This window comes from Nostoc sp. LEGE 06077 (assembly GCF_015207705.1).
Taxonomy (GTDB): Bacteria; Cyanobacteriota; Cyanobacteriia; order Cyanobacteriales; family Nostocaceae; genus Nostoc_B.
Genome location: NZ_JADEWI010000053.1, coordinates 1 through 44,959, shown reverse-complemented (window position 1 = coordinate 44,959; position 44,959 = coordinate 1). Strand labels below are relative to the sequence as shown.

General features: G+C 40.4%; 29 protein-coding genes and 2 pseudogenes. 16 read left to right on the top strand and 15 right to left on the bottom strand.

What is annotated here, in order from left to right; genetic code table 11:
- The first annotated feature begins 641 nt into the window (after window positions 1-641).
- Both IQ244_RS25145 and IQ244_RS25140 read left to right on the top strand, forming a co-directional pair.
- Window positions 642-1,067 carry a GFA family protein gene (locus tag IQ244_RS25145; RefSeq protein WP_193899039.1) on the top strand — a complete coding sequence of 142 codons (426 nt, stop codon included), beginning with the start codon at window positions 642-644 and terminating at the stop codon, window positions 1,065-1,067.
- A gap of 171 nt (window positions 1,068-1,238) precedes the next feature.
- A complete protein-coding gene (locus IQ244_RS25140) occupies window positions 1,239-1,916 on the top strand; it encodes a class I SAM-dependent methyltransferase (RefSeq protein WP_193899037.1) in 678 nt (225 codons plus the stop codon).
- 88 nt (window positions 1,917-2,004) lie between these two features.
- On the opposite strand, the gene IQ244_RS25135 is transcribed toward IQ244_RS25140, so the two are convergent.
- On the bottom strand, window positions 2,005-2,196 hold the full coding sequence (locus IQ244_RS25135) for a hypothetical protein (protein WP_193899036.1): 192 nt from the start codon (window positions 2,194-2,196) through the stop codon (window positions 2,005-2,007).
- Window positions 2,197-2,395: 199 nt separating this feature from the next.
- Window positions 2,396-3,601 (bottom strand): glutathione S-transferase family protein, encoded by a 1,206-nt coding sequence (locus IQ244_RS25130; RefSeq protein ID WP_193899035.1) that lies wholly within the window; start codon window positions 3,599-3,601, stop codon window positions 2,396-2,398.
- A gap of 203 nt (window positions 3,602-3,804) precedes the next feature.
- On the opposite strand from IQ244_RS25130, the gene IQ244_RS25125 reads away from it, so the two are divergent.
- From IQ244_RS25125 to IQ244_RS25115, 3 genes are all read left to right on the top strand, one after another.
- Window positions 3,805-4,329 (top strand): plasmid pRiA4b ORF-3 family protein, encoded by a 525-nt coding sequence (locus tag IQ244_RS25125; protein WP_193899034.1) that lies wholly within the window; start codon window positions 3,805-3,807, stop codon window positions 4,327-4,329.
- Window positions 4,330-4,536: 207 nt separating this feature from the next.
- A complete protein-coding gene (locus IQ244_RS32705; protein WP_228059135.1) occupies window positions 4,537-5,145 on the top strand; it encodes a hypothetical protein in 609 nt (202 codons plus the stop codon).
- Between the two features lie 195 nt (window positions 5,146-5,340).
- Window positions 5,341-5,880: a DUF1349 domain-containing protein gene (locus IQ244_RS25115; protein ID WP_322746102.1), complete on the top strand. Its 540-nt coding sequence runs from the start codon at window positions 5,341-5,343 to the stop codon at window positions 5,878-5,880.
- A 23-nt stretch (window positions 5,881-5,903) separates the two neighbouring features.
- Here the strand turns inward: IQ244_RS25115 and IQ244_RS25110 are convergent, their stop codons facing one another.
- A complete protein-coding gene (locus tag IQ244_RS25110) occupies window positions 5,904-6,383 on the bottom strand; it encodes a GNAT family N-acetyltransferase (RefSeq protein ID WP_228059134.1) in 480 nt (159 codons plus the stop codon).
- Window positions 6,384-6,395: 12 nt separating this feature from the next.
- Complete coding sequence (locus IQ244_RS25105; RefSeq protein ID WP_193899033.1) at window positions 6,396-7,748, bottom strand: cytochrome P450; 1,353 nt, start codon at window positions 7,746-7,748, stop codon at window positions 6,396-6,398.
- 1,009 nt (window positions 7,749-8,757) lie between these two features.
- On the opposite strand from IQ244_RS25105, the gene IQ244_RS25100 reads away from it, so the two are divergent.
- Both IQ244_RS25100 and IQ244_RS25095 read left to right on the top strand, forming a co-directional pair.
- The gene (locus tag IQ244_RS25100) at window positions 8,758-9,342 is read left to right on the top strand and encodes a cytochrome b (protein WP_193899032.1); all 585 of its coding nucleotides are present in this window, start codon (window positions 8,758-8,760) and stop codon (window positions 9,340-9,342) included.
- 456 nt (window positions 9,343-9,798) lie between these two features.
- Window positions 9,799-15,381 carry a tetratricopeptide repeat protein gene (locus tag IQ244_RS25095; protein ID WP_193899031.1) on the top strand — a complete coding sequence of 1,861 codons (5,583 nt, stop codon included), beginning with the start codon at window positions 9,799-9,801 and terminating at the stop codon, window positions 15,379-15,381.
- Between the two features lie 208 nt (window positions 15,382-15,589).
- On the opposite strand, the gene IQ244_RS25090 is transcribed toward IQ244_RS25095, so the two are convergent.
- The 4 genes from IQ244_RS25090 to IQ244_RS25075 form a co-directional block, all read right to left on the bottom strand.
- On the bottom strand, window positions 15,590-17,071 hold the full coding sequence (locus tag IQ244_RS25090) for an HlyD family secretion protein (RefSeq protein ID WP_193899029.1): 1,482 nt from the start codon (window positions 17,069-17,071) through the stop codon (window positions 15,590-15,592).
- Window positions 17,072-17,117: 46 nt separating this feature from the next.
- Window positions 17,118-19,334 carry a peptidase domain-containing ABC transporter gene (locus IQ244_RS25085; RefSeq protein ID WP_193899027.1) on the bottom strand — a complete coding sequence of 739 codons (2,217 nt, stop codon included), beginning with the start codon at window positions 19,332-19,334 and terminating at the stop codon, window positions 17,118-17,120.
- A 50-nt stretch (window positions 19,335-19,384) separates the two neighbouring features.
- Entirely contained in the window at window positions 19,385-22,690 is a 3,306-nt protein-coding gene (locus IQ244_RS25080) for a type 2 lanthipeptide synthetase LanM family protein (RefSeq protein ID WP_193899025.1), read from the bottom strand.
- Window positions 22,691-22,864: 174 nt separating this feature from the next.
- A complete protein-coding gene (locus IQ244_RS25075; RefSeq protein WP_190593185.1) occupies window positions 22,865-23,107 on the bottom strand; it encodes a mersacidin/lichenicidin family type 2 lantibiotic in 243 nt (80 codons plus the stop codon).
- A gap of 497 nt (window positions 23,108-23,604) precedes the next feature.
- On the opposite strand from IQ244_RS25075, the gene IQ244_RS25070 reads away from it, so the two are divergent.
- From IQ244_RS25070 to IQ244_RS25050, 5 genes are all read left to right on the top strand, one after another.
- A complete protein-coding gene (locus IQ244_RS25070; RefSeq protein WP_193899023.1) occupies window positions 23,605-24,156 on the top strand; it encodes a hypothetical protein in 552 nt (183 codons plus the stop codon).
- A gap of 412 nt (window positions 24,157-24,568) precedes the next feature.
- The gene (locus IQ244_RS25065; protein ID WP_193899020.1) at window positions 24,569-26,344 is read left to right on the top strand and encodes an XRE family transcriptional regulator; all 1,776 of its coding nucleotides are present in this window, start codon (window positions 24,569-24,571) and stop codon (window positions 26,342-26,344) included.
- Window positions 26,345-26,353: 9 nt separating this feature from the next.
- Window positions 26,354-27,781 carry a DUF1822 family protein gene (locus tag IQ244_RS25060; RefSeq protein ID WP_193899018.1) on the top strand — a complete coding sequence of 476 codons (1,428 nt, stop codon included), beginning with the start codon at window positions 26,354-26,356 and terminating at the stop codon, window positions 27,779-27,781.
- A gap of 72 nt (window positions 27,782-27,853) precedes the next feature.
- Window positions 27,854-30,187, top strand: a complete 2,334-nt coding sequence (locus IQ244_RS25055) for a CHASE2 domain-containing protein (RefSeq protein WP_193899016.1) — start codon at window positions 27,854-27,856, stop codon at window positions 30,185-30,187.
- Window positions 30,184-30,963 carry a DUF928 domain-containing protein gene (locus tag IQ244_RS25050; RefSeq protein WP_193899014.1) on the top strand — a complete coding sequence of 260 codons (780 nt, stop codon included), beginning with the start codon at window positions 30,184-30,186 and terminating at the stop codon, window positions 30,961-30,963. Before IQ244_RS25055 ends, IQ244_RS25050 begins: the two co-directional genes overlap by 4 nt.
- Before the next feature lie 91 nt (window positions 30,964-31,054).
- Here IQ244_RS25050 and IQ244_RS25045 read toward each other — a convergent pair whose 3' ends face one another.
- Both IQ244_RS25045 and IQ244_RS25040 read right to left on the bottom strand, forming a co-directional pair.
- Entirely contained in the window at window positions 31,055-31,372 is a 318-nt protein-coding gene (locus tag IQ244_RS25045; protein WP_193899012.1) for a hypothetical protein, read from the bottom strand.
- Between the two features lie 676 nt (window positions 31,373-32,048).
- Window positions 32,049-37,463, bottom strand: a complete 5,415-nt coding sequence (locus tag IQ244_RS25040; RefSeq protein WP_193899010.1) for an ATP-binding sensor histidine kinase — start codon at window positions 37,461-37,463, stop codon at window positions 32,049-32,051.
- Window positions 37,464-38,008: 545 nt separating this feature from the next.
- Here IQ244_RS25040 and IQ244_RS25035 point away from each other — a divergent pair.
- Both IQ244_RS25035 and IQ244_RS25030 read left to right on the top strand, forming a co-directional pair.
- Window positions 38,009-39,319, top strand: a pseudogene (locus IQ244_RS25035) (IS701 family transposase).
- Between the two features lie 311 nt (window positions 39,320-39,630).
- Window positions 39,631-40,410: a DUF1883 domain-containing protein gene (locus tag IQ244_RS25030; RefSeq protein WP_193899008.1), complete on the top strand. Its 780-nt coding sequence runs from the start codon at window positions 39,631-39,633 to the stop codon at window positions 40,408-40,410.
- A 57-nt stretch (window positions 40,411-40,467) separates the two neighbouring features.
- Here IQ244_RS25030 and IQ244_RS32700 read toward each other — a convergent pair.
- The 3 genes and pseudogenes from IQ244_RS32700 to IQ244_RS32690 form a co-directional block, all read right to left on the bottom strand.
- Window positions 40,468-41,106 (bottom strand): annotated as a pseudogene (locus IQ244_RS32700) (transposase); the annotation flags it as partial.
- Between the two features lie 10 nt (window positions 41,107-41,116).
- Window positions 41,117-41,335: a hypothetical protein gene (locus IQ244_RS32695; protein WP_228059132.1), complete on the bottom strand. Its 219-nt coding sequence runs from the start codon at window positions 41,333-41,335 to the stop codon at window positions 41,117-41,119.
- Between the two features lie 49 nt (window positions 41,336-41,384).
- The gene (locus IQ244_RS32690) at window positions 41,385-41,810 is read right to left on the bottom strand and encodes a hypothetical protein (protein ID WP_228059131.1); all 426 of its coding nucleotides are present in this window, start codon (window positions 41,808-41,810) and stop codon (window positions 41,385-41,387) included.
- Window positions 41,811-42,610: 800 nt separating this feature from the next.
- On the opposite strand from IQ244_RS32690, the gene IQ244_RS25020 reads away from it, so the two are divergent.
- Both IQ244_RS25020 and IQ244_RS25015 read left to right on the top strand, forming a co-directional pair.
- Window positions 42,611-42,853, top strand: a complete 243-nt coding sequence (locus tag IQ244_RS25020; protein ID WP_193899040.1) for a transposase family protein — start codon at window positions 42,611-42,613, stop codon at window positions 42,851-42,853.
- A gap of 632 nt (window positions 42,854-43,485) precedes the next feature.
- The gene (locus IQ244_RS25015; RefSeq protein ID WP_193899048.1) at window positions 43,486-43,647 is read left to right on the top strand and encodes a hypothetical protein; all 162 of its coding nucleotides are present in this window, start codon (window positions 43,486-43,488) and stop codon (window positions 43,645-43,647) included.
- 183 nt (window positions 43,648-43,830) lie between these two features.
- On the opposite strand, the gene IQ244_RS25010 is transcribed toward IQ244_RS25015, so the two are convergent.
- Complete coding sequence (locus IQ244_RS25010) at window positions 43,831-44,364, bottom strand: transposase (protein WP_193899006.1); 534 nt, start codon at window positions 44,362-44,364, stop codon at window positions 43,831-43,833.
- Between the two features lie 52 nt (window positions 44,365-44,416).
- Complete coding sequence (locus IQ244_RS25005; protein ID WP_193899004.1) at window positions 44,417-44,776, bottom strand: helix-turn-helix domain-containing protein; 360 nt, start codon at window positions 44,774-44,776, stop codon at window positions 44,417-44,419.
- Window positions 44,777-44,959: the final 183 nt, after the last annotated feature.

Sequence of the window (44,959 nt, the reverse complement as noted above, 5' to 3'; positions counted from 1 at the left end):
TTGGTTTTCTTCTTTTGCGGTAGTAATGGCTCTATAAGTTCCCACTCTTTGTCGCTAATCGCTACTGGAATATGGCATTTATTTTTGATCTTAGCTCGTCGTCAAAGATCCCAAATGGGTTCTATAGTATTTTGGAGACTGGCGTTTCACACTATTGTTCGTCACTAATTTTTGCTCATCGTGGGAAAATAGGTCTAATTATTAACCTAGAATTAAACAGTAGTTTTACTGACACTAATCAATATACAAATAACCTTCAATATTTCTGATAAATATTTATGACATGAGTAATTATCTCAAATATCCAAGCACATCAAAGCTAATGGTAGGCGTTGGTACGTGGAAAACACTCTAGGACTGGGGACAAACACTGCCACTTCTCAACATCTCCACCATCAGGCGTGCGATCGCCGAGGGTTGGTGTGATAATCCGACTGTCTATTCATCAATAGCTGCAAGAGTGGAGCCAAGGGCAGTACCAATTCTATATGAAGATGCGCCAAACTGCGTTAAACTTGGCGGATGGTTGTAGGTCGGTGGTGTGCGATTGGGTGGCGATGGTGTAGATCTAGTAGTTATAAACTCATTTATCCCTGTAATATTTAATCTGCATGATGATTCAAGCTACAGGAGTAAAGAAGATGTCTAATTTTGTCAAAGGTGGCTGTCTATGTAAAGCGGTGAGCATATCCACAACAAATATGAATAATATCGTAGGAGCTTGTCATTGTGGTATGTGTAGAAAGTGGGGCGGAGGAGCAATGTTTGCCATTGAGTGTGGCAGTAATGTTAGTTTTGAGGGAGCAGAAAATATCGGCGTTTATCAATCTTCCGAATGGGCAGAACGTGGATTCTGTAAGAAGTGTGGCAGCCATCTATTTTTCCGATTGAAACAAAATAACCAATACTTTATACCTGCTGGAATCTTCGATAACACAGAAGGTCTAATTTTTGAACATCAGGTTTTTATCGATGAGAAGCCCGAATATTACTCTTTTGCTAATGAAACTAAAAACATGACAGGAGCAGAGTTGTTTGCACAGTTTACACAGACATCAGAAAATTAACCCTCTTTTATTACTACGAGAAGAGAAAAATCTAGCCCCAGCTTTGAATGTAAACAACAGAATGAACTGGGCACTCGTACATCTACTTTGTCATCTCAGCACTTTTATTGAAAATAGACCTCAAATAGGGGTTTGAAATTATTCTCTGCCGAAGGTAACAAAAGAGGGACTATGTTTGAACAACAACCTCAAAATTTACAGCTTCATGTTCAACAGTTAGCTCAGGAAGCACTACAAAAAGCACAGCCCTCTACTTGGTTTGACGTTTTGTATGCCGAAGCTCAAGGTGACGCAACACAAATTCCTTGGGCTAAGTTATCCCCTCACCCTTATCTGCAAGAATGGTTAGCTCATCATCAACCATTCGCTCTGGGACAAAAAGCATTAATCATCGGTTGCGGTTTGGGAGATGATGCTGAAGCTCTAGCAAAACTAGGTTTTGAGGTAACAGCTTTTGATATTTCTCCAACTGCGATCGCTTGGTGTCAACAACGATTCCCTGATTCTTCGGTTAACTACATAGTTGCAGATTTGTTTGCTCTTCCAGCACAATGGCATCTTGCTTTTGACTTTGTGTTCGAGTGTCGTAACATTCAAGCTTTGCCTTTAAATGTGCGTTCTCTAGTGATTTCTTCAATTGCCTCCCTGGTCGCTCCTGATGGCACACTTTTGTTGATCAACCGTGTTCGAGATACCGAAGTAGAACCAAGTGGCCCACCTTGGCCACTATCAGAGGAGGAACTCAAACTGTTTGAAAGTTTGGGATTACGACAGGTAGAAAAAATTGTATACCAAGAATCTGAGCAATTTAATGTTGAGCAAGTGCGGATTGAGTATCAGAGGACATAATTAGATTATTTTTAGTTCCGATTTTTAGAGATACCTCCCAACTGTAAATCGATTTGATAAACATCCCTTGCAGAATTTGATTGCTGGATTAAACATCAATATTTATCTGTTCTATCTGTCTGGCCGCTTTGTCCCAAAGCTTGGCAGAATTTTCGTCTTTCCAGTGAGTTCGCAAATTTTCGGCTTTTTTATGACAAATACGTTCTAACATTTCTAAAACTGCTGCCAATGTTAATTGGTCAACAATCGACTCTAAAGAATCCATGTATTCTTTAGTCATAATCACCCTCGTCAATTACTTATAAATATACCCATCAGTTGGAAGTTTGAATTGTTGATTATGCTATTTTATCTTTACCTTAGCTTAACCAAACGCTTTGTACATTCCTGCTTTGGGATTCTTTATACAAAGAGCTTAGAAACGAAGATAACTATTAACTAGGAGAGTTGCGTGTTCTGCCAAGACGCGTGTCTAAATGCTACTTTCTGACAAAGTTAGACGGGTCTTGATCTCGTCGATGCTGAGTCGGAATGGGGTCTGGCTGTCCATCACCAGCAAGGGCTGCGGTTTTCTCCAATGATTCCCTCAATCGCTTGGCCGCATAAATGGACATATCTCGCGGGACATTAATGCGATCACGCAGATATCGTAGAGCGACATCAGACCCCAATGGAGGTATACACTCAACCCCTGTCATCATATGTGTTAAAGCACAACGTAAGGCTTGATCAAACAAGCTATCATCTGAGGGGTTGACGCGGATAATATTGATGCGATGCTCGATAGTTCTTTGAAGAGCTTCCATACGTGAGTTTTCTGGTTCTGGATAAGTAACATCTGGTAGTCCAAACCAGGGGCCGTTATCTACCCGCGCTTTATTGAGAAGCATCTGGGTTTCGCCATTTTCCCAACAGCCACCCATCTGAGGCGGCAAATCATGTACGTGGGTGTGGAAGTCGCTCTGAGTACCGCGGTAGGTATGTCGGCTTTCCATTGCCGCAAACCATGCGCTCAAACGAGGGTTTTCCTCTCGCAGTGAGTAACCCTTATAGTAGTAAAGGCTGGCATTCATCCGTTCCAGATATGGCGTAAAAATGACATCGACGATGCCGAAGTTCTCTAGAAAATAAGGGCTTGATGTGTGACCTAAAGCCTCCTCGACCTTAGCTACCACTGTGATAAATTGTTCTCGGTTGCGTTTTTCTTGTTGAGCGGAAATTGCTGGGTAGCACAGCCAAGCGCACCAGGCTCTAAATAAAAGCCGTTCTAATTGGCGTAGAGGCAGCACCGTGCGATCTTCCATTCCTTGGTTTAATGGACCAAAAACCTTTTCCAAAGCAATCAAAATGTCATCGCTTTCTTTAATAATCCGTCCATCTAACTCAATTGCCGGGAGCATTCCTGATGGCACCTTACGTTTGTACCAACTTTCTTTCTCCCCATAGCAAAACATTGTCACTTTTTCAATGCGGTAGGCGATCTGTTTTTCTTCTAGCCATAACCAAACTTTTTGACAGTAAGGACACCAAGCGTGGTTATCGCGGTACAGTGTTAAGCGCACTTCCGATTCCGGCTGACCAAACAAGCGCAACCTAGCTTTAGCATTAGTAAGACCATTTACAGTATCTATTTGATAGTTAGTGAGGGATTCTAGTTCTTGCCAGCTTAAGGGTGCGGTAGTCATAAAGTGAGTTGTGCAGGGCAATACTTAGGACTTTTCTTGACTCTACAATATCTTGAATTTGGGCTACAACTATATTTATTAGCTTGTTTCTTATAAAGATGACTTTGGTATGCTTTGGAGCAAATGGCTTTTTATAACCAAAGGTTAAATTTGCCTTAGCCGCGCAATACGCAATACTTAACTATACCCTTCACGCTCACAGTATGGCTAAAACGAAAAAATCAGAAACTATTGCTAAAACAACAGTTAACCCTTCTCCAAATGCGCTATATGTGCTAGAGGTATTTTTAGTTGAAGGGCCAATTACAGAAGAATTTGCAGCAAAGAATCCAGTCGTGTCTCGAACAATTGAGATTAAGGGCAGCAATACTTTAGCCCAACTGCATAAAATCATCTTCAAAGCATTTGACCGAGAAGATGAACATATGTACGAATTTCAAGTTGGCGGCAAGGGGCCGCAAGATCCAAATGCCAGACGCTACTGCTTAAAAGAAGCATTTTCCAGTTCTGACTTGACACCAGCACCTACAGGAGATGTTGCTAGTACATCAATTGCATCGTTGGGTTTATCAATTGATGATGCTTTTGGTTACTGGTTTGATTTTGGGGATGATTGGTGGCACCAGATTGATGTCCAAATCATTTCAGATACAGTTCCATCAGGCAAATATCCTAAAATCCGAGAACGAGTCGGGGCCAGTCCACCTCAGTACGCTAATTTTGAATAACAGAAAAAGCTGCGCTATTTGAAAAATAAAATGGTAAGTATTCAGGAGTCAGAAGGGGTAAAGATGCAGAGAAATATTGAATAAATCAATTTGCTAATTTTATAGAGACTTATTCATTCTGACTTCTGGCTCCTGAGTGCTGAATTCTTATATTTTGAATTTTGCATTTAAGAGCATTCATTTGAAACAAAACAATTGTGAATACTTATGGCAACTAGCAAGCAGATTAATTTGAATTACGGATGTTTCCTGAATCCTCAAAATAAGAAGATAGTTGTTAATGTCAAAACGGGTGATATTTTAAGTTTAGTCACCCAAGAATTGAAAACTCGTTACTCTCCTGAAACTCAAAAACTCGCGCTAGAAGAGAGTGCAAAGTTAATACCTGATTATGTACTTCAAGAATTATTCCAGCAACAGCAGATGGTAAATGTTAACCCTGATAGTTTAATTGTGGTCAACAGCGAAATCAAAAAAGCAGAGGTTGATGAGTTCGGTTTTGAGTTAAATGTCGAAGTATATTTTGTAGTTGGAGATGAAAGAGGTCAAAATCATTTTCGTGCTAATCGAATAGTTCTGTGGTCAGATATCTGGGGCAATGAGGAACAGCTTTTCGATTTAGAAGATGAGTTGGGTGAGCAATTTTGGACAGACTATAAAATACAGCTACTCTTTGATAACCAAGAGCAACAAACCATTGAATTGGAAGTATCCCAAACAGATGATTTTCCAGTTAGGTTACAATTTTACCCTTCACTTCAAAGGTTTTTGCCATTTATAGATACCTTTGCAGCTAATAGTTTTCATGATTTCTGAGTTCTCGGTTAATTGCTCCCTTGAATTTTTAACATGGGTTTTGGTGTAATGTCTTTGTCATGAACACTCTTGGCTTGATAGTGGAAATGAAAAAGACTACACAGCAAATGTTTGGCCAATGTACACTCAGCAGTAGTGAAGATCGGCGATCTCACTTCTACACAAATTCTGACTATCGCTTGAGGAGAATAAAACATGATGCAATGGCTAAACGAACCTGCCCAATGGACGCAGACTGCTCATCAAGTTTCGTTGACAACCGACTCAAAAACTGACTTTTGGCGAACAACTCATTATGGCTTTATTCGAGATAATGGTCACTTCTTTTACCAAACACTCAGCGGTGATTTTACAGCAGAGGTAAAAATTACTGGGCAGTATCAGGTGTTGTATGACCAAGCTGGACTCATGGTACGCGAAGATGAAAGTACTTGGCTCAAGTGCGGAATTGAGTATGTGGATGAGGTTCAAAATGTCAGTGCTGTCGTGACGCGAGATTTTTCAGATTGGTCTGTAATTGAACTTTTGCTGTCTCCAGAATCTCTGTGGTTGCGAGTTCAGCGTCGAAAAGAAGCAATTGAGGTGCAGTATTCCCTGAATGGTCAACACTATCACTTGTTGCGGCTGGCATACCTAACTCCAGCCCAGACGTTGCAAGTTGGTTTAATGGCAGCATCCCCACAAGGAGATGGGTGTAGGATTGTTTTTGAAGATTTTAAAATTACTCAATCTTAGCAACATTCGATAACAGAATTTTTTCAATGTCCACTTCGCTCTACCAAATAGCGTTTAAACTTAACTCCTTGGCGGTCTACAATTTCAGTGTCGTAGATGTAGAAGCCAAACTTTTGAAATAAGCCTAAGCTAAATTCACTTGCTTCGGCATATAAACGCTCAATTTTGTGCATCTGAGCATATTCTAAAATTTTCTCCATTAATGTAGAGCCAATCCCTTGACGAATGAGATCACTCCTGACATAAGTAGAAGTAACATGGCCCTCTTCTGCAATCCCCGCAAAACCTAAAATTCCCGTTTCATCAGTGGCTATGAATGTTGTGGCTGCCAAAATGAACTGTTTAAAAGCATCTCTATCCGATGCAAAAGCTGCCCACAGTTGGGTTTGCTCTGGAGAGTAGCGTTCGGGTGCGATCGCCAAAACTGTGCTTTGATACAGTTGGGCTAATGCCGGAATATCCAATTCTTCAGCAATGCGAATATCCATATTCGTTAATGCCATCTCGTGAAAAGTTTAGCATGAAGTTCCTGCAACAAGTCTCATTTTAACTCCACCTTTAGTACCTAATAGAAACCCTCTACGTGCTGGATGAACTGGAGCTTTCTCTTCTAATTTCAGTCGATAATTTAAAAGAATAGTTGCTAAAATTAATTTCATTTCAAACAAAGCAAATACTTGCCCTAGACATTGACGAGAGCCACCTCCAAAAGTCCAAAATTCATAAGGTGAGTATTTCCGATTGAGAAACCTTTGGGGTTGAAATTCATCTGGTTGAGGATATAAATCTTCTCGACGATGAGTTAGATAAATGCAAGGTGTCACATACGTTCCAGAAGCAACTTGATACCCTCTTAAATTGACAGAGCGTAAAGTAATTCTAGGGAAAGTGAAAAGAACTACAGGATAAATTCTTAAGGTTTCTTGGCAAACTGCTGTGAGGTAAGGTAGTTGAGTAATTTTGAGAGGGTCGGGATTATCTAAACTTTGTAACTCATACAATAGTTTCTCATAAACTTCTGGTTGTTGATGAATCCAATACAAAGCCCAAGCAATAGCAGTAGCAGTCGTTTCGTGACCAGCATTCAGCAAAGTTAACAGGTTGTCTCTTAATTCAGCATCATTCATGCCCTCTCCATTTTCATATTCTGCTTTCATTAGCAAACTCAGAATATCGAAACGCAAGGTTTGCATTTGTTGGCGACGCTCCAATATTTCTGCCATTAAGTTTTCATCAATCTGTTTTCTTAAACGCAGAAATTTTCCCCAAGGACTCCAAGTACCTAAATCCTTCTGTAGAGATGGAAGCAATAAAACACTGGCACTGAGTGGTGAACTAGTCAAAGACAGCCAAGTTGTCATAAGATTTTTCAGGTTTTCTAGCCTTAAGCCCTCATTTATCCCAAAGACTACTTTTAAAATGATCTTCATGGTAATGTTTTCAGTTAAATGGCGAGCAATGAAAACTTCGTCTGGTTTAATATTTTGTATTACTTGTTGGGTTATTTCACAAATTTGTTGCCCATAATTCAGCATCTGTTCTCCATGAAACGGAGGCATTATTAGCTTTCGCTGACGTTGATGTCGTTCTCCGTCTTGTACAATTAATGAGTTTTCTCCAAGCTGAGGCTTGAATATTTCATTAGCGGCACCTGGAGCATCAAGTATTTTATTGGCTGGATTAAATAATTCTTGAAGATCCTGGGGATGACTAACAACTAAAGTTTCTAGATTGCCAAAACTATTAGTAAAGAAAATATCTCCATAATCTTTGGCGCAACGATCTAAAAATCCTAATGGTTTTAGGATTGATTCAATTTGCTGGATAAATTTAGGAGTTTTCAGTTTCTCAATTTGTTTAATTGTCATACCTTTAATATTCTGAAAGTTATTTTGTACAAGTTTGATTATTTTGATTTCTATCTTGGGATAAATTTGCTATTAATCAATTACTAATCAGTAACAGATGCTAAGATTAAAGCATAAAGGCTAGTATTTTCTATCATGGACAATAGACTAGACCAAACTAATTTTTAGTAACTGCACTATGAAGCCTCTATCACTGCTGTCACATATAACATTAACCTAGCCCTATCGACTGCCTGTTTCTGCAAAGTATTGCTTGTTATTTTGTAGAAAAACATTTAAATATTCCTGAGATTTACAACTTAATAATTAAAAAATTATCAGAAAAGTGAGGTTATTAACATTCTATATTTTAATCATTGACGCTGGTTGAGTACTGAAAAATTTGACATTGCAGGGGTTTGCAACGAGTTAAGGCGGTTGCGGATCAATCCTCAGCCTTGCTTGGGCGTGATCAAGAAGCATTGGGAAAATGTTCAGGGGGCGATTACACAAGTGAAGGATGCGTAGACGCTTGCGGCTTGTCGCAGACATCGCAGAAGGTTGGTGTGATAATCCGACTGGGCTTTTTATCAATTCCTGCAAGATAGGCTAAGGGCAAGAACACCGTTACCACAGATGTTAGTGCTTAGTTTGAGTGGGCGAGGCGGCAACGGATTGTGTTGGCGATGTCAGGTAATGTTGTTTATACCCCGGATGGGGCTGCTGTTGAGTTGCGGGAGATGATGCAAAGGTTTCCGGGTGGAGTAAATATGTGGATAAATAAAAGAAGTTAAGATATATTAAGATTGTCTAATTAAGGAAAATTATCTACCTAGCAAGAAAACAGGAAAAAAGCCTCCTAAAACTGCAAGGTAAAACGTAATAATTCAGTACCCAGGAGTCAGAAGCCAGAATAGTAAAGTATTTGTAGGATTAGTAAATTGATTCATCAAATAGTTCTCATTATTTTCTAACTCTTCTGACTCCTGAATTCTTACGATAAAACTATAAAAAAACCAGGTGTCTTGAGATGAATTTAACATCAGCAGTTAAGAAAGCTAGGGTTAATTCTGCGTTTAAGCAACTCATGTCTGTACATTGGATAATGTTCGCCTGTTATTTAGTTTTATTTACCACGGGTTCAGGTATGGCGCGTCTATCCCGTGGAACTTTCTTTAGATCAGAATTATATGATTTTCATAAATCAATCGGAGCTTTGGTAGTAGCTTTGCTGACTTGGCGGATTTTAGTTTTGTTGCGGGTATGGTGGCGAAAATATACTAAAAATCTGCCAAGGGTTACTTCTGAATGGACACGTAAATTTATACTGCATACTTTTCTTTATTTCTTAATGTTTGCAGTTCCCGTCAGTGGGTTCTTTTTTTCTAATTCTTATCAAAGTAATAATGTCCGTTTTTTTGGGTTGACTTTACCGGATTTTTTTCCACAAAACTCCCTTTTAGTAGACTTAGGTAGAAGCATTCATTTTTGGATAGCCTATACATTTTTGGCTTTAATTCTTCTGCATACGCTACAACAATGGAAAGTTATAAGAGCCAACTGGCGGAGGTTTAAAGCCTTTTTTATCACGAAAAGACTTAAGAATAGTGCCTAATTAAGGAGCCTGACTTTTCCCGTTAAGCGGAGGCTAAATCTGATTTAAATGTATCTAAGCAGGAAATTGCAGAGGTTTGTAATGAGTTAAGGCGGTTGCGGATAAATCCTCAGCCTTGCTTGGGCGTGGTCAAGAAATATTGGGATAATGTTCAGGGGGCGATTGCTCGTGTAAAAGATGCGTAGACGCTTGCGGCTTGTCGCAGACATCGCAGAAGGTTGGTGTGATAATCCCACTGAGCTATTTATCAATTCCTGCAAGCGTGGGGCTAAGGGGAAAAATACCGTTACCGCAGATGTGAGTGAATGGTTCGAGTGGGCGAGGAAGCAGAGGATCGTGCTGGCGATGTCTGGTAATGTTGTTTATACCCCGGATGGGGAGGCTGTTGAGTTGCTTAACAAAGTAAGATAGATTAAAATTCCCAAAAATATTTTCAAATTCCCAAAAATATCTTCGATGCAATCCCCAAGATTTGGACTGAATGCACTTGCTATTTTATTGACTATCTTTGCCATTGAGAGTGGGCTGGTAAACTATCACCCTATTCAAAGGCGAGCTGTTGCAGGACAATTAATTGCTAATTCTCAGGTTTTTTCTCAAATCTCAGAAGCTCAAAAACTTTTAGCAGACAAGCTTTTTGAGCAAGGTGATCAACAACTTGATAAAAGCCAATTTCTAAGTGCATTACAGTCTTTTCAACAAGCATTAAATATTTATCGAGCAATTGGCGATCGCCTTCATACAGCCGCAACTCTCAATAAATTAGGAGAAGTTTATCGTCATCAAGGACAAACTCAAACTGCTCTCCAACATCATGAGCAAGCCTTGGCAATTACACGCGAATTAGGCAACCATACAGGGGAAGCGGCATCTTTGCATCACATCGCCGCAGTTTACGAAATCCAAGGGCAGTACAAAAATGCTGTGCAATTCTACCAGCAAGCTTTATTAATGCGGCGTGAGGTAAAAGATAAATCTGGGGAAGCGATTACTTTGATTGGCTTGGGAAATACTTACGTTAGCTATATTAAATCGCAACTTTACTACCAGACGATCAAAAAGCCGGAGGAAATTAAGTCTTACTTGGAGGTAAGAAAATATTACCAGCAAGCCTTAATGATTATGGAGGCTTTGGGCGATCGCGCGGGAGTTGGTTGGAGTCTCAACGGTATTGGCATGACTTACGCCGCAGTAGATCAAAAAGAACAAGCTGTAAAATATTACGAACAAGCCTTAGCCAAGATGCGCCAAGCAGGCGATCGCATCGGTGAAGCTACAGTAATGTTGAATTTGAGCAAAGATTACAACTGGGGAATCGACAATCAACGGGAATCTCGCCCGATTTCTCTGGATTTCTCCGAACCAGCTTTAGCTATTGTCCGCGAAATTGGCGATCGCCCGTTAACAGCAAAAATCCTGATTGAGATCGCCTCCACCTACAAAAATAAAGGACAACAGCCGCAAATTGCCCTGGAGTGTTATCAACAGGCTTTAGCAATAGCGCGAGAAATTGGTGATCGCCCCCTAGAAGAGCAAATCCTGAATAATCTAGGCTATATTTACCATAGCCAAGGCTACCCACAAACGGCGCAGGAGTATCAAGAACAAGCCTTAGCCATCAGACAGGAAATGGGTGTCCATGTGGGGTGGGTGACAAATATTGTCAAACAGGCAATTTTGGTGACTTACAACATACCCCAAAAAAGACCAACTTTAATTACACTCCTGACAGGGGAAGCACTCATCCACTACCGCAACGGTTTAGAACACGCCAAGTTTGGAAGATACCCAGCCGCCTTGTCATCCTATCAGCAAGCTTTAGCGATCGTCCGTCAGCAAAAAAATCGTCCCTGGGAATGGGTAATTCTCAATCAAATGGGGACAATTTACGAAAGTCTCGGACAGTTACAAGTAGCCTTAGATGCCTATCAGCAAAGCTTGGCAATTCGTCGGGAAGTTGATGAACAGGCAACAAAAACACCAATTCCCCATACAATTCGGGTAGCCTTTGGTACTGATGTCAATATTCATCACCCAGAGGGAATCAAACTAGAAGATGGACTCAGCAATGGTTTGATTAAGGTAGGGGAAGGAAAACCAATCAAAACTGCCATCACGACTGTTGAACCCGCAGAAATAGCCGAGATAGAGAAACGCGGACAACGGCTAGAAGTAATCGCTGGGGTAGCCGGATGGCAAAACTTTGCCGAAAACGAAGCCGAAAACACTTTAGCTAATATTGCAGATATCTACAAAACTCTAGGACAATACCAAACTGCTTTGCAATTCTACAAAGAAGCCTTGGCAATCATCAATGCAGAAATGTCCAGCCCAGAAAATGCCGAAGTTCGTTGGCGCAGAGAGGAATTGTCACCAGGAGATTATCGCCAGCAGGAACAGCGAATTAAAAGAAGCATGGGTGCAGTTTACGCAGTATTAGGACAGTATCAAACTGCCTTGGATTATTATCAGCAATCTCTGGCAATTGTGGATATGGAGAACAGCAGCCACAGCTTGGTTAATCAAAAACCGATACTGTTAACGCAAATTGGGGAAATCTTCGCCAATTTAGGACAGTATGAAGCGGCGTTGACAGCCTATCAGCAAGCATTAGCGATCGCTCGTGATCCTCAAACTCAAGATAACTATTTTGTACCAGAACAACAAATCCGCCAATTTGGACAACAGGAATTATTTCGCTGGACAAGAATACCCTTTGAAAAGCCAGATCAAGACGCAATTCTCAACAGTATCGCCGCAATTTACGCCAAATTAGGGCAGAAGCAAACAGCGCAGGAGTATCGTGAGCAAGCAAATACATTACAGCGTGAAATTAGCAACCGTAATCTAGAAAGTATTACTGGTCAAAAAGCAGTTTTAATTACGGAAGTTGGTAGGGATGCAGCGAAAAAAACCCTTGTGCAAGTACACCCACTGGAAGGAGAAGCAGTAGTTTTGTTTGCCAAGGGAAACAGTTACGCGACTCAAGGACAATATCTCAAAACTCAGTACCAAGCTGCATTACAAGCTTACCAGCAAGCCTTATCAATTGTTCGCCAGCAAAAAAATCGCCCTTGGGAGGGGATAATTCTCACCCAGATGAGTGCCGTTTACAAACAATTAGGAGAACATCAAGCCGCTACTCAAGTTGATCAACAAGCCTTGGCAATTAGACAGGAAATCGCAAAACAAAGTGAGAAAACAGCAACTCTCCTGAGTAAAACGCCATTGAGCGGGGCTTTTGATGGCGAACAAATCGAGATTCGCTTTTCATCTGGAAAAATTACGACTTTTAACCCCGTAGGTGGCGTGATTTTCTTTGCTCAAACACCAGAAAAATTGAAAGCTGATCAACTGTATGAAGCAGGTTGGGGGCAGTATATCAAAAGCGAATATGCCAGAGCCATCAAAACCTTTGAGGCAGCTTTATTAATTTATCAACAAATAGAAGATAAAACAGGTACGGGCAGAACTTTGTTCCACCTGGGAGACGTTTATCATCGCCAAAGAAATTACCAGCAGGCGTTGAAATATTATCAGCAAGCTTTGGCAATTCAACAAAAGATCGGCGATCGCGGTTGGGAAAAATCCAGCCTCAAAGCCATAGCAGCAATTTATACAAATCAAGCTAGTGAATTTTTGAGAGTAGGTAAATATCAAGCAGCCTTAGAAAAATACCAGCAAGTCTTGGAGATTGCCAAAAAAATAGGTGATGAGCCAAGGCAATGGCGGACTTTCCATCAAATGGCAATCATTTACAGCAATTTAGGGGAGTATAAATTAGCTCTGGATTACTATCAAAAAGCCTTACCCATCCAGCAAGAAATTTTAGGCGACTGGGTAGGAATTGAATTTAATATGGGGAAGATTTATGAAGTGCTGGGACAATACGAACTTGCGTTAAAATCTTATCAGGAAGCCTTAAAAATCGCCAAACGACCTGCACTGATTGACTCAGACGGGAAATGGATCGGAGATATTGACGGTGAAGTCAACGCCCTGAATGCGATCGGCAGTATTTATTACAGACAAGAAAAGTATGAATTAGCATTAGACTTCCACCAGCAAGCCTTAACAGTGCTGGCAAAAATTAACAATAAAGAACTGCAAAAATTTCTCAAAGGAACAACATATTACAATATTGGGATTGTTCACCTCAAACAAAGACAATATCAATTAGCTTTAGATTATTTGCAAACAGCTTTGAAGATTTATCAACAATTAAAATTTAGACGGGCAGAAGGGATAACTTTCCATGCGATCGCCAAAGTTTATTTAGAGCAAGAACAATATGAATTAGCCGGGAAATTATTACAGCAAAGTTTAGTTATTGCTCAAGAAATTGGCAACAAAGAAAGCGAAGGACATATCCTTAATACTATTGGTAACTTACTCGAAAAACAGAGCCAACCAGAATTAGCAATTATCTTCTTTAAACAATCAGTAAATGTGCGAGAAGCGATTCGGAATAATATTCGGGAATTAAGTAAAGAACAACAGCAATCTTATACAGAAACCATTGCCAAAGATTATCGCCATTTAGCAGATATCCTGCTGCAACGCAACCGAATTTTAGAAGCGCAACAAGTACTAGACTTGCTCAAAGTCCAAGAAATTGACGACTATCTCCGCGACGTGCGAGGAAGTGAAAAAACGGCGACTGGTGTTGTGGAACGTCCCCAAGAACGGCAAATTCGAGAGGTGATGCAAGCAGAATTTGAGCAAGCGATCGCCCTTGGTAGAGAACTCGCCCAACTGGAAAACATTAGTGTGAGCAGCCGCACTCCAGCCCAGAAACAGCGTATTTTAGAATTACGCAAAATTCAGCAGACACTAGCCAAAGACTTTAACACCTTCCTCGATAGCCCGAAAGTGCGCGAATGGATCGCCCAACTCCAGCAAACCACCCAAGGGCAGAATTTTAACCTGGAATCCTCCGCCAGTGCCTTACAAGATAACTTAAAACAACTTCAGCAAGGCGCAGTCATACTGTATCCTCTAGTATTGAGCGATCGCTTAGAACTAGTTTTAGTCACTCCCTACGCACCGCCAATCCGCCGCACCGTGGCTGTCACCCAAGAAGAACTCAACCGAGCAATTTTAGAATTTCGCACCACCTTACCAAAACGTACCCCAAAAATCAAAGTTCCAGCCCAAAAACTCTACGATTTGCTGATTAAACCCCTAGAAAATGACTTAGCACAAGCACAAGCTAAAACTATCATCTACGCTCCCGACGGACAACTGCGTTATGTTCCCCTCGCCGCCCTTTATGACGGTCAAAAATGGTTAATTGAACGCTTCCGCATCAATAATATTACTGCCGTCAGCTTAACCAACCTCAACACCAAACCCCACAATCAATTAAATGTATTAGCGGCAGCCTTTACCCAAGGCAACTATAGTTTTCAGGTAGGATCTCAGCAGTTTGACTTTTCCGGTTTACCCTTTGCCAGTTTAGAAATCGAAACACTCGCTCAAACCATTCCCAGCACCAAAAAATTATTAGACAAGCAATTCAATTCAGATATTGTGCTGGAAATGAATGATTACGCCATCGTCCATTTAGCAACTCACGCCGCATTTACCACCGGACAGCCAGAAGAATCATTTATTTTGTTAGGAAATGGCGATCGCGTCACCCTCCGAGATATCAAAAACTGGCGATTGCCCAATGTCGATTTAATCGTACTTTCAGCCTGTGAAACCGGATTAGGCGATCAATTTGGCAATGGTAGAGAAATTCTCGGTTTTGGCTACCAGATACAACAAACAGGCGCAAGAGCCGCGATCGCCTCTTTGTGGTCGGTAGATGATGGCGGTACACAAGTACTAATGAATGCTTTTTACAACATCCTTGCCCAAGGCAAAACAACCAAGGCCGAAGCCCTACGTCAAGCGCAAATCGCCCTGATTACGGGAAACTACTCAAAAATGAGTTTTCCGCCCCATAAAAGTAACCTCACTCCACAGGTAAGCGAGCATCTCAGTCATCCTTTTTACTGGTCAGCCTTTATTTTGATTGGCAATGGTTTGTGATCAAAACAGCACCTTTGCGCGGCAGTCGCTTTAAGTTGGGGAACCCGCCTAACGCGCTGCCTTGCTTTTGCGCGAAACAAAATTCATCCCTTTAATTAGTTAGCAACGCCGAAAATCTAATGGCTGCGGCGATCGCTGTCAACTCTGTACTCTGTAGATGAATTTCTTCAGAACCTTGCATAAACAAACACTCTGCGGACTTCCGCGTTCAAATATCTGCAATTAACCGAGCTTTCCTGAGTAAAAATTTCAAAACAGTTTCTTTTTGGGAAATAATATCAGATCTGCCTTGCATTCCCGCTTGAATATGACATAAATGCTGGTTTCTACCAAAACTCAAATTGTCTGGGATGATTGTCACCTCGTAAACAGCAGTTTTGACAACAGTGGAAACAACTTGATTTCCTGAAGGTTTGATTGTATCTTCAGAAATCTGACTAACAACACCTTTAAGAGTACCGTAATCGGGATAAGGACAGGCAGACACCCGCATCTGGACTTCTTGACCTTTAGCTAATTTACTCACATCATCAGGGGCGACGGCAGCCTTGATGACTAAAGGAGCATTGCTAGGGACAATTTGAGCAATTTCCTCACCCTGACGCACCGATTGACCGGGATTTCGCAGATTTAGTTGGGCGACAATTCCATTTTCACTCGCTGTAATTTTAGTTTGGCTGAGATCCATAACCACTTGTTGTAGTTCCCTGGTGTCACGCTGGATCTGATTTTTCATTTGTAGTTGCTGTTGTAACAAAGCTTGCAATTCACGGTTGAGGGTAGCGAGAGTAGCTTGTCCACCAGCAATTTCTTGAGCAATCGTCTCTTGTGCGATCGCTACTTCCGCATTAATCGGATTGAGTGCAGCTTGAGCGCGGCGGAGTTTGGCTTGTTCGGCAATCACAGTTTGTTTTTGCTGGGCAATAATTTGCTTTTGTGCCTCTACCGCCGCTTGTCGCATCTCAATCGCTTGTTTTTGTTGAGCCACATCTAACTGCACTTCCTCTAATTGATTCAAAGACAAAACACCCGCTTGAACTATCTTTTGATAGCGATCGCGTTTAGCTTCCGCCGCACTCATGGCTATTTTTGTTGACTTCAACTGAGCATCAGCCGCACGTAATTCTATCTGGGCTTTGTACCATTCATTTTGCGCTCTGTTTAAATTTGCCTGGGCTGCGGCTACTTCTGCTTGGACAGTAATTTGCTGTTCTCGATAGTTGCGTTGGGCGCGATTGAATCCAGCTTGCGCCGAACTCACTAAACGATTTTTGCGGTCAGTTTCCGCTTGAATTTGGCGATGGAGAGCTTGAATTTGAGCATCAATTTGTTGTAATTGTAATTGCGCCTGTTGGATATTGCCTTGCAGTTGGCTTTTTTGAGTTTGCAGGCGGGAATCATCAATTGTCGCCAACACATCTCCTTGATTCACTGCCTGGTTTTCTTTAACCAAAACATTGGTTATCTGTCCAGTCATCGCCGCTTGGACGAGCCGTAATTCTCCCGTAGGCCGGACGATCGCCTGTCCTAGTACAGTGACTCTGTATTCGATGATCGAAGATAAAGCGATCGCTCCCCCTACAGCACCAACAAGTATCAAACTGCCGATTTTCACCCAATTACTCAACGGTGGCAGAAATTCATGGTCTTCAACTGGGGGCAAAGAGTCTGCATTAAACTGACTAAGCATAACAGTATTCCTGATGAAGAGTGCTGAGTACTGAGTACGGTAGAGATTAGCGAATGCTGCTGGGGAAACTTGCATTCGGATAACAGTGGCAAGGATTTTTGCTAACGGATAAATTCACAGCATCAAGAAAATCTAAATGCTCACCAGCTTGATGACACAAAGCCTCTGGAGAACCTTGAATTTTTAATTGTCCTTGTTCCAACATCACAATCCAATCAGCTTGTTGAATAACCTTGGGACGGTGACTAATTAAAATAGTGGTTTGACCTTGACGGTGAGCGAGTAACTGATTTAATACTTGAGCTTCACTCACTGGGTCGAGTGCGCCGGTCGATTCATCTAAAATTAACACTGGCGGGTTATTCACAATCGCTCTAGCAATAGCTAACCTCTGCCGTTGTCCACCAGAAAGATTTGCGCCAAATTCCCCTAATACTGTTTGATATTTGTCGGGAAGATTGCTAATAAACTCATCAGCCCCAGCAATTTGGCAAGCTTTGACAATCTGTTCAAAGCTAACGTGAGGTGAACCTAAACGAAAATTTTCCATAATTGACCGACTCCAAAAGTGTGCATCTTGCGGTACTAGCACTACTTGTTGGCGGAGACAGTCTAAAGAAATATCCTCTAAATTATAAATACCAAAGCGAATATTACCCGACTGGAGTTGATATAAACCCGCAATCAATTTTGCCAAAGTGCTTTTACCACAGCCAGATTTACCAATCAAAGCAATTACCTGACCCCCAGGAATAGTTAGAGAGAAATCTTGCAGTAGTTCCACTCTACCTGGATGATGAAAGTTGAGGTTGGTACAGGTGATATCTGCATTACCTGGAATGTTTACCCAAGGCTTTTGATTGTGGTCTAAAATTTCTGGGGTCGCGTCAATAACTTCTGTGAGCCGTTGGGTAGCAGTTTTAGCACGGGTAAATTCATCAACAAAATCGATAGTAGTTTGAATAAAGTTGGTAAAATTCCCATTCATACTATTAAAAGCTAAAAGCATCCCAATTGATAGTTCTTGCTGAATGACTAAACTGCTACCGAACCAAATTAAAGTAATACTGCCAATGCTAGATACTAAATTGGAAAATATACCGTTAACAATCCCAATTTGCATAGTACGAAAAGTCAAGTTAGCCAGCCGACTAAATCGACTTTGAAATTCTTCCCAAAATTGTGGAGCCGCAGTAGTAGTTTTTAGGGTAATAGCGCCTTTAAATGTTTCTACTAAAACACCTTGGTTTTCGGCGGATAACACCAAAATACTACGAATTTTTTGCTGTAAAGTGGGCAAGAAAATTACGGTAGATAAGGTCATAAATAGAGCGATTGCCCCAGCCACAACTGTAAGTTTAATACTGTAAAACAGCATAAAACCTAAAGATACTAAAGCAAGAAAAAATTGACTAGGCAAACTGACAACAACTTGTGAAATTAATTGGTTAATTTGTTGAATATCTTCTAGGCGACTGACAATTTCACCACTGCGCCGAGATTCATAGTAACTTAAAGGTAAGCGTAAAATCTGCCTGCCAAATTCTAAAATTAATCCTAGTTGTAACCGCTGCGAAAAATGGGCGACCAGATTTGATTGTGCCAACCGCAAACTACTACTAACTAAGTGCATGACAATCACAGCAATAGCAACACTCGTTAGCAGTTGGGTATCTCCCCGCACCAGCACATCATCGGTGAGAATTTGCAACAAAAAGGGCGAAGCGAGGGAAAGTAAACCTAAAACAGAGTTGAGTAATAAGGTCTGGCTCAGAATGCCGCGATAAGGGGCAACACGCCGCAAAAAGCGACCAAAACCGCCAATTTTCTCTGGTTCATTTTCCTGAGTAAAAAAGCGCACTGGATCTGGTTCCAGCAGCAGCATAACTCCATTTGTCCATGCTTCTAAAAACCACTTTTTTTCTAGATAACGGATACCTGCACCTGGGTCAGCTACAACGTATTTATTACCCTGTTTGCCGTAGAAAACCACCCAATGATAACCTTTCCAGTGGATAATCGCGGGTAAAGGAAGGGTGATTTCGTTGAAAGTCTCCAGAGGTACTTTGACGGCTCGTGCATTGAAACCCAGAATTCCTGCGCCTTGTTTCAATCCTAATAAAGTGCTTCCTTGCTGTCCTGTCCCGACAGCTTCCCGACAACGAGTCATGCTAAAGGTTTTACCGTAATGTTTAGCCACTGTTGCGAGACTGGCAGCGCCGCAGTCTTCTTCGCTATGTTGTTGAATTAGGTGGTATTTCATGAATTAACCCGCCGATAAACGCCGATGGGATAGATGTGTTCTCAGTAATTTCACAAGGTATTAACCTTGGGTGGTTCTAGTCCCAAAACTGAAGGAACAATCTCTGGTGCAGCGAGGCGCAGTAATTCATAACCAATACCCGCTAGTCCCGTCATCAGTCCCGGTGTCTCAACTCCCAAGGGAACACCACATAGCCAGCCGTGTTGATTGATACCTTCAAGAATGGCAGCGGCCAAGCGATCAACTTCAGTTTTCCACTGTGGATCATCAAGAGTTAGACTGGCTTGCAACAGCAGTTCTAGGTTGCCTAAATCTCCGTGACAGAGAGAATGGTTGTGACCAAAGCCCTGGTTGATGGTGGTTTTTAGGGCTGTGTTAATTTCGGAACGGATTTTTGCATCATCAATGTATGGCAAAGAAAGTAATCGAGCCAAGCCAATACCTGGTGCGCCATGACACCACGCTGTCATCAAGGCTGGTTGGGAATCACTGACAGCTGTTCCGGGAACTTTTAAGTCGCGTAGATCCAGCCAATTTCCTTCCTGGATGGCGAAAAGGCTGCGCTCGTAAGCGATCGCCTCCAGTGCGGCTGTGCGAAAACGGATTTCACCAGTTAATGCGGCTAATTCTAGCAATGCCAAAGCAATTCCGGCTGCACCGTGAGAGAATCCAGCTAGAGGTTTGGTGCCGGCGTGGCGAATTACCCAACCGAGGCCTTTTTCCATAGATTGAGCTTTGGTGAGTAGCCTTTCACCACATTGACGAGCAACTTCGATTATGCGATCGCTGGGTTTATATCTATGCAGGTTAATTAAGCTGATGATACATCCGGCTGCACCGCCGATAATATCTAATTGTTCGTCCTGCTTGATGGCATCAGGTAAAATTTCTAAAAGGGCTTCAGCTTCAGTCAATAGCTCTGGCTGCTCCCACAATACTGCTAAATGGGTCAAAGTATAAATCACACCTCCCCAGCCGCTAAACCCACCAGTTAACTTGAGAAATGATTTACCTAGCTGAGTCTGTTGTTGCAATGTCCTCAGTGCGGATTGTGCCAGCGTCATGTAGCGTTCCTGTTTAGTAACAGCACCAAGGTAGGCGAGGAAAAGTGCCACCCCAGCCACACCACCATAGAGATCCAACCCCAAGGGAATTAGAGATAATTGGCTAGTGATGGTAGGTGTCAAACCAATCCAAGTGACAAAATCTTGATCGCGCAGTGCTAGTTCTTCTAGGCGATCGCCAATTACTTGAGCCGCTGTTAATAGCTGTTCCCGGTTAATAGCCGTCGGCGATTTGATTGCAGAGTAACTGGGGTGAGACGCTTGCTGCTCAACGTTGAGAGCCAGGGTGCTTAAGGAAGCGCGAATATACCATATCTGTTGTTTGAGATCAGTTTCGCTGAGTTGTTGCAGACAGCATTGAACAGCGATCGCACTTGGTTCTTGGAGAAAATTGGCAATGCGGACATGAGAACTACTCCACATATCTCGTGAATTGGGATGAGTGACAAACAGTGGAATATCACCATTTTGTAAATCTGCTTGTTCAAAGGCGATCGCTCTAGCTATATCTGGGTAACTTTTGACCTCAGCCCACAGTCTGCCAAAGTAGCAATCCCGATCCAAAGCATTGCGTAGGATATCGGGGTGAAAACTCTCCATAAACAACAGTCCGTAAGTTCGCGTTGGACGCAGGATAACTCGCACTTCATCGCTGGCAAACCGCGTTAAAGGGCTATTTTCTGTTAGTAACTCATGGCGGTGTTGTAACAACAATCCATAAATTTTGGTGAATCCAGAAATGAGAAATTCTATATAATCTAAGGCATGAATTTCTTGACCATTGAGCATCGGTCGATGTTGCTGTCCTAGCATTTCCATTTGCTGGCGCTGGAGTTGCATTTCATCTGTACCTACACCTTGCCAGTAAGGAAGACGGTCTGGTGTTAGCTGTTTGCCTACCGTGCCTAAACCACTCAGATCAATGCCTCCAGACTCAGCGTTTGCCCAGGCGCGATAGGGTAGTAGTCCGACGCGCAAAACTGAGTCATACATAATATTATTGGCAAACTGATGTACTTGGTGGCGATCGCCTTCTTCCAGACGCGGATGAAAAAGTGCCTCCAAGTCAATCAAAACCGGATGTTCCCCCACTGCGATCAAATTCTCAAAGTGAAAATCTCTGGCTTCTAGAACGTAAAGTAATGCCAGATATCCCCCCATACGTTGGTAGAATTGCTCAACTTCGGCTGAGGAGGAGCAGTTTTGCATTTCCACAAACTCAACCCAGCCGTATGTACCTTGATTGAGAACTTTCAGCGTGCGGAATGCTGGCAGATCGCTGCGTTGATTTAGCCAAGTTAAAAACTCTTGAAAATGAATATCTACAGCTAATGATTTCGGCTTATAAACCAGTTGCCAACCAGAACTGAATTTAGCAATGGATACGCTGCGTCCGCCTCTGTGGCGATCGCCTACAGTCATGTCTAATGCTATCAATAATCCTGGCTCTTGATCAGGGCTAAAAGTAGTTTTAATTGCTTGCCAATCAGAGCATAAATGATGAAGAAATTCTAAACTAAATGTTACCCATTGTTCGATGTAAGTTACAAGTTGACGAGCTAAAACCGGATACTCTTGCAACAAGTTGAACGCTGTTTCCGGTTGGCGTAATTGTGCTAAAAAGCTTTGGAATCTTTCTTTGGGTGTATCCCCTTGGAGATTGCCTTGCAGACGGGCAACATTGAGTTCTAAAACCATTGTCCGGCTTAACATTGCCAGTAACTTTTCTGGTAGATTGGCAAACAACACTTCTGTAATTGTGCTGGGGACAAAAGGTAAATCAGATTGCGTGGCGATTAACGCAGCGATGCCCGCTTGTAAACGATCGCATCCTTGGCTAATTAATGGTGCGATCGCATCCAAAAAAACACTCGTTTCTGCATTTTGCAATTTCTGGGGAAGTGGCGGTAAATTAGCAGCAACCGGGTGAGCAAAGGCTGAAATGATATCTGTTAACCATTGTGGGGGGTGGGGATAACGTTCTCGTACTGCCTCAATCGGTTCACCAAGTAAATTGAAAAATTCCTCTGCACTGATGCCATTAATTGCTAAACGTTGAGCGAAGTCAGCTTGATCAGCAAAACTAGACTGTGACTGCCATTTTTGTACACGCCGCGCAGCAAGTTCAGCATCAAATTTTTTAGAGCTTAACTGTTTTTTAATGCGCTCAGATAAAGTGATAGCCTGATACCAAGTAGAAGATATTGTGCTGGATTGTTTAATTTTATCAGATAAGTTTATTTCGTACTCTTTATCTGTTAATATGCGTGTATTATTATCTGCTTTTGACATAAAAATCCCTGAAATTAAAGACTAAATAAGATATTTCTACCGGGAGAAATGGAAGTATTAATTAAGATGTGATTGGGCAGGTCAGAGCCTACCCAATCTTGTTAGTTTTTGGCGCAGAAATTAAGTGCGATCGCCTGATTTATATCTCAAGCAATCACATTCAGCCTCATACTATCAGGTTGTCAAACCGCCATTGTCACAGCCTTTACAACCGTACTGGGGTGTAAGTCTCTCACAGACACGTCCACAAGTCCCTGTAAATATTGAACAACCGCCCCCGGATAAAGCATTGGATTCTGCATCGGGAAGTTCTATCAAACCTGCTGGATTTTCAGGTAATTGAGAACGTTGTTCATCACTCAAGCTATTGCGGTAGTCTTCATCTTTCCAAGCGCGAATAATGTCAAAGTTAGACATGGTTTTTCTCCTTAATTTAAATGACGTAAAATGTTGAACGAACAAGGTAAAGTAAAAAGATAAAAGTTAAAAGAAAGAAAAAAAATTGTTACAAGCACCTAAATTTATTTATGGTGATTATCTTTTTACTTTTTACTTCTTACTTTTTACTTCTTACTTCTTAAAAGGGTGTTTACTTAATGATGTAATGAGCGACAGTGAATTTAACTCGCTTCCTTTTCATCGTTGCGTTTTAACCCTTTCATTAGAGTTAATGGGATAGGCTTTTTTGATTTATGTACTTATCCCCAGGTCATAAATGTTTTTGTAGCTAGTAAAATTGCTGAAATTCTTACCCTGATTGGGTTGTAGTTATTATTTTTCTTGTTAACAATCCTTTACAAAGGGCTTTTTTCAACGGTGAGTGGCTGGAAGTGCATAAATTAGCAAATCCTATCCCAATAACCAAATCAAAGGGTTCAAACCCCAAATAACAATAACTAGTCAAAGGATTTCTTATGTTTATCTCAAAAAACTTCCTAGCCGCCGCCACCATTGCCGCATCCATGATTGTTCCTAGTGTTGCGTCAGCCAATGATCGGGATATACTAGCGACAACTGTCCCTGCTACCGCTTGTCGCCCAAATAGTGACAGTGGGGATGCGTCAGTTGTCATCTCGAACGGAGCTTATGTTTTCAATGGCTCTGCTACTGGTACAGTCACCCTTTACTGTCCACTGCCAATTAACGCCAACACATTAGTCGATTTTTCCAATGACAACGATATCTCCAGATACAGAGTTTATTACCGAGATACTGACGGAATCGGAACTGCATCGGCAATTAAGGTAAACCTTACTTACCGAGATGCTACTGGTTTAACGACAGTCGGCGGTACATGGAGTTCTAATGGGTTCAACATAATAGATAATACGACCCGATCTGTGGATCTGATCCATGATGTAGGTTTGGATAGACTTTACTCATTTGTGGTAACTATGGAGAGAACTAACACCACACAAAACCCTGCATTCAGTGGAATTGACTTCCCTGTAATAGCACCACTGTAGACTTTGAGTCTCAAAAGCTAATTATCAAGCTGATAAATTTGAGGGTAATAGGCTAAAATCTGTAACCCTCATTTTTTCCATACTTCTTGAAAGGTGACAATTTTGGTTTATATTATCAGTTCATAATACTACTAATCACAAAATTGTTGTCTCTTCCATGAAAATAATATAGAAGAATCAAATCAAGTTCTCCTAAAAAAGTAACACTTACGCAAAAATCATCTGCAAATCTGATTTTTTGGTGTTGTGCTAGTTGCTGTGGCTTTGGCAACCAAAGTAATGCACTGGCTTTTCTGTGTTTAGTCTTCTGTCACTAGTGCGTAAGTTCTGAAAAGCTTTGAAAAGCTCTGTTAAACTAGCTTCTGGCGCTCAAGGAGCAAGCTATTAAACATTAAGCGGAAAATCTCTGCAAATGAATGATCAATTCTGGACTTTGTATGACTTTACAGAAACTAGTGGTTATCCTCCTTTCAAACGGTTAATTCAAAATCGTTTGCGAGAGAGAATAGAAAAGCTGCTGCGGTTACATCCCCAATGGGGTGAGAGCGACTATGTGAATTATTTTGTCACAATTCTCAATGATGATTCCCAACCGGAAACAGAGAAAAAGTTAGCTCACTGGCACTTATTAGCTTACTTTGATCGCGATCGCTGTTACCTCATTTGGCGCAATTGGTGTCGTTTGCCGTTTTACGCTGCTTATGCCGAAAATTTATACGCTCTGACTAACGAACACCTGTGTAACCGCGAAAAATTACAGCAATATCTCAATAAGTACAAAACTAATGACTATAGTGGTGCAAGTCTCAAAACCTATATCTTAGGGGTACTGAGAAATGTCACTCGTGAGCATATAAATTGGGAATCACCCTGGCATCTATTATGCGATGTTGATATTAATAGTCGCAGAAAATTGCAAACCGCAGCCGAACGCCTGAAAGCAGCATTGCAAAGCACTGGTAAACAGGAACCAGAAATTTCCCAATATCTTTTTGCTTGGCAATATTTTATTCCTGTTTACAAAAATAACCGCGTCTACCATCCTCAGAGACAAGGCGGGGGAAAATGGCCAGAACCAGAATTTTCAGATTTTGTCCAAACGGCTAAAGATTATAACTCTCAGAGATTTCAACCAGGCGCACCCCTGCAAGTCGCCGTTGGTGCAGCCATCACACCAATCATGATTCAAAAATGGATGAATACCTGTATTGAAGCTTTACAGCAATCGGAGCAAATTAAGGATGTGCCTTACGATGCTAATAGTAATGAACAGCCAGATACAGCCAGTTTCAATTTTTGGGAAGCCGGAGAAAAAGAAGCAGAAAATGCAGAATCTTTAGCAGCAGTAGACTTGATTTTACGTAGCGAACTTGAACTGATTGAGCAGAATTTAGCTAAAATTCGCAGTCAAATCCCCACATCTTACCGTCAGTCTGTGATGCCTTTGTGCTATCCCCATCGCTTGGCGCTGTTAACTCAAGAACAATTTGCTAGTAAAATGAACGTTCATCAAGGAACCGTCTCGCGCTATATTTCCAAGTATATAGAAACGCCATTATTAGAAAAGTTTCAGGAGTTAACCTGTGAACAATTTAACCCGACAACTTATGTCACAACATTTTTAAATGAAAAATTTAGCAATTTTAATCTAGTAGCTAATCCCCTTGCATCTCAATTAATTGCTGCACTCGCAGATTTAGCACCTGAATTACAACAAATTATCAAACTTAAATATGGTCAAAAACTGAATATTGCCGAGCTAACTAAAATTATTGCTCAGAATAAATCTCTTACTCAAGAAGAAGTAACACAAAAACTAACTATAGCCGAAGATGAATTACAGACCAATTTTTTAAATATACTCAAGCAATGGCAAAATAACTATATCAAATCATGGCTAAAAAATTATTATCAAAATTTAATTCAAGTTGAGTTATTAAAGTCGTTTACCCAATTAGAATCACCATCCCAAGAAATTTTATGGCAAAAATATGCTCAAAAAATACACAAATCTAATAGTGATGCTCAAACAATTACTACAGCTAAACAGCAGTTGCAGCGTTCTTTTCTCCAGAGGATTGACAAGAGGTTTGGTATTTTTTTAGAAACGGAAATTCAACAAATTGGGCAAATAATTGAAGATTGGCTATCGACAAACTTGCTCTACCAAGAAATTCAGAGAACTTGAGGAAGGAAAATGCTGAATTTGCAAAAAATTGCCACGATTTATCCGAATCATATATGCTTGCCGTTATCACCAAAACTGCAAGAAGAAGCTTGGCATCAATCTCAAGCTCATACTAATGCAGGAGCTTGCTGTCAAGCTTATCTGAATTATCTGTGTTTCAAGTCTTTTGTGCTTTGGTTACAGGCTTGGTTAGCAGAAGAAGATGCTCACATTAGCATCAACAATATTTTTGCTGCAAATACTTGTAACTCCCTGTGGGAATTTGTGAATGGAACTCCTATTGATTTAGGTGAAATTAGATTAGTTTTAATTCCCAGTGAAACGAGTGATTTAGAGGAATTTGTTGTTCCCGGCGAGTGGGTTGATATTCCTAGCTGGCGAAAAGATTATTATCTGGCTGTGCAGATTAATTTAGGTGAACCTGAGCAATCTTGGCTGCGGTTGTGGGGATATGTCAGCTATCAAAAACTGAAGAGTCGGGGGATATATGATCAGGGCGATCGCTCTTACTATATTAATCAGGCTGTCTTGACGGAAGATATCACACAATTGCTCCTCCTGCCCCAACCCAATTCTCGTCCCGAAACAGCAGCGCCACCGCAGTTATCTACAGAAGTAGTGGCAGATTTATACAAGCAAATCAGTAATCCTGATTTATACTCCCCTAGATTAGCGGTAACATTTGAACAATGGGCAGCATTACTAGTCAATGAAGAGTTGCGGCAAAAACTCTACCAGCAACGGTTATCATCGCCGAATTTAACTGTAGTCAACTTGCACCAGTGGTTACACAGGGCTGACATCATAATTGCAGAAATTTGGCAAGCTGTAGAGGCAGTTTTAACACCACCAGAATTCAGTGCTGTGCGGGGTGCGGAAGAGCAAGTTTCTGTGGAAGCGATCGCTCCAGTAATTCGCCTCCTCAAATCCAATCGCCCAGAAAAGGAACGCTGTCAAGCCGCCGGGGTGTTAGGACAAATTGGTGTCGGTCATCCAGAGGCGATCGCGGCGTTGGTAGAATTGTTACAAGTTGCCCAGGATGAAGAAACCCGTTGGGAAGCGGCTTTAAGTTTAGGCAAAATCGCCCCTGATCATCCCCAAGCCGGAATCAGTAAAGCCCGGTTGATTGATTTAGGGTTGCAATTGGCGGGTTGTCAAGTGGCGCTGGTTGTCACTATTCGTCCCAAAACAGAATCAAAAATTGGAGTGCGGCTACAAGTACAGCCAATCAACCAGCAACATCAACTACCACCTCATCTGATTCTGAGCGTGATTGCTGGCGGTGAAACTCGTTTGCAAGCAGAAACAAGAAGCGATGAACAAGGCGTAGGGAAAGACAAAATTCTGCAACTGGGCTTTAGTCCCCCGCCCGGAACTCAATTCCAAGTACTGGTAACTTTGGATAAAGTCAGCGTGAGTGAGACTTTTATTGCTTAAACAAATTAGACGATATTATTATGTTAATCTTTGCGTCTCTGCGTAAGAAAAAAAATTAACTGGAAAGCAGCGATGGGCAGGGTAGCAGTTCTCAAAATTGGTAGCGGAGATTTTGCTCAAGGGTTTGAAGTATCCCTAGAACTGAGGGAAGATGGCGGTTCTTCGGTAGGAGAAATTGAAGGTAGGTTGGGAGCTAATACAGAGATTGAAGGCTTGTATTTTTTGTGGCAACAATCTTTTCGGAATCTCACAACGATCACCCGCTATGATGGTTGGGAAATTGAGGAAAGCTTGCCGACGAATCGCGCTACTAGGGAAATCGCGGTTGACTGTCGGCAACGAATGAGACAAGTAGAAACTAACCTCAATCAATGGTTGCAAGCATCGGGGGAAGTTGGTTGGCAAAAAATTCGGGAAAGGTTGAGTAAAGAGTTAGCCAGTCAGCCGGATACTCTGCGGTTAGGGATTAAAGCCAAAGAACCAATGTTATGGAAGTTACCTTGGCATACCTGGGATTTACTAGCGAGTTATCCAAATGTTGGTGTTAGCTACAGTCCGATAGAATATGAATCTTGGGAAATTCCGCCACAGCAAACGCCACGCGATCGCGTCCGGTTGCTGGCAATTTTTGGTGATCATCAACACCTAGATTTAGAAGCAGATCGTCAGGCGATCGCTAATCTTCCACAAACAGAATCAGTTTTTTGTCATCAACCCCAAGGGCGAGAATTAATTACCCAACTCCGAAATCCCCAAGGCTGGGATATTTTCTTTTTTGCTGGCCATAGTCAGACTGTAGAACAAAGAGGCCGCATTAGTCTTAGTACTAGAGAAAGCATCGAAACTGAGCAACTTAAACATGCTTTTCGGGAAGCGATGCAAAAAGGGTTAAAGATTGCCATTTTTAACTCCTGTGAAGGTTTGGGACTAGCACAGCAGTTAGCTGATTTACACGTCCCGGTGATTATTGTTATGCAAGAGATTGTCCCCGATGTCGTTGCTCAATCGTTTCTCAAAGAATTCTTGCGGGAATATGCGGCGGGACAAACTTTATACACTGCTGTGCGCCGCGCCCAAGAAAGACTAGAGGAATTTACGGATTTACCGGGGGCAACTTGGCTACCGATGATTTACCAAAACCCCGCCCAAGTACCACCGACTTGGAAAGATTTGCGGCCGATGAGCCGTCCTAATTACCGCATCCGGCTGGATTGGAAAGATTTGCAAAATATCTTGGTACGGAGTTTACTAGCGACTGGCTTAATTATGACATTGCGGTTTTTAGGTGGACTCCAGCCGCTAGAATTGTGGGCTTTTGATTTATTTATACGCCTGCAACCAGATAGCGGAATTGATGAGCGTCTTTTGATTGTCAAAGTTACAGAACAAGATATTCAAGCGCAAGGGCGGTATCCTCTGAGCGATCGCGTAATTTTGCAAACACTAGAGAAACTCCAAGCCCATAAACCCAGAGTTATTGGCTTAGATATTTACCGCGATTTACCGGTCGAACCCGGACACCGCGAACTATCCGTCCACATCCCGAAAAACTCCCGTCTGGTAACGACTTGCGAAGTCAGCAAACCAGAGTCGAACACTGATAACAAATTTGGTGTTGCGCCTCCCCCTACTAGTCCGCCAACTAATGTAGGTTTTACTGATTTGGTAGTGGAATCAGATGGCATAATCCGGCGTTCTTTGTTGCATATAGATCCAGGAAATTCCCGGTGTCAGTCTTCATTTGCCTTCAGTACCGAATTAGCCCGGCGTTACCTCGATTTTGAGGGCATTAAACCACAAGCCACATCAGAGGGAAACTTGCAGCTTGGCTCTACTGTTTTTCAGCCTTTGGAAAATCATACTGGTTTTTATCACAACATTGATCCGCGTGGTCATCAAGTTTTACTCAATTACCGTTCGGCGCAAAAAGTCGCCAGGGAAGTTACCTTAGCCGCAGTTCTCAACAATGATTTGCCGCCCCAGTGGGTGAAAGATCGGATTATTTTGATTGGTGTAACAGCGCCCTCAATTGGCGATCGCTTTTTTACTCCCTTTAGTAAAGAAGTTGACAAAAAAATGTCCGGTATTGTTATCCACGCCCAAATGGTGAGTCAAATGCTCAGTGTTGCCCAAGAAGAACGCCCCTTACTCCGGTTTTGGCCCCAGGATTGGGATGCGATTTGGATTTGGATTTGGTCACTCATTGGGGGTTTATGTATTGGGAAATTTGACTCGGTTTTATATCGTCGAGTTGTAGCCGTAACAGCCAGTTTTATCCTTGTTAGCCTGTGTTTTGGCTTCTTCTTGAGCGGTCTGTGTATCCCTATGATACCATCAGTATTTGCTTTGGCGATTACATACGTGATTACAACTCGTTTAAAGCGGAATTTGGGAGGGAAATCATGATGAGGTTGATAGGATTAGGTTTGGTATGGGTTTTAGCGGTGAATCAGGGAGAAGTTCATTCATCCTCCATCAAGCAGTCCCAGTTAACCCCCTCTAGGATTTCTGCGGTAATTTTTAATCAACCTCCGCTATCATCCAGAGGCGCACCGGGAAATCGCCAAGGTGGCGGAACTCGTGACGGTCGCAATTGCGCCGCACTAGATATTAAAGAACGTCTCACCGCTATAGTTCCGGTTGTCGAATCACCGCCAAAAATTAATAATGTTTGGGGATTAACCGTTAGTGCCTCTCCTACATTCTGGTTTTATGTTCCTTACCTAGCCAAAGATATTCAGGCAGCTGAATTAGAATTATGGGACGAAACTAGCCGCGAACCGCGAAATTATCAGCAAATTTATCAAGGAACTTTCACTGTGAAGGGAACACCAGGAGCGATCGCGCTCAGTCTGCCATCCACAGTTAAACTAGAAACAGATAAAAACTATCATTGGTATTTATCCCTGAACATAAATTGCAATGGTGAAGATGAATCAATCAATGTTAACGGTTGGATTCAACGAGTTAAATTTCAACATACTGCTTTAGTTAATCGCCAGCAAGTTATTTTGTATGCCCAAAAAGGTATTTGGTACGATGCCTTAACTCAATTAGCTCAACTTCGTCGCCGTAATCCTAAAAGCAAAACTTTGGTAACAGATTGGCATAAATTGCTAAAAGATGTAGGGCTAAAAGAGATTGCTAATAAACCTCTTGTTCCCTGTTGTACGCTAGAGTGATCGCCCTGCCTCTCTCACTAGCACTTCCTTTAGAGGAAAACCAAAGAGCGATCGCCCCTCCTTCTTAGAAGAAACTAGCGGTACACTGATACTATGAAAATTCCCAGGGTGCGATCACAGTTGTGGGTGCTGGTGCAATTTGGAGTGTAATCGCCAGGTCAAAGATGGGATCGCTCTCAAGGTGGTGCGACAATCCGACTGGACTGTTCATCAATTCCTGCAAGAGTGGGGCTAAGGGCAAGAATACTGTCACTGCTGATGTTAGTGCTTGGTTTGAATGAGCGCGAAGGGAAAGAATTGTGTTGGCGATGTCGGGTGGGGTCGTGCGTGTATACACCGGATGGGGAGGCTGTTGAATTGCGGGAGATGATGCGGCGGTTTCCGGGTGGGGAGTGAAAGAATTTTGCAATAAGTATAAATAATATTGCTCTGCTTCAAAGGGGCTGCACCATTTCTGGGCAGTTCTAGACTGACTCTGACTCCTGTGGCGTTCCCGCTTCGGGTTGCCGTAGGCATCGCACAGAAGTTACTCGACAAGATTGATTTGCGGCTATCGTATGTGGGGCGGTTGGGGCCGAGGGGTAAGCGGGAGTTTGTGTATAAGTTTGTTGCGCCTGATGATGAGCGCTCTGGGATTTTCAAGCAGCGGTTAAATCGAGAGTTGGTGTCAGTCACTAATAATATAAAGTTACAAAATCAAGTTACTGACACAATATCACTCCCATTAATGATAATTGCGTGGGTTTGGAGGGGCAAGACAACCTCGCTGATTCATGGTGGCAGCAGGTTAATTCCAGTTCGCAATTCGCAATTCGCAGTTTCCTTGCTCACAACGAAGTTAAGAACTTGAATATTGATACACAAGCAGTTTCTTTCTTTGATCTGGTTGAAATCAGGGGTTTGTACCCTAAGTGAATTATTTTCAATTAAGTCCACAATTGCGAATTGCGAATTGCGAATTTTTAACGATGAGCGTTGGGGAGTGATGGTGGCTTTTGAGGAATCGGAGCCTGCGATGTTTGAACAGTTGGTGGCGGCGGCTCCTGATTGGGAGAAGTGGATAAATGGCTAAAACAATAGTGAATTTAACTGATAGGAAGAACAATTTCAAATTCCGTTCCTTCTATGGAGTGAGAATGTACAGTTAAATTGCCGCTATGTTGTTGAACAATTGAATAACTGACAGATAAACCTAAGCCTTTACCACGTCCCACCGGCTTTGTAGTGAAAAACGGTTCAAAAATCCGCTCATAAAAGCTTTCAGGAATTGTACTATCTGTATTAAAGATTGCAATTCGTAAGCGTTTACTGTCAATCACTTCAGTACGAATACGAATTTGAGGATTTTCGCTACATAAGGGATTATCTCGAATCGCATCAATCGCATTATTGATGATATTCAGAAAAACTTGATTCAACTGGCTAGGATAACAAGTCACCAGAGGTAGATTAGCGTACTCCTTGATCACACAAACTTCAGGTTGGTTTACAGATTTTTGCAAGCGATGTTGGACAATTAATAATGTGCTATCAATGCCACTGTGTAAATCTACAGCCTTAATTTCGGCTTCATCCAAACGGGAAAAGTTACGTAAACTCAAAACAATTTGGCTGATACGTTCACTGCCAGCTTTCATAGATTTTAAGGTTTGATGTGCATCCTCAAACAGAAAATCAAGCTCAATTTCTTCCTCTAAAGCTTGAATAACCGGATTAGCTTGAGGGTATTGCTGCTGATAAAGTGTCAGTAAACGCATCATATCTTGAATGTAATTTTCTGTATGGGTGAGATTGCCCTGGATAAAAGTAACTGGATTATTAATTTCATGAGCAATTCCAGCAATCATTTGACCTAGAGATGACATTTTTTCGCTATGAATTAGTTGCGCTTGAGTTTGTTGCAGTTGTTTTAAAGTTTGCTCTAAATCTTCGGCTTTTTGTGTAAGAGCTTGGGTTTTACGTTCTACTTCAGCTTCTAAAATATGAGCATAGTTTTCTGTTTTTTGATATAACCGAGCATTTTCTACTGAAATGGCAGCTTGGCTTGTGAGAAGTTGGAGAATTTCGATGCGATCACTTGTAAAAGCACCTACAGTTAGGTTATTTTCTAAATACAAAATTCCAACAAGTTTTCCTTGACAACTGATGGGAGTACACAAAACTGATTTGGGCTGATGAGTGATGATGTAGTTATCTTTATCGAATTGCCGTGAATGACTCAAGTTTCCAAATACAGCCGTCTGTTGAGTTCGTGCTACTGTATAAATCAAACTCTGGGGAATTTCTTCACACTGTTCTAGAAGAATTTCTAAGTTTTTTACTTGTTCGGCATTAGCTTTATTAATTATTAATAATTTTTCTTCTACCTTAAGAACTAAATAACCAATTTGTGCGCCAGCGTTAGCTATAGCAATCTGCATTAAAGTTGCTAACAGCTTCTCTAATTCAATTTCCTGAGAAATGGCTTGAGAAGCTTTCATAACTGCTGGCAAATCTAACCACAAATCCTGACTAATACTGTTACTAGAGACATTGACATTCTGCATTAAATTTTGAGTAATGCTTGCTTTAGATACAGCAACTTGTTTGATTGGTTGGAGAATACCTGTTAGTAGTTGCGGATACTGTTGTTCCAAATAGGTAGTTTTTGCTTTTGCTCCCCAAAAAGCATAACAGTGATAAGCTTGTTCGATATATACTTGAGCAAGTTTTGTTTTACCCCAGTTCAGATAGAACTTAGCTGTCAGTTCATTAGCTAAAGCTTCTTCTTGAATGTAACCATTAGCTTTAGCCCCAGCAATGGCAAGATCATAATGTTCTATAGCTGCATAATGTTTTCCTAATACGCGGCAGATTTCAGCTTCTACTAAATGAAACTTGTGTAAGTAGTTTATGGGAGCATAATCAGCCCATGTTTTGAGAAACTTTTGATTATTGGCAACCTTGTCAAAATCACTAATTTCCATGTCTGCATCTGTACTAAAATACAACGAGAGCAAACTCAAAGATTGATAAAAATTCTTCAAGGGAATAATTAGCAATCCCGCTGCACCTTGTTCATATTCTTCAAATTTAATTGTGTACTTTATTGCACTTTGAGGGTCATTAAATAAATAAAATAATAAGATTTTAGCTAAATAAACGTAGCAAATTCCACATACATTACAACTTTGAATTAGGGATGGAAGAGTTTCAAGCTCATTGAAACTAGAACCAATTAGCATTGTGGGATTTTCAGCATTACCTCGCAGATTCATTACAGTTTGTTGCCATGTACTTGTCCAAATTGCAGAAGCTTCTTGTTTAATTTCTTGAACTAGTTGGGAGTATTTATCAGCTTCGGATTCAACAATTTCAAGATTTTCTCCCGCCCAAAATAAAAATTGACAATAGCTGTTAGCACAATAACCAACATATTCTAAATCTCCATGCTCTAGTCCACTAGTCAGCCCAGCTAAAAATACAGGTAATACAGAACGAATAGAGTCTTGCCAATGTTTAATAAATAAAGCAAAAGTGAGATTAACTTTACTAGTCAATTCTTTGGCTTGTAATTGTTCTAAAACAATAGTTGCAAGTTGACCAAATTGATAGCCGCTTGCGATTTCTCCTATGGTGCATAAAAATAAACCATAAAGACTATAGGCGATTGCAGCTTGGGGAGAGTTACCATATTGAATACAAATTTTCACCATTGTGAATATTTTTAAGGGTAACAATTCAGGCTTGGCTAAATACACTGATGCAAATAAACCTACCAGGATTCGCATTGCAGCGGATTGATAAGGATCTTGCAGATATGGTAAATCTGCTAGGCTTTTTATGAGGCGATCACCTAAAATAATTTTGAGTTGTTGATGTCGATTGTTCATAGTTTTAACATCACACTCATAAGGGAAATCTATCCTAAGTAAATTCAGAGCCTCTCTACCTGTATCTATAGATTCTATAAGTTTATTTTGGGAAGTATACGATTGAATTTGGATTTCATAAACTTTTACTTTATCTAATACTTGACAAGCTGATAAAAGCGTTTGTTCAATTAAATATTTCGATTTTTCAAAATTAGTATTTAAATATTCTAATTCTGCTAAAGATTCATACATTTTCAAAGTGAGTTCATACTGACTTTGCCAACTATCTACTCTCAGGAGCATTACACCTGTGTTTAAATAACTAACAGCCGCAGAGTATGCTGTAGCAGTTTTAGCTTTGTTGCCAGCTCGCATATTTAACTGAGCTAACTGTTCTTTTTGGCAAGGGTCTTTGACCAATTTAATACCTATATTTAGCTGATTCACAATATCAAATAGTCGGTTTTCTAATTCCTGCTCTGATATCTTACTTAAAAGTAATTTCCCAATATTGAGGTGAGTAGCTTGTTTTTGTGCTTCAGGTATCAAGGAGTAAGCAGCTTGTTGGACGCGATCATGCAGAAAGCGATACAATACATTTTTAACGTTGCCAGTATTCTCTTCTGCGGTATTAGGGTGCAAGTAAAATTTATACATTTGGTTTTGTGGCACTATCAATCCTTCTTGTAAAGCCTTCCACAAAGCCATTGCCGTATGGGCTTGTGATTTTTCACAAATAATTGCTAAAGTTGTTAAATCGAATTGATTGCCAATACAAGCTGCTAACTTAAGCATTTCTTGAGTTTCAGTAGGCAATCTCTGCAACTGAGTAGCCATAAAATCTACTACATCGTCAGTTAAAGATAGCTCATTGATTTGAGCAATATTACATTCCCAATAGCCTTGTTCACGATTAAATGTAATCTGCTCTGCTTCGTGTAAAACTTTGATAAACTGGGTGATAAAAAATGGATTTCCCAGGGTTTTACGAACAATTAACTCTGTAAGAGGATATGCGCGCTCGGTTATACAATTCAATGTATCAGCAATTAGCTGATTAGCATCACTTAAACCCAGCGGTGAAAGAATAATCGTATTCACAGTTTTCTGGGCTTGCTTCAGTTCTGCTACCATCAATATGAAAGGATGTGTAGCTTTGACTTCATTATCTCGATAAGCCCCTAATATCAGTAAATAATTATTATCCTGCATCAAGAGTTTAATTAACTGTAAAGAAGCGGAATCTACCCACTGTAAGTCATCTAGAAAGACAACTAACGGATGTTCTTTGGTGGTAAAGACAGCAAGAAATTTTGAGAACAATAAGTTAAAGCGATTTTGTACTGCACTTCCTGATAATTCTGGTGCTGGAGGTTGCTTACCAATAATTAGTTCTAGTTCAGGAATCACTTCAATTAAGACTTGTCCATTATCACCTACAGCTTCCAGAATTTTAGTTTTCCATGTTTGCAATTGCATTTCTGATTCTGATAATAATTGACCCATCAAATCTCGTAAGGTTTGCACAAAGGCTGATAGGGGAATGTTGCGATTAAACTGGTCAAATTTACCTTTGATAAAGTATCCTTGGTGACGGGTAATTGGCTTATGGACTTCATTGACTACCGCTGTTTTACCAATTCCGGAGAACCCTGCTACCAACATCATTTCCGAACTACCATTAGCGACGCGCTCAAAAGCTTCGAGCAAGATTTTAACTTCTGTCTCTCGACCGTAAAGTTTTTCGGGAATCAAGAAGCGATCGCTCACATCCCTTCGACCAACATAAAAATTCTCGATCCTACCTATTTCTTGTAATTGATATAAACAACTTTCTAAATCATCTCTTAACCCCAAAGCACTCTGATATCTATCTTCAGCATTTTTTGCCATCAATTTCATGACAATATCTGAAAGTACTTGTGGAATCTGTTCATTTTTGATTTCATTTGGTATTTTTGCAAGATGACAATGTACTAATTCCATTGGGTCATCAGATATAAATGGCAATTTTTTTGTCAATAATTCATAAAATGTCACTCCTAGAGAATAAAAATCGCTACGGTAGTCTATTCCTCGATTCATCCTACCTGTTTGCTCTGGAGAAATATAAGCCAGCGTTCCTTCTAGAATATTGAGATTTTTTATTTCTTGGTTTTCTTTAGGCAATAGAGAGGCGATACTAAAGTCAATCAGTTGAACTTGTTTCGTTGGCGGATGAATCAGAATATTTGCAGGTTTGATGTCTTTATGAATCACACGGTTTTGATGTAAACCATGAAGAATATTAGTTAATTGAATTGCAATCTCTAAAAATTCAACTAGGGTGAAGATAGTAGTCTTAATATATTCTCTTAAAGAAATTTCTCCCCTATCTTCCATCACTAAAATATAGCCATTACCATAGATTTCTAACGATATGGGATGAATAATACCAGGAATATGAAGATTATTACTAATTGTATATTGGTTAACAAAATGTAGTATTTCGTTAAAGCTGGGATGTTCTGATGTCAGAATCTTGATTACTACTGGAAGTTTTTCTTGCTCTCGAATTGCTCGATATACCCTAGTTCTAGCACTGGAATAAAATTGTGAGATTATTTGATACCCAGGAATCACTATAGTAGAGTTTACGTCTGTCATTTCTACTTACCCTGTTGTATAATTTCGTTTGATGAAGCTAGTATTCCCAATGAACATTTGCGTGTTATAAATAGGTCAAGACCCGTTACTATTTGTTACAATGAGTCTTATAAATTAGAAATATCTAAAAATCGTCTTGTGGGGCGGCAGTTTTTGACCAGTCGAGACAGCAAAAGAGCTAAGGCACAGGCTGAGGTTGGGGAGAATGCTATCTGGAAACCCGACTTCAACAAGGGGCAGATGTTGTCGTCGGTGTTGTTATTGGAAAAATTGAATCTGTTGGAACCTATCCCACTAATACCAGCAATATGATCCCTCTTTTGTTACTTTAGGAAGAGAAAAAACTACAAGGAGATGAACTAGCAATAGGAAAACTGATAGGAGAAGCGCGAAAATCATTCATGAAGTCGATTAATTTGAGAAAGCAGCGTTTCATGCCAGGAATATTAAATACTATAAGCCAAGGTTGAATCAAACAGTAACCCTTTGTTGTCACTCCCATGAGAGAATAATAGAGGAAAAACGCCGAAAGTGTTTTAGGGAATATGATAGAGCCGCGAAAAGGTGCAAAAACAGTCAAATTCGTAGATGAATATTGTCAGTGGTATAGAAAGCTGTTTTCAGATGTTAGAAGTTTTGAAGCATTTAAATACTTACATATCGGTTGTATTTCTGAACTAAAACGGAAAACTTTACCAGAAATAGCAAAACTTACAGGGTTAGATAACCAGCAGGGACTACATCATTTCTTAACTACATCACCTTGGGATGTAGAGGAGTTAAGAGCCATGAGATTAGCACTAATCCTTCAAGTAATAAAAGATAGACCAATCATTTTAATCATTGACGAAACAGGAGATAAAAAGAAGGGTTCTAAGACAGATTATGTCAAAAGGCAGTATAGAGGAAACTTAGGAAAAGTAGACAATGGAATTGTAGTAGTTACAGCATACGGTGTATTCTGTGGAATGACCTGAACATTACTGTTTGAAGTCTATAAGCCTCGTGAAAAATTAAAGCCAGAAGATAAATATCTAACTAAGCCACAAATAGCCGCAACTTTAATCAAAAAACTCAAGTCAATGGGCTTTGGATTTAATCTGGTACTAGCAGATAGTTTATATGGTGAGAGTGAGCCTAATTTCATATCAGTGTTAGATGAAATGAATCTAAACTATATAGTTGCAATTCGCTCAAACCATGAGGTAGATTTACTTCCGAGGCAGCGTACTCAATATTTAGAGTGGCAAAGATTTAAACGTGTATTCTCTGACCTGAGCAGTGAGAATCGATTTATTAGAGAAATTATTCATGGTAAGCGGCAAGAAAAAAGATATTAGCAAATTACCACAAACTATGAGAACTTACCTGGCAACTCTACTTGGTATGTGATGAGTAAATATCCCGACATTACTTCAAGAGAAGTTGGGAATTTTTATGGTCTAAGAACCTGGGTTGAGTATGGCTTAAAGCAAAGTAAAGATGAATTAGGTTGGGCAGATTATCGTTTTACTCGCTATCAAGATATTGAACGGTGGTGGGAGATTATTTGTAGTGCTTACTTAATGGTTAGTCTTCACGCTGAACAAATGCAGCCTTCTCCTCCAACATCTGCATCAAAATTAGCCCAGCACCCCTGGTGGGATGATAACAAAGGCTGGAAAAATATTCTGAATAATCTTCGCTTAATTGCTCAACCTTTTATCCTATTTAACTTAATCCAGCCTTGGCTGACAGTTTTTCCTATCCCTCAACTATCATTAGGATTTGCTAAATTTCAATCCATTGTTTATAGACTCACTTCCCCACTTTTTATATTCCTGACTCACCCTGATTTTGTATTTTCCTCTGCTTAGAGTGACAAATGAGGGTTAAGATGTCGGTTAATGCACGTATGACGACATCCCTGTGAGGCCGGAAGGAACACGCAATTAAGGCGAACGCACTTCCAGCAGAGAAAGCACTGATGAAAATACAGAATATTTTGTCCAAGTTCTGCACAAAAAAATTAAATTTACGTGTTTTTACGGTTAAATTACTCTTAGTACAGATATACCATGAAAACACTGATTTTCAGCCTTTAATGCTTAGAGATATTGAATAGAAACAGTCTCTATAACTACGTTAATATAATACAAAAAAACTACAAATAGTAATTGAGATTCACATGAAATTTGTTCATCATGATCTAGGGCAGTGCAAAAGTGACGAAATAGTGGAAATCACCCTTTCAGGTAGTGCCGCTAATGTACTTCTAATGGACAGTTCAAATTTCCAAAGTTACAGAAATGGTCGAGAGCATAGATACTTTGGAGGTCTAGCGACAAAATCACCAGTTCGCCTGCAAATCCCTCGATCAGGTAATTGGCATATTGCTGTAGACATGAGAGGTCTGCGTGGCGGTGTTAGTTCCTCTGCCCGTTTACTTCCAAGCCCGTTACCGACGATCAAAGAAGCTCCGCTTTCTTCAGTTCCTAGTTTAGTACAGCCTGACTTCTTGCCAGATGTAACTGAGTATACACGTCAGTACGATGTTTTTATCTCTCATGCTTCAGAGGATAAAGAAGGGATAGTAAGGCCTTTAGCAAGCGCACTAAAAAATGAGGGATTGAGGGTTTGGTATGACGAGTTTGAATTAAAAATTGGGGATAGTCTCCGGCGGAAAATTGATCGTGGTTTAGCAAACAGCCGTGTAGGACTTGTCGTTCTCTCACAATCATTCATTAGTAAAGGCTGGACAAACTATGAGTTAGATGGAATTGTTACACGAACAATAACTGGAGAACAAATCTTGCTTCCTATCTGGCATAAGATTTCAAAACAGGAAGTAATCGAGTTTAGTCCTTCACTTGCTGATAAAGTCGCCAGAAGTACAGCAACACACACGATTGAGGAAATTGCGAGTGAGATTGCGGAACTAATTAGAAGTGTTAGCAAAGCGGCATAACAAGTTTCTTAGTTTGGTGTTTTTGAGAGCATTGAAGTTCAAGGGGCGACAATCGAGCTAAAGCGATTGCTGTATAAGCGTCATAGCCCGTAAACCTTGCTGATAATATACCTGCTTATTGCGAATAGAACTGACCAGTTCCTCAACCCATGCTTGACACTCATGCAAAGCTTCTATCCAATTAAAACCATATAAACCTATCCAAAAATCACTATGCCTTTTTCCAGTTTTACCTTGCTCTTGGGAACGACAGACATAAGATTGTTGTCGTTGCAATTTAATTTTTTGACCTTGCAACCAAGCACTAGTCATGGCTAAAGCAATTAAGAAGATTATTCGTACAAGTCTATCAGGACTGGCTTGAGAGTTTTCCAAATTGTAACCGCCTGTTTTACAATCTTTGAACATCGCTTCAATACCAAAACGTTGAGCATAGATTTTGAGTGCAGTGTTTAAATCAGGTAAATTAGTTAATAAATACCAAGCTTCTTTATCTTGCTTATCCCTGTATTTTCTTTTCCAATAAACAGCTAAATTTAACCGACCAAAACCACGTTTTTGAGTAACTTTAACATCGGGATAAAAGGAGCGAACACCAGGATAAATCTCAATGCTACTCAAAGGCTGAAATTTCTGTCTTTTCTTCCGAAAAGTAGGATCCTTTTTTTGACGGAGTACAAAACCTATATTCTCCTTGTGGAGCCATTCATTGTGCTAGTTCTACGCTGTGAAATTCTCTATCCCCGATAATCACTAATTTGTAGTTTTTTAATAAACGGATTACTGGACGTAATACTTTTTGCTGTTCAGCGGGATTACTACTACCATCTTTCTCTAACAAACACCAATATATTGGCCACGCTCTTTTTTGGTAAATCACACTAACCATCAACACATTGTTTTCTTTCCACTGTGTTCTATCCATTGCAATGGTTAATTGTGACCCTACTTTAAAATGTTGGTTAATTATTGCTTCAATGATGGGAAACCATAACAATACTACCCTCAAAGCATTTAGCGTTAGAAACCTTTGTAAATGCCGTCTTTGACTGTTTTGTTGTATTGGTAACGGTAGGGTCGCTGCCAGTTTTTCTATCTTCACTTGTTTTTGATTTTGTAGCAACCACACCAACCAACATCTTTAGGGTGATTAACTGTGCTTTATTCAGGTATTTTTCTAAAAAATTTTGGTAGAATGATGCCAACATTATAATGACGGTCTTGTTCAAATTACGAGACCGTTCTTTTTTACCACGAAACCGATCTCCACAGAAGAGTCTATTAACCCTATACAGTTCATTCTCAATAAGCACCTCATTTTTTCCAGGGGTCTGTACCTCCCAAACCATTCCCTGTCCGGGTTTAGGGGCGATTGTCGCCCCTTGAAGCATTGAAGTCATGCTAAAAGCAAGGCAGCTGAATTCCCCGCAATCCTATCCCCCTCATTCTCCCGCAAAACGTTACCACCTATGCCGGAGCGCGTCTCTATAAGGATGTACTACATTCTCACCTACAGCCCTCAACTCGAACTCAGGCGATCTCTCCTACAGGTGCGACTCGGAGAAAGCAACAAGTATTACATTAGCGATCGCTTCGGGGGCGGTAAATGATCTGAAACGGTTTAGTTTGCCTCTGGTGTCATCGCCGATAAATTTCATTATCGGTTATAGAATCTCAGTTTCCCATATAGCCAGGGGCGATCGCACTTCAAGGAGAGAAAGCACTGATAGAAGTACAGAATATTTTGGACAAGTCCGGGACAAAAAAACTAATTTTACGTGTTTTTACGGTTAAATTTACTTTAGTACATATCTACCATTATTAACACCGATTTTTAGGAAATAAAAAATGGTTGCTGAAAAGTGTTCAAAATGCGATTCTTTCATTCCTGCGGAAATGAAAATAAAGATAGTGTAAACCAAGCTCGGTAAGGTAATATTAAATTGTCCAGCCTATAAGACTGGGAAATGAATAATACAAATACTGAAGAATTTGACATCAATGAAGCGGCTCTTTACATTGCACAAGGAACTTGCAAAATTGTTGATGAAATGAAAAAGGAGTAGAAGAATTGTCAAAAAAATCAAAATTAGAACAAGAAATAAGTATACAAGAATTTGATGAAGAACGAACAAAACTTGGAGAAAGATTTAGAAGAAAAAGAAGCTAAGTTAAAACAGCTTATATAGGAGAATAATTTATTACCACACCTTATAAAAAGCCCAGAAAAGCTGAACTTTCAGAGATTCAAAAACAAGAAAATCAGAAATTATCATCAAGAAGAATTGGTGTTGAACATCTCATCTGTAGAGTTAAAACTTTTCGAGTAGCTAGTGAGAGATTTCGTTTAGCTCGACATCGTTATAATCAGGTAATAATGGCTGTATGTGGATTAGTTAGGTTACATCTAAATTATTCGTTTATACTAAGTAATGAAACTTGAATTATCAGCCTTTAGATTTTATTATTTAGAAAGCTATGTTTCTGAAAACTTTTAATAAGTTTGATATTCTCATCCCCAAAACCTTATTCTTGCGTTCAGCCATAATTAGTGTTTCATCCCAGTTATAGTTCGTGTGACGCTTTCACAGTAAGCTTTTTATCTTTTGTGGACAAGTCTATTAAAAAGAAAAAATTTACAAGGGCTGACTCCCAAAATCCTGAAAATCTCAATGATAGCCACGACTGAGCAAGTTGTTTGCGACGCATCGGCGGCTGAAATACCTGCTCTTCATGCCTTTTACAGCCTCATCAAACTTTTTCTTACTTCTGTTTCTTACTTTTGAATTTATCATCAGTAAAAAGCTTAGAAATTCTAAAAATCATTGATTTAAATCTATACTTAATTCGCGGATTCTGGCTGCACTAAACAGGCAGACCGCGAACAAGATTCGTAAATGTCCCCAACAATACAAAAAACGTTTTGGTAAACGATTTTTCTCTACATCTTTTAAATTCCTTGGGGATTAAATAATGTTTAGGATGCGAAGTTGTTCTCCAATCCTGATAAAATCAGGAACGGAAAATTTGAATCTTTGATGAGCCAGGGGCAAGCGGGAGCAAGTCAAAAGCGAAGTGACAATTAAATTTAGTGGTGAACTACCAACAGTTACACCAGCAGCGAATAAGAAAGTAGAAATCGAATTAACTGACCAAAACGGTATAGGGTATCTCGGCCGATACCCGTATAGGCATTTATCTAATCGTTATCCTAAGCAAGACTGTATGGATGCATAATCTAACCATTATCTGTAATTTCAAATTACACGAGTAAAAAGGGTGGAGCATAAACCATGTTTTTTAGATCCGCTAAGTTCTCTTTTGTACTGGTCATGATGACGGCGTTGGTACTGATATGTTTGCAGTTCTTGGAGCCAAAGTCAGTTCTATCTTCCAAGTTAGATACAGCAGTTCCGGCTGTTATGAGGTACAGTAGCAGCAAGTAGCAAACCAGTTTCTTAAATGTTGAGGATTTATTAAGTCGAGTGCAACTGATATTAGTTTATCAACCATTTCTGTTGTAGTTGGAGCAAAACTGCGTAAAAAAGATTTGAGTTGTGACCACCATAATTCAATTGGATTAAAATCCGGAGAATATGGTGATAAACAAAGAACTGAAGCGCCGACAGCTTCAATCATTGGCACAATTGAATCGAGTTTATGTGCGGATAAATTATCCATTACTACCACCGCTCCTGACCATAACTCTGGCACTAAGAACTTCTCAATAAATACTTCAAAAGCTTCACCATCCATTGAATTATTTATTGTCATTAATGCGACTACTTTTTTAATACTAATTGCTCCAATTACTGTAACTTTTGATCCACGATAGAAGGGGTTCAGAGAGTAAGCTCTTGTTCCAATTTGTGAACGGGCATGAGTCCTTGTTAAACCCATTAGAACGCCAGTTTCGTCCAAAAATACTAAATTTTCTGGCTCTATATGTTTCACCTTTTCCCAAAAATCTAATCTTAAATTCAGGACTCTCTCCGTGCCTGCTTGGCTACTCCGCTTTGTTTTTTTTTCGATTTAATCCTAATTTCTGTAACGCACGACACATTGCACTTCGACCTACGAAATTGCCAGTCTTGTCTGCAAATAATTCACACAATTCTATCAATGTTGCATCTGGATGTGATGCAACTAATTCTGTCAACTCTATATCAGCATTTGTTAGATGACTAAATTGTGGTTTTCCTCGCGGCTTAGATTGTAAATTTCCTTCAACTTTTTGTTGTTTTACAAGCTTTTGGACTAAACTCTTTGAGACAGAAAATATATTAGCTACTTTCCTGATTGAAATGTTTTTCTGAAGATGTGCCGCAACTATTTTTTCTCGAAGATCGATAGAGTATGACTTCATTTAAAAGTATTTATATTTTAATCTATTGTACTTTATAACAGACGGAAGTGCTGTATCCCTCTTCTGTCACTTTCCGAAATAAGCAAGTAGTAAATAAATGAAATTATCCAGAAGAGAAAAAAGGTTTAAATTGGTTCATTGTAAAAATTAGGTGATTAAATCCAAGCAATAAATCGGAATTGG

Coding starts and splice junctions, on each gene's coding strand:
- IQ244_RS25145 (WP_193899039.1), top strand. CDS start 642: ATGTCTAATTTTGTCAAAGGTGGCTGTCTATGTAAAGCGGTGAGCATA.
- IQ244_RS25140 (WP_193899037.1), top strand. CDS start 1,239: ATGTTTGAACAACAACCTCAAAATTTACAGCTTCATGTTCAACAGTTA.
- IQ244_RS25135 (WP_193899036.1), bottom strand. CDS start 2,196: ATGACTAAAGAATACATGGATTCTTTAGAGTCGATTGTTGACCAATTA.
- IQ244_RS25130 (WP_193899035.1), bottom strand. CDS start 3,601: ATGACTACCGCACCCTTAAGCTGGCAAGAACTAGAATCCCTCACTAAC.
- IQ244_RS25125 (WP_193899034.1), top strand. CDS start 3,805: ATGGCTAAAACGAAAAAATCAGAAACTATTGCTAAAACAACAGTTAAC.
- IQ244_RS32705 (WP_228059135.1), top strand. CDS start 4,537: ATGGCAACTAGCAAGCAGATTAATTTGAATTACGGATGTTTCCTGAAT.
- IQ244_RS25115 (WP_322746102.1), top strand. CDS start 5,341: ATGATGCAATGGCTAAACGAACCTGCCCAATGGACGCAGACTGCTCAT.
- IQ244_RS25110 (WP_228059134.1), bottom strand. CDS start 6,383: ATGGCATTAACGAATATGGATATTCGCATTGCTGAAGAATTGGATATT.
- IQ244_RS25105 (WP_193899033.1), bottom strand. CDS start 7,748: ATGACAATTAAACAAATTGAGAAACTGAAAACTCCTAAATTTATCCAG.
- IQ244_RS25100 (WP_193899032.1), top strand. CDS start 8,758: ATGAATTTAACATCAGCAGTTAAGAAAGCTAGGGTTAATTCTGCGTTT.
- IQ244_RS25095 (WP_193899031.1), top strand. CDS start 9,799: ATGCAATCCCCAAGATTTGGACTGAATGCACTTGCTATTTTATTGACT.
- IQ244_RS25090 (WP_193899029.1), bottom strand. CDS start 17,071: ATGCTTAGTCAGTTTAATGCAGACTCTTTGCCCCCAGTTGAAGACCAT.
- IQ244_RS25085 (WP_193899027.1), bottom strand. CDS start 19,334: ATGAAATACCACCTAATTCAACAACATAGCGAAGAAGACTGCGGCGCT.
- IQ244_RS25080 (WP_193899025.1), bottom strand. CDS start 22,690: ATGTCAAAAGCAGATAATAATACACGCATATTAACAGATAAAGAGTAC.
- IQ244_RS25075 (WP_190593185.1), bottom strand. CDS start 23,107: ATGTCTAACTTTGACATTATTCGCGCTTGGAAAGATGAAGACTACCGC.
- IQ244_RS25070 (WP_193899023.1), top strand. CDS start 23,605: ATGTTTATCTCAAAAAACTTCCTAGCCGCCGCCACCATTGCCGCATCC.
- IQ244_RS25065 (WP_193899020.1), top strand. CDS start 24,569: ATGAATGATCAATTCTGGACTTTGTATGACTTTACAGAAACTAGTGGT.
- IQ244_RS25060 (WP_193899018.1), top strand. CDS start 26,354: ATGCTGAATTTGCAAAAAATTGCCACGATTTATCCGAATCATATATGC.
- IQ244_RS25055 (WP_193899016.1), top strand. CDS start 27,854: ATGGGCAGGGTAGCAGTTCTCAAAATTGGTAGCGGAGATTTTGCTCAA.
- IQ244_RS25050 (WP_193899014.1), top strand. CDS start 30,184: ATGATGAGGTTGATAGGATTAGGTTTGGTATGGGTTTTAGCGGTGAAT.
- IQ244_RS25040 (WP_193899010.1), bottom strand. CDS start 37,463: ATGACAGACGTAAACTCTACTATAGTGATTCCTGGGTATCAAATAATC.
- IQ244_RS25030 (WP_193899008.1), top strand. CDS start 39,631: ATGAAATTTGTTCATCATGATCTAGGGCAGTGCAAAAGTGACGAAATA.
- IQ244_RS32695 (WP_228059132.1), bottom strand. CDS start 41,335: ATGGATAGAACACAGTGGAAAGAAAACAATGTGTTGATGGTTAGTGTG.
- IQ244_RS32690 (WP_228059131.1), bottom strand. CDS start 41,810: ATGACTTCAATGCTTCAAGGGGCGACAATCGCCCCTAAACCCGGACAG.
- IQ244_RS25005 (WP_193899004.1), bottom strand. CDS start 44,776: ATGAAGTCATACTCTATCGATCTTCGAGAAAAAATAGTTGCGGCACAT.